Raw genomic sequence first — 56,245 nt, forward strand, 5'->3', positions numbered from 1 at the left:
CTGGACGGACGGTAGGTGCCCAGCATGCCACAGGCCGGCAGCGCCGCCTGTCGTACCCACGTGAGACGATGACGCCGTGACCTCCCAGACTGCTCCGGCCCTCAACGCGATGCTCGACGCCCTCATTCCGGCTGACGATCCCGAGCGCATCCCCGAGCCCGAGGAGGTCTACCTGGCCTTCTCGAACTGGGCGGAGACGACCGGCCGCCCCCTCTACCCGCACCAGGATGAGGCGCTGTCGGAGATCCTGGAGGACCGCCATGTCATCGCCGCCACCCCGACGGGTTCGGGCAAGTCGATGATCGCGCTGGCCGCGCACACCGCCTCCCTGGCCCGTGGGGGCCGCTCCTATTACACGGCACCGCTCAAGGCCCTTGTCAGTGAGAAGTTCTTCGAGCTGGTGCGCCTGTTCGGGGCGGACAACGTGGGCATGGTCACCGGGGACACCTCCATCAACGCCGCCGCCCCGATCATCTGCTGCACCGCGGAGATCCTGGCCAACCAGTCCCTGCGCGAGGGCGAGGACATGGATGTGGACTGCGTCATCATGGACGAGTTCCACTATTACGCCGACCCACAGCGCGGCTGGGCCTGGCAGGTGCCCCTCCTGGAGCTGCCCCAGGCGCAGATGGTGCTGCTGTCGGCCACGCTGGGCGATGTCTCCTTCTTCGTGCGGGACCTGCGCGAGCGCACGGGCCGCGAGGTCGCCGTCGTCGACGACGCCGTGCGGCCGGTGCCGTTGGAGATGGAGTACGTCGTCGAGCCGATCGGTGAGCTGCTTCAGCGCCTGGTGGGGCAGGACAAGGCACCGGTCTATGTCGTCCACTTCTCCCAGAAGGAGGCGGTGGAGCGGGCGACCTCCCTGCTGAGCGTGGACCTGGCGTCCAAGTCCCGTAAGACCGAGATCGTGAAGGCGCTCGGCGACTTCCGCTTCGGAGGCGGTTTCGGGGCCACGCTCTCGCGGCTGCTGCGCGCCGGGATCGGCGTGCACCATGCGGGCATGCTGCCGCGCTACCGGCGGCTGGTGGAGCGCCTGGCCCGCGAGGGCCTGCTGTCCGTCATCTGCGGCACGGACACGCTCGGGGTGGGGATCAACGTGCCGATCCGCTCAGTGGTCATGACCTCCCTGGTGAAGTTCGACGGCTCCAAGGAGCGCCACCTCACCGCTCGCGAGTTCCACCAGATCGCCGGGCGGGCGGGGCGCGCCGGCTTCGACACTCGCGGCTACGTCTCCGTCCAGGCCCCCGAGCACGTCATCGAGAACGCCAAGGCGCTGGCCAAGGCCGGCGACGACGAGCGCAAGCGCCGCAAGATCGTGCGCAAGAAGGCCCCTGAGGGGCGCGTCAACTGGACGGACAAGACCTTCGAGCGGCTGCGCGACGCGGCCCCGGAGACACTGACCAGCCAGTTCCAGGTCACCACCACCATGGTGCTCAACCTCATGGAGCGCGCCGGGGACCCGGTGGCGGCGATGGCGGAACTGCTGGAGCGCGCCCACGAGCCCGAGGCCCAGCGGCGCCGCCACGTGCGACGCGCCCTGGAGATCTACCTGTCCCTGCGCACGGCGGGGGTCCTCACGCATGTCTCCAGCGCCCAAGCCGCCGCCGATGGGCGCCCCCGGCTCCGCCTGGCGGTGGACCTGCCGGCCGCCTTCGCCCTCAACCAGCCCCTGGCGCCCTTCGCCCTAGCGGCCATGGACCTGCTGAACGTGGAGGCCCCGGAGCACACGGTCGACGTCGTCAGCGTCGTCGAGGCCACCCTGGACGATCCGCGTCCGCTGCTCTACGCCCAGCAGCGTGCCGCCCGCGGCGAGGCGATCGCCGCGATGAAGGCCGAGGGGATGGACTACGAGGAGCGCATGGCCGCCCTGGAGGAGGTCACCTGGCCCCAGCCGCTGGCCGAGCTACTCACTCCTGCTCTGGAGATGTACAAGCAGGCCAACCCGTGGATCGCCGAGCACGAGCTGGCGCCCAAGTCGGTGGTGCGCGAGATGGTGGAGAACGCGATGACCTTCTCCGACCTCATCTCCCGCTACGAGCTGGGCCGCAGCGAGGGCGTGGTGCTGCGCTACCTGACCGACGCCTACCGGGCGCTGCGCCAGGTCGTGCCCGAGGAGCACCGCACTCCTGAAGTGGTCGAGCTCATCGACTGGCTGGGGGCACTCGTGCGCGCCGTCGACTCCTCCTTGCTCGATGAGTGGGAGGCGCTCGGTCAGGCGCAGGCGGGCAAGGCCGGCGAGGCCGCCGGCCTGCTGGAGGGCGACCGTCCCGGCGCGGACGACTCATCCGGGGTGGAGCGGGCCTTCGGCGCGGACGAGGACGGGACGGTGGCCTTCACTCGCAACCGTCACGCCTTCCGAGTGGCGGTGCGCCGGGAGATGTTCCGGCGTGTGGAGCTCATGGCGCGCGACGACGTCGAGGCCCTGGGCCGTCTGGACGCCTCCTCCGGCTGGGGCGAGGACCGCTGGGATGAGGTGCTGGGGCGCTACTGGGACGAGTACGACTGGATCGGCACCGACACCTCGGCTCGGGCGATCTCGCTGGCGCCGCTCGACGAGGCCCCCGATGAGACGGCCCTGGCGGCCGCCGGGGTCAGTGAGCGCCTGCGCGAGGCCCTGGAGGCCTCCGGCAAGCAGGTGTGGCTGGCCACGCAGGTCCTGGAGGACCCCGACGGCGATCACGACTGGCGGCTGACGGCCCTGGTGGATCTGGCCGAGTGCGACCGGGAGGGGCGCGCGGTCGTCCACCTTCTGTCCGTTGGCCCGCAGCAGGGTTAACCCGCCTCGTTGGCTTCCACGACGGACCTGACCGGCTGGCGCAGGACGGTTTTCATCCTCTCGGGTGCCACGCGCCTGGGGTCGCTGAGGTAGATCTCGTGGTGGGGTCCGTTCCAGGTGAGGCCGAGGCCCGGCATGACCTCGTCGTGCAGACGCGCCAGAGTGGGGGCCTCGTCGTCGTAGGTGCCCACGTGGAGGATCTGCAGCGACCTGCCCTCGCTCAGGGAGAGCTCCTTGAGAGCGGAGACGGGCAGCTCCGGCTTCTTGCGCGCCGCCTGCGCCAGCCCCTCGGCGATGTCCTGCGAGGAGACCACCTCGGGCAGGGGGATCATCATGGTCCAGTCCCACTCCCCCTTGTCACCGGCGACGAAGGCCGCATTGTCGGCGCTCGTCCACAGTCCCTCCAGGGGGCCGACGACGAAGTCGTCACCAGTTCGTTTCTTCAGCACGGCACGGATCGCGTAGGCGCCCGCGTAGAGCGCCTGGATCGCGGTGGCGTAGGCCGGTGAGGTGTTGGGGTCGCCGTGGCCGTCGATGGCCAGGTAGGTCATGGCCGGCACGTCCACCTCCGTGAAGTCGGCCTTTCCCGGCAGGTACAGGTCCTTGCGGTCCTTCTTGATGTCAGTCCTCATCACTGTCTGCTTTCTTCAGAAGGGATCGGGTCCAGGCGAGATCCGCTTCCTGGCGCAGGATCTCGTAGTCGAAGATGGCCAGGGCGTGCTCCTCGTCGACCTGGGCGCGCAGGGCGCGCAACTCATCGAGCCTGCCGAGGAGCGCTTCGGCGCGACGCGCGAGGAGAGCCGCGAGCGCAGGATCGTCGAGCCGGCTATAGGCGTTGAGCGCCGGGAGCACACCGGCGGAAGGCGGAGCCGGGGCGAGGACACGTTCACCGGCGGCCTGCCTCAACTCGCGGCGCCCGGCCTCGGTGAGGCGGAAGACGGTGCGCCGCCCCTGAGAACCCTCGTCAGGCTCGAGGAGTCCCCGCTCCGACAGGCGCTTGAGGAGGTAGTAGACGGAGGAGAAGGCCAAGGAGGTCCACTGACGGTAGCCGCGCTGCTCGATGACCCGATCGAGGTCGTAGCCATGGCGCGGCTGCTCGGCAAGGAGCGAGAGGACAACGATGTCGGCGTCGGAGGACATGCCATTACTCTAGCACTAGAGTAATGGTGGGCTGGTCGATTACCGGGCTGATTCACCGGGCCGGCGACGTCGGAGGGCTGCGCGGCTAGGGGCAGACCGCGCGGGCGAGCTCGCGGATCTGGGCCGGCCGGGTGCGGCAGCAGCCGCCGACGAGCCGAACCCCTTCGGCGATCCATGAGGGCGCCAGCTCCGGGATTCCAGCCCCGTCACCTGTGGACTGCCAGGTCTTGGTTGCCGGGTCGTAGAGATCGCCCGCATTGGGGTAGGCCACCAGCGGTTTGTCGGTCGCCGCACGCAGTACCGGCAGCGCGCGGGCGACGACGCCCGGGGCCACGCAGTTGATGCCGACCGCGACGACTATCTCCTCCTGCGCGGCCCAGGCCGCCGCCTCGGCCAGCGGCGTGCCGTCAGCAAGAGTGGCGCCGTCGGGGCGCACCTGGAAGGAGACCCAGCACTGGGCCTGAGGGGCGAGGGCCGTGACCATGGAGGCGAGCGCCCGAGCCTCATCCAGACGCGGAAGCGTCTCCAGGGCGAACAGGTCGAGCCCCTCCCCCGCCAGCACCTCGATGCGCGGCAGGTGAACCTCCTGGAAACCGGGGTCCTCAAGGATGTCGATGCCGTAGGCACCGGTGTACTCGCTGCCATCAGCCAGATAGGCCCCATACGGTCCGAGCCCTCCGGCGACGAGCACCGGCTCCTCGGGGTGCTCCTTGCCGAACTGGTGGGCCGCCTCCTTGGCCAGGCGGGCGCCGGCTGCGATGACCCGCCTTGCTCCGGCGGCATCCTCCCCGGAGCGGACCAGCGCCGGAAGCGTGGCCTGGTACGTGTTGGTGGTGATGACGCGAGCCCCCGCATCCAGATAGTCGGAGTGCACCTCCCGCACGACGTCGGGCGCCGTGGTGAGCGCATGCGCCGACCACAGCGCGTTGCGGGTGTTGACCCCGCAGGCGTCGAGCTCGGTCCCCATCGCCCCATCGAGGAGGACCGGACCTCGGTCCAGCAGATCAGACAACCGGACCGGCTCTCGCCCGAAGGACGTGGCGGATACCGAGAGCGTTCGCATTGCGACACGGTATCGAATGGCTCGAGACCGCACCGGTAGCGTCTCAGGCATGGACCCGGTTACACATCACCGCGAGCCCGCCCCCGCATCGGATACCTCACCCGCTCCTCCGCCTCAGCCCCGGCACGATAGCCCCGAGGATCCGGGAGGCCCCGACAACCAGGGGCGTGTCACTGCGCTGGAACGCCGCATGAACCGACGTCACCTCATGATGATTAGCTTCGGCGGGGTCATCGGCACGGGACTGTTTCTCTCGACCGGCAACACGATCCACCAGGCCGGCCCCTTGGGGACCGTGCTGGCCTACTCCATCGGTGCCGTCATCGTCTACCTGGTCATGCTGTGCCTGGGAGAGCTGAGCGTTGCGATGCCCTTCACCGGCGCTTTCCACGTCTACGCCCGTCAGTACCTGGGGCCGGCCACGGGTTTCGTCACCGCCGTCCTGTACTGGCTCACGTGGACGGTCGCCCTGGGAAGTGAGTTCACCGGCGCGGCGATCATCATGTACGGGTGGTTCCCGGGCGTTCCGGTATGGGTGTGGGCGGCCGCCTTCATCGTCCTGGTCCTTATGCTCAACATGGTCTCGGTCCGGGTCTTCGCCGAGGCGGAGACTGTGCTGTCCGGGATCAAGGTGGCGGCCATCATCGTCTTCATCGCCCTGGGCACGGCCGCAATCGTCGGGCTGCTGCCCTACGAGGGGCACCGCTCGTTCCTGGGGCTGACGAACCTGTACCGGGACGGTCTCTTCCCCAACGGCTTCGGCGCAGTGTTCACCACGATCCTGGCCGTCAACTTCGCCTTCTCCGGCACCGAGCTCATTGGCATCACCGCCGGAGAGGTCGAGGATCCGGGCACCACTGTTCCGCGCGCGATCCGGGCGACCCTGGCCCGCCTGGCCATCTTCTTCATCGGCTCAATCATCGTCATCGCCGCCCTGATCCCGTGGGAGAAGGCCGGAGTCGAGGAGAGTCCCTTCGTGACGGTCCTGTCCAGAATCGGCGTGCCCTACGCCGGGACCCTCATGAACATCGTCATTCTGGCCGCGATCCTGTCGGCGGCGAACTCGGGGCTCTACGCCTCGACCCGCATGCTGTGGTCGCTGGCCAATGAGGGCACTCTGCCCAAAGTCTTGGCGCGCACTAATCGCTTCGGGGTGCCTGCCCTGGCGATGGGCCTGTCCATGGTCGGCGGGCTGGCCTCGCTGCTGACCTCGACCTATGCGGCCTCCACGGTCTACCTGGTCCTTGTGTCAGTCTCCGGTCTCGCCGTCGTCCTGGTCTGGGTGGTTATTGCCGCATGCCACCTGTCCTTCCGACGGCGCTGGCTCGCTGAGGGCCGCAGCCTTGAGGACCTGGCCTACCGGGCTCCCGGGCATCCGTGGGTCTCGATCGCGGCGCTGGGGCTGTCTATGGCCTCGTGCCTGCTCATCGTCTTCGACCCCGAGCAGCGCGCCGGCCTGGCGATCACCGCCGTCTTCCTCGTGGTCTGCTACGTGGGCTACTGGGGAGTCAACCGCCGCGTCAGCCTGTGAGACCCGCTGGCAGTCCGGCGCCCGAGGGGCCTTAGCGGGTCTCGATGATCTGCTTGCCGAAGGGGAAGCAGGTGACGGGGATGAGCTTGATGTTGGCCACGGCCAGCGGGATCCCGATGATGGTGATGGCCTGCGCGGCGGCGGTGGTGAGGTGGCCGATGGCCAGCCAGAGCCCGGCGACGAGGAACCAGATGATGTTGCTGATCCCGCTCATGGCGCCGGCCCCGGGGGCCGGAACCACCTCACGCCCGAAGGGCCACAGGACGTAGGCGGCGATACGGAAGGAGGCGACGCCCGCGGGGATCGTGACGATGAGCAGGCAGGCGATCAGTCCGAAGAAGAGGTAGCTGAGGAAGAGCCAGAACCCGCCGAAGACGACCCAGATGATGTTGAGCAGCGTGCGCATGGCACCTATCTACCACACCCGGGCACCTCGAGAGCCCCGTGCCCGTACGGTCACCAGAAGATGCGCTGAGCGATGGCGTCGGCGAAGTTGTCCAGCGCCTCCGGTGCCGCCCCGAGGTAGAGGCCCGCATCGATCAGCGAGACCTCCATGAGGTAGAAACCGCCCTGACCGTCCCCGACGACGTCGACACGGTTGAACAGGAGCTGGATGTCGCGGCCGGAGACCTCCTTGATCAGCGTGTGGATGGCCTTGCGCACGCGCTCGCCCCAGAGCCACTCCTGCTCACTGGGCTCGCGCGCCGTGACGATCTCCTCGTGGATCTCGTCGGTGGACTTGAAGGAGGGGTGGAGCATCGGGGCCTTCTCCACCGCGTGGGACAGCACGCCGTTGAAGTAGACCAGAGAGACCTCGCCCTTACGGTCGACCTCCTCGAGGTAGCGCTGGACCATGACGGTGCGCCCGCGGCGCAGGTGGTGCATGGCGTCATTGATCGCGGCGGACCGGGAGGCGGCGTCAGTGGCGGTGTAGCGCCCGGTGCCGCGCCCACCCGAGGAGACGGCCGGCTTGACGACGAAGTCACCATGGGCCGGGAAGCGGGTGTGAACCTGGTGCTTGGAGTATCCGGCCTCGGGCTCCAGCCACATCGTCGGGATCATGGGGACCCCCCACTCGCTGAGCCGGGTGAGGTAGTGCTTGTCCGAGTTCCAGGTGACGACGTCGGGGTGGTTGGCGAGCCTGGGCACTGACCGGGCCCACTGGAGGAACCGGGAGTAGTTGCCCTTGGTGGCGTAGTCGCGCACGCTGCGCAGCACGACTGTGCCGGACTGGCTCCAGTCGACGTCGGGGTCGTCCCATACGGCAACCCGCGGCTCGATGCCCCGCGCACGCAGGGCATCCGGCAGGCCACGGTCATCGTCATCAAGGTCAGGGAAGTCGGCGCAGGTCGCCAGCGTCACGATCGGGTCGCTCATGCGGCCCACGCTACCGCGCGCAGCACCGCGGCGAGAGCCACCGACATGTGACACTGAACCGCGCCCGCACCAGCGAACATGACTACCTACCGGTTGGGGCGACCAGCAGGTCTCCGTTCCGCAACCTTTCGACACCCGCACGCTGCTCAGCCCGCGCGTGCGAGGGTGTCACAATGCCGAGGTGACTTCTCAATCCCGCAAGCCGCGCCTCACCGCCGCGCAGCGCTACTGGGCATCCATGGCCGCCATCGTCGTCGTGACCATTCTTGCCGCGGGCCTGCTCGGAGGAACCGTCTCGATACTCACTGGCGCCCGCGCTGGCCGCAGCAGCATGTGGGGCGGCATGGTGGTCGCACTGGTCATGTTGGCGGGCTGGACCCTCGGCACCCGGGTGCGCGACCGCAAGAAGCTCGACCTACCCTTGTGGCACCGTCTCACCGAGGAGCAGGCGGCCACGCTGAAGCAGTACCACCAGTGGTCTCGCACCGGCCGCATCGAGCAGGACGACGACGCCAAGCGCACTTCCGCCGGGCGGAGCGGCCATCGCGAGAGCAGGAGGACAGGCACAGGGGCGTCAGGCGCAGCACCGTCGAGGGGGTCATCCTCGACCGGAGCGATGTCGAAACGCGACCGCGCCCGTGCCGCCGACGTGCGCCGTCGCAGGCAAGGCCGCGAGGGCCATTCATCGCACTGAACGGGGACACCGGGCAGCACGCAGCGGCGACGCGACCCCCAACCCCACCGCACCCTTGAGACTTGCCGCACAATCGCCTGGTTTCACGGATCCTGACTGGACGAAGCCCTCCTCCATCCGTAAAGTATTCCTCCGTCGCCCAGCGAGCCACGTCGAATGACATCGCTGTGGTGAAAGCACCGCTAGCTCAATTGGCAGAGCAGCTGACTCTTAATCAGCGGGTTCAGGGTTCAAGTCCCTGGCGGTGTACGAGTCTTCCAGCCCTCGAGGCCGGAAGAGCTGGTCACAAACTGACCGAGCACCGCTAGCTCAATTGGCAGAGCAGCTGACTCTTAATCAGCGGGTTCAGGGTTCAAGTCCCTGGCGGTGTACCACGAAGGGCACGCGCTTCGCCCGGGATGATCCCGAAGGCACAGCAGAGGCGCATGACGGCGGTCGAAGACAACCGCCTCCGCACTGAGAAATTCTCAGGACGCCACCGTTTCATCGGTTCCTACGCCCTCGTGACCACTGTCTGCAGCGGTGCAACCGGCCGCTGCGCCAGAAGTCTTGACCCGCGCACGCCGGCTCGGCAGGTACGTCCTTGCTTCGGCACGTGCTGCGACCCCAGGCCCCTTCGGGCCGACGACGTTGAAGGAAGATGAGGAGATACGTATGACACGCAACATCCACACCATGACCACCATGACGACTCCGGCCACCGGGCCGGCAGCCACTGACGCTCTGGCCGACGAGGCCGCCATCAGGGAGCTCTTCGCCGCCCGCGCGGAGCTCGCCTCTCTGGGGGCAACCACCTCCCCCTCGCGCCTCGAGCGGGCGCTGGAGCGCCTGGAGGCGGCGCAGCAGGCCTCGCGGCAAACACTCGCACAGGCCGCCTGACCGGCCGGCTCCACCCGGAGCCGGGTCAGGGGTCCCGGGCGACTGACGTTCTGAACGTTTGCCAGATCACGAAAGTAAGTCCTCGAATTCACTGCCGCAGGCACCAGAGGCGATGCGAGGATGAGCGCATCTGCCCAGGAGCCCGAGGAGGACCCATGACCCAGCTAGCCGCCGGTGATCGAGCCCCGGAGTTCGCCCTGCCCGACCAGAACGGCCGCACCGTGACCCTTGGCGACCTTTGCGCCAGCACGGACAAGGGCGTCATTGTCTACTTCTACCCCAAGGCCTGCACTCCGGGATGCACCAAGGAGGCGTGCGACTTCAGGGACTCCTTGGAGGCGCTCCAGGCGGCCGGCTATGCCGTCGTCGGCATCTCCCCCGACCTGGAGAGCGCACAGGCCAAGTTCTCCGACCGCCACGACCTGACCTTCCCCCTGCTGTCGGATGCCGACCACGCCGTCATGGAGGCCTGGGGCGTGTGGGGCGAGAAGAAGAACTACGGCAAGGTCTACACCGGCGTCATCCGCTCGACCGTGGTGGTGGGACCCGACGGCACTGTGACACTTGCCCAGTACAACGTGCGAGCCACCGGTCACGTCAAGCGGCTGCGCGCCGCACTGGGTGTGGACTAATACGAGCACAGCAGCGGTCGCCGCATTCTGCTATCCGGGACCTGGGTCGGTAGAGTGGGCGCCGCACAGCGCGAGTGGCGGAATTGGTAGACGCCCCAGGTTTAGGTCCTGGTGCCTTCGGGCGTGAGGGTTCGAGTCCCTTCTCGCGTACAGATTTTGGGGCCCGAGGCCGTTAAGATCCTGCGTGCTCTGACGAGCGGGATCGTTTTCTTTGCATGCTCCGACGCCTACCGCTTCCGCCGACCTGTTCCGAGGCATCGATGACAGAGAACTCCTTCAGTCAGGACTCCCCCACACTCGACGTCGTGCTGGCGCAGACGATCGCCAGACACTTCCGAGGTGCCACGACCGAGACCATCGACGATATCCAGACGGTCCGGCTGGGCGAAGGGCTGCCCACCATCGAGTGCTTCATTGACGAGATTCAGGACCACGAGCCATACGGCGCGTTCCTCTTCCTTCAGATCAGCGGAGGCGCCTTCGGGAGCAGACGGGTCCTGGTGACGGCCAGCGGCTACGGCTCCAGCCAGCTGGCGTCGGTGGTCACTGCCGGCTGCAACTGGGCCTGCGCCTTCGGCCCCGTCCTGCTGACCGGAATCGACCGCCCGGACCTCATTGATTCTGACAATCCCGACGTCGAGCTGTTCGAAGCCACGGTGGGAGGCCGACGCTACCGGGTGGCCACCGGACATCTTGACCGCAGCATGAACATGCCGATCGAGGAGGTGGAGGCCTACCGCCGACGGCTCGGTGGCCCCCGCGCCCTGACCGATCGGGTGCTCGCCAGTCCCTTGATTCCCGCCACTCGCTCCGATGAGGCGGTGGCACTGGGGTGCTACGCGGCCATCGGCCCCCACTCGATCACCGAGCTCAAGTTCGCCGGCGCCGACTGGCCCGCGGGACGCAGCGTCCTGGACGCGATCCCGCCCGAGCCCGGTGGCCACCGCATGCTGCGGGAGTGGTCGGTGCTCACGCCCCTGGAGCCCGCCCCGCCCCTGACCAGGGACGGGCTCCAGCACACCCTCAACCTCATCGCCGCGACCTCCCACGATCCCGGCAGCGAAGCCGGCTGGCTCGGCAGCCGCCACCACGGCATGAGGCTGGGGCCGCCGAACCTTCCTGCGGGACTCTCGCTGCCGGAGGACCTGCGCTGGTTCCTCAGCACCATCGCCGGATCGGGCGCCGGCCCCGGCTACGGGCTGGACATCTACCCGGCCGACGACGGAGGCATCCACCTGGCCGACGCCGGTTGCGGCGCCGAGTGGCGCATGAGCCCCTACGACGGCAGCGTCTGGCTGGACTCACGGGCCTGCGACGACGGCTTCACCCGCGTGGCCCCGAACTTCATCTCCTGGTACGAGGCCTGGCTCGACCACGCCATCGGCGGTGGCGGCTCCTTCGCGCGGTGGTCCTACCAGGTCGATGCCGCCTACAAGATGCTCGAGCAGAGCGCCGCCGAGTTCGGCGTCGAGCGCCTCCCCGAAACCGTCACCAGGGTGAAAATCCAGACCCCGACCAAGGCCTTCGGCCCCTGCCACGCCTGCCAGCTCGTCTACTCCCGGTGCGGGGTGCCGGCGTCGGTCTTCGTCACGGCCCCCTCCCCGGCTCCCTGAGTCACTCCTCGTGCTGGACGACCTCGAAGCCGAGGACCTCCACGCTCATGCCCCGACGCTTGTCGTCCTCGTGCCCGCCGGCGGGCCGCGCCGCGCTCCAGCGCTCGTAGTCCTCGCGCCTGTCCCAGCGGGTCACCACGAAGTAGCGGTCCTCTCCGGCCACCGGGCGCAGCAGCTCGAAGCCCTGGAAGCCCTGCGAGGTGTCAACGCCTCGCTTTCGGGCGGCGAAGCGCTTCTCGATCTCGGCCTGGGCGCCCTCGGGGAAGGTCAGTGCGGTGATGTTGACATAGGTCATAGGTGTTCTCCTCTGTGTCTCCGTCGGCTCACGGCCGCAAGCAGCTATCTCAACGAACGCTACCGCCTGACCACCGGCGCGGACTACAGAGATGAAGCATTCTGCGGCGCTGAGCCGCCCCGAGACCGAATGGCCGCCGGGTAGCCTGAGCCCATGACAACTGTCCCCTTCACCCGCAAGGACGGCCGCGCCGTCGACGAGCTGCGCCCCGTGACCATGACCCGCCACTGGCTCGACCACGCCGAGGGATCGGTCCTGGTGACCTTCGGGCGCACCCGGGTCCTGTGCGCCGCCTCCTTCACTGAGGGCGTCCCGCGCTGGCGCAAGGGCAGTGGCGAGGGCTGGGTGACCGCCGAGTACGCCATGCTCCCCCGGGCCGGCTCGGAGCGCTCCGGCCGGGAGTCCGTGCGGGGCAAGGTCGGCGGCCGCACCCACGAAATCTCCCGCCTCATCGGCCGCAGCCTGCGCGGCATCATCGACGTCGCCGCACTGGGTGAGAACACGATCGCCCTGGACTGCGACGTGCTGCAGGCCGACGGCGGCACCCGCACCGCGGCGATCACCGGCGCCTACGTGGCCCTGGCCGACGCCGTCGCCTGGGGCACGCAGCGCGGCCTCATCAAGGCCCGCCCCGGCAGGCCCGTGCTCTCCGACTCCCTGTCGGCCATCTCGGTGGGGATCATCGACGGCGTTCCCTGCCTCGACCTGCCCTACGAGGAGGACGTGCGCGCCCAGACCGACATGAATGTCGTCCAGACCGGGGACGGGCGCTTCATCGAGGTTCAGGGCACCGCCGAGCATGCCCCCTTCGACCGCTCCGAGCTCGGAGAGCTGCTCGACCTGGCCGCCACCGGCAACAGCCGTCTGGCGGCGCTCCAGCGCCAGGCCCTGGCCGGCCCCAGCGGTGAGCCCTTCACCGTGTCCTCGGCGGACTCCTCGCCCCAGTCCACGCAGGCCTGAGCCGTGAGTGCCTCGTCCAACGCCGACGGCGCCGCCCCGCTCACGAACCGGGTCCAGGTACCCGCCGGAGCCCGCCTCGTCCTGGCCACCCACAACGCCGGCAAGCTGGCCGAGCTGCGACAGATCCTGACGCCGCTCGTGCCCGGACTGGTGCCCGAATCCGTCATCTCGGCCGCCTCCCTCCAGGCGCCTGAGCCGGTGGAGGACGGTCTGTCCTTCGCCGACAACGCCCTGCTCAAGGCCCGTGCCCTGGCCCGGGCCACGGGCCTGCCCGCGGTCGCCGATGACTCGGGCCTGTGCGTCGACGTCCTGGGTGGGGCGCCGGGGATCTTCTCGGCGCGCTGGAGCGGCCGGCACGGGGACGACACCGCGAACCTTCAACTGCTCCTGGACCAGCTGGGCGACGTCGCCGACCCGCACCGCGGCGCCCGCTTCACCTGCGCGGCGGTCCTGGTCCAGCCGGCCTCCGGCGGGCAGGCGGAGCAGGTCACCACTATCGAGCGCTCCATGGAGGGGCGACTGGTCCACGCTCCTCAGGGTGAGGGGGGCTTCGGCTACGACCCGATCTTCGTGCCCGTCCAGGAGGATGCACCGGGCGGCCGAGGCCGCACCACCGCCCAGATGACGCCTGAGGAGAAGCACGCCATCTCCCACCGGGGACAGGCCTTCCGCGCCCTGGCACCGGTCCTGGCCGACGTCCTGGCCGGCTGAGCCCGCGAGGGCGCCGCCAGTGAAGTGCCGTCAGTAGTGTGTCACCACGGTGGTACCGATCTCGGACCACTGCCAGATCGCCTGAGCGTCCGGCACCGGGATATTGATGCAGCCGTGCGAGGACTCATCCGTGCCGATACCGAACTCCTTGACCCAGGGGGCGCCGTGGAGGGCGTAGCTGTCGAGCCAGTAGCTCACCCACGGGACCCCTCGTTCGCAGTAGGGCCACTCGGGGGTGCAGCCCATGTCCTGCGCCTGGTAGCGCAGGTAGATCTTGTAGTTGCCGGTGACGGTCTCGTGCCCGACACCGCCGTGGTTGATGAGAATCGGCCCGTAGACGACCTTCTGTCCCTCGTAGGCGGTCGGCGTTGAGTCGGTGAGGTTGACATCGACCCACTTCTCCCCCGCCTTGGCCTGGTAGGCGAAGCGCTCCGGCCCGTTGGGCACCACCCGGTTCTCGGTGGAGTGGGGCACCTCGTTCCAGCTGATCTGCTGGCTGACGCTCCGGCCCTGGCCGAGTCCCTGGACGAGCGCCGTCGTGGCCGGCTCGATGTTGCCGGCCCTCCTTGACGGGGAAGTCGATCCATGAGGCCTTCTGAGCCTTGGAGGCGGCGTGTGCTGTGCCGTCGACCGTCACCTGGAGCTCGGCCTCCAGCAGCGCCGTTGCCGACTGCGCGACCGAGCTCGCCTCCTGGGCGCTCACCGTGGGCTCGGCCCGGACACGGCGGCCTCCGCGGTGGCCCGGGCATCGACCTGGGCGATCCGGACCAGCGGAACCGTGGTGGGATTCCTTCAACGCTCAGCGTCAGTGACACCGATGCGGTCGACGTCGGCTGGCGCGGTGGTGCATGGCGCAGAAGTACGAATGACCGGGTTGTCATCGCGTAAAGACAGCGACCTGATACCGGAACGAGTCCGGGCCAACCACCGCGGGGCTAGGCGCCCTCCCTCTCCTGCTCTGCGAGGCGACGCGCCACGGGCTTGGGGGTCAGGGAGTCGTGGGCGCGCACGTAGCCGTAGAGCCATCTCCATCCGCCCAGGAACACCAGGAGGAAGGCGCCGGTCATCACCGCCCAGGAGGCCATGGCGGACACGTCGTCGAAGGCGGATGCCACATGGCGCAGCACGGTCCAGACCACCCAGCTGATCCCCACGATGATGAGTCCCTCGGGCAGCGCCATCTCCAGGTGATCGGGGCGGGAGCGCCGCACGAGCCAGGTCACGCCCCAGGCGACGAGGAGGGCCGCGCCCGCCTGCCACAGGGAGGCGGGAACCTCCCCCAGGCTGCGGGTGGAGGCGGCACCGAAAAGGGCCACGAGGACCACCGCCGCCAGGTCGGCGGGAACCACCAGCCACCAACGCGTCCGTCTTCCCCGGGTCCAGGGGCAGTCCACCCCGTCGGGAACAGCCGGGGTGAAGGAGACCGTTCTGCACGGGGCGGGGCGATCGTGCCCGTCAGCGCTCACAGCTCCCAGACGGCGTCCGCCGTCGCTGCCTCCAACGGGCCGGAGTAGACGGCTGCGGCCTCCTTGAGGGGCACGGCCGGATCCGTCCAGGGCTGGATGTGGGTGAGGACCAGGTGCCCCGCACCGGCCTGGGCGGCGAGCTCGCCGGCGCGACGCCCCGTCATGTGCATGCCGCCCACGGTGTCGCGTCCCTCGACGAAGGCCGCCTCGGCCAGGAGGAGGTCCACGCCCTGAGCCATGTCACTCATCGTCTGGCAGATGTCCGTGTCCCCGGTGAAGGCCAGGCTGACCTGCCGGGAGGGATCCTCCTCGCTGGGGCCCTCGATCCGGTAGCCGTAGGCCTCCACTGGGTGGAGCGCCTCGAAGGGCGAGATCACCAAGGGGCCCACGCTGTAGGATCGGCCGGGTACGGCGGTGACGAAGCCGAATTCCGTGGCGTAGCGCTCACTGGGTGGGACGCCGTCGACCCCCTGGAGGCGCTCCAGCAGCTCCGAGGGCCCCAGGCAGGCCACCGGCCCGAGCGCCCCGGTGGGCAGCCAGCGTCGGTAGACGTGCATGCCCACCAGGTCCACCATGTGATCGGCGTGGCAGTGGGAGATCGCAATGGCGTCGAGCTCGGCGGGATCGAGGTGGCGCAGCAGCTGCCCCATCGACCCGGGCCCGAGATCCAGCACGATCGAGTAGGTGCGCACCGCGCCGTTGGCGTCGACTCCGTCGGCCTGCACCAGGTAGGAGGAGGCCGAGGACTGGGGGCCCGACATGGAGCCGGAGCATCCGATGATCGTGAGTCTCATGCAGTTCCTTGATGGGAGGTGGGAGGTGAGGGAGGGTGAGGCAACCCGGCAGGGGCGCCAGCTGTCTCAGAGGAGAAGGCGACGTGCTCAACGGCGGTGACCTCGGGCCCCAGGAAACGCCGGGCCAGGACGGAGAAGGCCTCGGGATCACCAGTGGAGGCGAAGTCATGGCGCGGTTCAGGGGCATCGGGACCACGCAGAAGGTTCTTGCCGGCCAGCGCCCGGTAGACGTCCTTGGCGGTCTCGTCCGAGGAGGTCACCAGGGTCACGTCCCGCCCCATGACGTAGGAGATCGGCCCCACCAGCAGCGGGTAGTGGGTGCAGCCGAGGATGAGGGTGTCCACACCGGCGGCCTTGATGGGGGCCAGGTACTCCTCGGCGACGTCGAGCACCTCGGGGCCGGTGGTCACCCCCCGCTCGGCCAGCTCGACGAAGCGCGGGCACGCCTGTGAGACGAGCTCGACGCCGGGAACGGCCTGGAGGGCGTCGTCGTAGGCGCGCGAGTCGACCGTCCCGCGGGTGGCGATCAGCCCCACCTTGCCGTTGCGGGTCACTCGGGCCGCGGTACGTGCCGCCGGGTGGATGACCTCGATGACCGGGACTCCCCGCCCCAGGGTGTAGCGCTCCCGCGCGTCGTGCAGGACCGCCGCCGAGGCGGTGTTGCAGGCGATGACGAGCAGCTTGACCCCTCGGTCCACGAGCTCGTCCATGATGCCCAGAGCCAGCGACCGGACCTCGGCGATGTCCCTGGGACCGTAGGGACTGTTGGCCGTGTCCCCGATGTACAGCACCTGCTCATGGGGCAGCTGGTCGAGGACAGAACGGGCGACGGTGAGGCCACCGACCCCAGAGTCGAACATCCCGATCGGAGCATCATTCACACCGCGAGACTATGCGGGCCCTGTGCCCCCGAACAGCGCGGATACCAGTGATTCCTGCCACCAGGTGATCATGTCGTAGACGAGCGCCGTCCCCCGGTACCACTGCTCGCGAGACGTCTCCTCCTCGGGGGCCTCCTGGAAGGCGACGGAGTGAACGTGCTCGGCGTCCTGAGCCGACTCGATGCCCAGGCGCTGGGCCAGCACGAGCCGGATGTCATTGGTGGCCCCCAGCCAGTCGGACTCTTGGCCCGGGGCCACAAGCACCGTGTCCTCGGGGCCCGACGGCGCCCGCAGCTCGGCGGCCAGGAGCGCCAGGCGGTCGACCTTGTCACTCCGCAGGCGCGCACGAGTCAGGCTGCTGACCTCCATCGAGGTGATGGGATCCTCCGAGGCCTGTGGGAGCAGGACGGCGATGACGGGATCCGCGTTCGGGCTGCCGACGTGAACGCGGTTGGTCGGCGCATCGAGGTCGAAGTCCAGGGCCTCCAGGACCTCACGATCCCGCTCGCTCTCCCCCGGGCGCACCGAGTCGGGGCGCGGCGATAAGGATGCCTCGGGCTGGCCGGCCCCCTGGGTGGGGGGAGCATCCGCCTGGAGAAGGGCTCTCACCTCCAGGGCCAGCCTGGCCAGGAGCTCGCGCTCCCAGTCGTCGAGACCGCAGACCAGTCCCTCGGGGACTCGGCGGAAGGCGCGCATCAGCGCCCTCCTGAAGAGTCGTCAGCACCGGCGTCGTCACTCATGGGCTCGATGGTGGCGCGCAGGCCGTATCCGTGCATCGCCGTGACATCGACCTCCATGCGCTCGCGGACTCCTCGGGAGACCACGGCGCGGCCGGTGGTGTGCACCTGCATCATCCGGGCCTCGGCCACAGGCAGTGAGAAGCCGAAGTAGGAGTGGAACACCCAGGTCACATAGCTCATCGTGTTCACCGGGTCGTCGTGAACCACGGTGCACCACAGGCGCTGGGTACGGGCGCGCGACTCCTCCAGGATCTCCGGTTCCGCAACGGGCAACGAGGTGCTCATACCACCAGGGTAGCGGTGAGCCGCGATAGGTTGTTCCCGTGAACAGCTACGCGCCCTCCACCGATTCCGCCACCGCCTCCATGGACGTGTCGGCGGCCTCAACCTCCCTGCTGACCGACATGTACGAGCTCACGATGCTGCAAGGAGCACTGGCATCGGGGGCCGCCTCACGGCGCAGCGTCTTCGAGCTCTTCGGCCGCAGGTTGCCCGGGTCACGCCGCTTCGGTGTCGTCGCAGGCACCGGTCGGCTGCTGGACGCCATCGAGGCCTTCACCTTCACCCCCGCCCAGATCGACTTCCTGCACCGCACCGGGGTCGTCAACGACGAGACCCTGGACTTCCTGCGCGACTACCGCTTCTCCGGGACGATCCGCGGCTACGCCGAGGGCGAGTGCTACTTCGCCGGCTCCCCGCTGCTGACCGTGGAGGGCACCTTCGCAGAGGCCTGCATCCTGGAGACCCTGGCCCTGTCGATCTACAACTACGACTGCGCCGTCGCCGCAGCCGCCTCCCGCATGACTATCGCCGCCCACGGGCGTCCTTGTGTGGACTTCGGGGCGCGCCGGGCCCACGAGCAGGCGGCCGTCGCCGCGGCTAGGGCCTCGGTCGTCGGTGGTTTCGTGGGAACGAGCAACCTGGAGGCGGGGCTCCTCTACGGCATTCCCACGGTGGGGACCTCGGCCCACTCCTTCACCCTCCTGCACGACACCGAGGAGGAGGCCTTCGCCGCGCAGGTGGCCAGCCTTGGACCGAGCACCACGATCCTGGTGGACACCTACGACATCGCCACCGGAGTGGAGCGGGCGGTCAAGGCGGCCCGCGCCGCAGGCGGTGAGCTCGGGGCGGTGCGCCTGGACTCCGGTGACCTGGTGGCCGAGGCCTTCAAGGTGCGCGCCCAGCTCGACGCCCTGGGGGCGACCTCGACGAGGATTACCGTCACCAACGACCTCGACGAGCACGCTATCGCGGCGCTGGGGGCGGCCCCCGTGGACTCCTACGGTGTGGGCACCAAGCTCGTGACGGGCTCGGGGCGCCCGACTGCGGCACTCGTCTACAAGCTGGTGGAGCGCGAGGGCGCCGATGGCACCATGGAGGAGGTCGCCAAGTTCTCCTCGGGCGGCAAGTCCACCGTGGGCGGCCGCAAGTGGGCCGGCCGCATCCTTAGCTCCGAGGGCACGGCCGCCGAGGAGCTGGTGGTCGCCTCCAGCTCGCAGGACGAGGGGATGTCGGCGTTGAGCCAGGCCGGTGCCCGGCCGCTTCAGGTGCTTCTGGTCGATGAGGGCCGGATCGTCGAGGAGCACCGCGGCAAGGAGGCCTTGAGCGCCGCGGCGGAGCGGCACCGGGCGTCGCGCGCCGAGCTCCCCTACGACGCCTGGCGTCTGAGCGACGGCGAGTCGGCGCTGCCAACCCGCCACGTCGACCTCGACGGGCGAGGCGCCACCCGACGCTGACCGGCAGCCAGGGGTGCATCCCACCCCTGGCCGGCGCTCCTTGTCAGAGTTGTCGGCGTTGTGCCGTCGGCCTTAACAACTGTGCTGTCTCCTCACTTTTGAGACATGTGAGTGTCATGACTTCTGAGACACTCGCTCGGGCGGGAGGCCGGGGCAGGCTGGTGGTCCAGGAGGCGAGGGTGGCTGAGGGGCGAGGCATGACGGGTCGTGGGTGTCCATCGTGCTGACATCAACCCCGCTTCGGCGCCGCACGCCGAAAAAGAACCGCAGGATTTCAACGATCCCCGCTGGGAACATTGACGCCGGGCCCGTTAATGTCAGCACTGTGGACACCGGGCCGCGCAGGAGCGAGTTCGGGGTCCTTACGGCATAGCCCGGAGTCTCCGTCACGGGTCCGCCCCCACCGTCCCCTGCTCGACGTCTGCGCAGGGTCCCGGTGGTCATGGTTGGACGCCAGCACCGCCCAGAACTGGCTCAAGTGGGCCGGAGTCGGCCTGCTCCACGAGGGTCGGGCTCCACTGGCCAAGGGTTGTGCCTACTGCACGAAGGCCCCACCTACCCAAAGTGCACCCCACCCTCGTGCAGTGCATCCAGACGACGCCGGCAACCACCAGAGCGACCGGGGCAGCCCCGATCCGACAGGCCGAAGCAGCAGCTCTCCCGTCCGGCAGGCCCACCCCACCGGTGTCTTGAGATGTCATGACATCCGAAACTCTCAGACGCCACGAGACAACTCAGTCGGTCTTATCAGCACTGTCAGCGCTTGCCGACGAACCAGCGTCGCAGGGTCTGGATGCGCTTCTCGATCTCCTCGGTGGAGGCGGCCGCGACCTCTGGCCCCCCGCACACGCGCCTGAGCTCGTTGTGGACGACGCCGTGGGGCTGGCTCGAGCGGCGGGCCCAGGCGGCCACCAGCTGGGAGAGCTCCTTACGGGCCGCTGCCCGACGCCGGGCGTCGTCGACGCCTGAGTTCTTGCGCCTCTGCGCCTCGGCTGCGGCCTGCTTCTTCTGGGAGGCGATCTGCTTGTCCTGGCGCTGGCGCAGCAGGGCGGTCACCTGCTCGGGCTCCAGCAGACCGGGCAGCCCCAGGTACTCCTGCTCCTCGATGCTGCCCACCATGGCGCCGGTGCCGAACTCGCCGCCGTCGAAGAGCACCCGGTCGAACTCGGCCTGGCTGTCCATGGCCTCGAAGCCCGGCAGCAGCTCGGCCGAGGCGTTCTCAGTCTTGTTGGCCTCGGCGAGGAGCCGGTCCTCGGGGCTGAACAGGGTGTCCTCCTGCGCCGCAGAGTCGGGGCGGCTCAGGACGTGGTCGCGGGCGACCTCCATCTCCCCGGCCAGGGCCAGCAGCGGCGTGACTGAGGGGAGGAACACCGAGGCGGTCTCCCCCCTTGCCCGCGAGCGCACGAAGCGCCCCACGGCCTGGGCGAAGAAGAGCGGGGTGGAGGTGGAGGTGGCGTAGACGCCCACGGCCAGGCGGGGCACGTCCACTCCCTCGGAGACCATGCGCACGGCCACCAGCCAGCGGTCGGTGGAGGCGGAGAAGGCCTCGATGCGGCTGGAGGCGCCGTTGTCGTCGGAGAGGACCACGGTGGGGGCCTCGCCGGTGATGGCGCGCAGCTGCTTGGCGTAGGCGCGGGCCTTGGCCTGGTCGGAGGCGATGACGAGGGCTCCGGCGTCGGGAACCTGGCGGCGCACCTCGGTCAGGCGCTGGTCGGCGGCGGCCAGGACCGCGGGGATCCACTCCCCCGCCGGGTCGAGCGCGGTGCGCCAGGCCTGGGACTCCAGATCCTTGGTGAGGGGCTCGCCCAGGCGCGCCGCGACCTCGTCACCGGCCTTGGTGCGCCACCGCATCTGCCCCGAGTAGGACATGAACATCACCGGGCGCACGACTCCGTCGCGCAGGGCATCGGAGTATCCGTAGGAGTAGTCCGCCTGGGAGCGTTTCGCCCCGGAGGCGTCCTCCTTGTACCGCACGAAGGGGATCGGGGAGGTGTCGGAGCGGAAGGGCGTTCCGGTCAGGGCCAGTCGCCTCCGCGCCGGGGTGAAGGCCTCCCGGATCGCGTCTCCCCAGCTCAGGGCGTCTCCCCCATGGTGGATCTCGTCGAGGATGACCAGGGTGCGGGCCTGGTCGGTGCGGGCGCGGTGCAGGTTGGCGTTGGCGGCCACCTGGGCGTAGGTCAGGGCGACGCCGTCGAAGCGCGAGCCGAGTGCCCCCTGGGAGTTGGAGTAGGAGGGGTCGATATGGATGCCGACGCGGGCGGCGGCCTCGGCCCACTGGTACTTGAGGTGCTCAGTGGGGCAGACGATCGTCACCTTGTGGACGTCTGCGGAGCTGAGCAGCTCGGTGGCCACTCGCAGTGCGAAGGTCGTCTTGCCGGCCCCGGGGGTGGCCACCGCAAGGAAGTCCTGGGGCATCGTCTCCAGGTACTGCGCGAGCGCAGCGGCCTGCCAGGCACGCAGCGAACCGGCGGTCCCCCAGGCGGCGCGGCGCGGGTAGGCCGGGGAGAGGTTCTGGGCCGCCGACGTCGAGGCTCGCGTCGGGGTGGGGTGGGTCGCCTGGCCGCCGCGGGCGGCGTTCACCGACCGCCTCGCCCGAACGGGAAGCGGGGGAAACGAGGCCCCTTGCCGTCGCCGGAGCCCTCCCCGTTGCGCATCTCCTCGTAGATGGACTTGCAGGTGGGGCACACCGGGTACTTCGACGGGTCGCGCCCGGGCGTCCACACCTTGCCGCACAGGGCGACGACGGGACGCCCGGTGACAGCGGCCGCGGCGATCTTGTCCTTGCGGACGTAGTGGGCGAAGCGGTCGGCGTCGCCGTCGTCGGTCGTCTGGAGCTCCTCGCGCTCCAGGACAGCCGTACCGACGCCCTGGGTGGGTTCGGTGGCCGGGTCTGTCGGGGCTCCGGGCGATCCGGGATCGGCACTGGCGAGGACGTCTGTCATGCCGCCCAGTGTAGGTCGGACAGTGCGCACCGGCAGTCGCCCGCCCCGCCCCTGTGGGCAGGCTCTCCCTTGAGGAGAGCCTGCGCCGTCGTCAGTGCGTCGAGGTGAGCCGGCTGGCGGCGGCGGGATCGGCCAGCACGAGGGCGTCGTCGTGACGCTGCATGACGGTCGCCGGCCACTGGGCGCTGACCTCCCCTTCGACGAGCTGGGCGATGGCCTCGGCCTTGCCCTCGCCGGTGGCGATGAGGACCAGCTTGCGGGCCTCCATGATGGTGGCCAGCCCCTGGGTGATGCACTGGGTGGGCACGGCCTCGACGTCGCCGCCGAAGAAGCGGGCGTTGTCCCGGCGGGTCTGCTCGTGGAGCTCGCCCAGGTGCGTGCGCGAGTCGAGGGCGCCGCCGGGCTCGTTGAACCCGATGTGCCCGTCGGAGCCGATGCCGAGGATCTGCAGGTCGCAGTATCCGGCTGCGGCCATCTGCGCCTCGTAGTCCCGGCAGGCGGCCTCGAGGTCCTCGCTCAGCGCGTCCGGGCCGTGGAGCGCTCCGGGGCGCATGTCGACGCGGGAGCGCAGATTGGTCTCCATGAAGGTTGCGTAGCGCTCCGGGTGCCCGGCGGGAAGGCCCACGTACTCGTCGAGCATGAATCCGGTGACCTCGGCGAAGCTGAGGCGGCCGGCGGCGCAGCGGGCAGTGAGCTCGTCGTACAGGGGCAGAGGCGAGGAGCCCGTCGCGGTTCCCAGCACGGCTGCTGGTTTGTCCTTGAGCAGCGCCTCGATCTCGTCGGCCGCCCGCTGTGCGATCGCCTGCGCGGAATCCAGAATGACTAGCTGCACGATAATGTCCTCTCTGACATAACGACTGGTTGTTCGGAGCTTACTGATCTCTGAGAGCCGCCACCTGCGTGAGCGACTTTAAAGCAAGCCTACCCCTAGTCGTCAGAATCAATCACTCTGTCGCGGTGTGACCAGCGTGATCACACCGGCTGGGAGTGTCCCGGCCAGCTACGGATCGTGGCAAGAACCTGCGGTCCTCGCCGGTCCAGCATCCGCCCGCCGACGACGACTCCACCCCAGAGCAGCAGACCGCACCACACGATCCCGGCGACGAGTGCCGCCCACCCCCACCCCGACGCCCCCTGGACAACGCTGTAGACCGCAGCCCCCAGGACCGGGGAGCACACGGCCAGCAGAAGCAGGATTGCCGCCATCTGAATGAGCGCGGCCAGCAAAGCCGTGCCCGAGGTCCGCGAACGCATGGGACTGTCCCCTGGGGCGAGCGTCTCGTAGGGCAGCAGGACACTGGTCAGGCAGGACCAGGCCAGCGCGCAGCCGTAGAGGGCCAGGCAGGCACCGGTGACGGCGGGGAGCGCATCCCATCGTCCCGTCCACACGACCATGAGCAGGTCGATAGCAACCAGTGCGGGAACCTGCCACACGGCCGCACCGACCACCCGCCCCAGACGGTCGTGCGCTCCGCTGATACCGGCGCTGATATGACTCCACAGGGCGGTGGAGTCCAGGCCGAGGTCATCGTGGATCGCCCACCCCATGAAGACGGCCAGGGCGGGCGCCATGAACAGCAGCGGGGCCGGGGCGTGCCCGAGGGCGAAGCTGATGTCCACCGGCTGACCGTTGTCGCCGGCGGCGAATCGGCTGGAGTTGAGAGCAGGCCCCAGGACGAGCACAACGGGCAGAATCAGGACGGACAGGAACTGAACCAGGTACCTGGGATCGGTGCGCCAGTAGCGCAGGCTGCGGGCCGCCACAGCAGCGGCGGGCGCAGGCAGGGAGGCGCCGAGTCTGCGGGCCCACGGCAGCACGTCGGGTAGGCCCTGCTGCCGCGCATTGGATCCCGTGCTACTGGCTGCGTATGCCCGCATCCGGGTGTGTGACGTCCCCGGAGAGGTCATCACCTTGCCCACCACGCGCTGCCACAGGGGAAACAGGATCACGGGGAGGACCCAGGCGACGATCGCCAGAGCCAGAGCCGGCATCACGGATCCGGTGGCCATGAGACCGGGGGCCGAGAAGGTCCACCCCAAGGGGCTCAGCCCCATGACCTTGGCGGCACCACTGAGCCGTTGAAGAAAATCGGAGGGATCGTCCCCGAGGATTCGGGGGATCAGATTCGGCAGCTGTGTGCACACCATGAAGGCGACGAAGGTGATGATCGCTGTCGCCTCACGCCCCCGGCGTGAGGCGGAGACGCCTACGGCTGTCACGATGATCCGGGACAGCAGGACACAGGTGGCCAGGGCGGCCGGAGCGCACAGCAGCGCCAGGAGCGCCGCTGCGAACTGGCCCGCCAGCAGCCAGGTGAGGACCGGAATGAGACAGACGGCAGCCGTGAGGCAACCGGGGATTCCCAGGGCGCCGGCGGCCAGCAGGCCGAGCGCCAGCCCTCTGGACGGAGCGGTCCAGGCCGCCATGGCGCGGGGGTCCAGGGTGGAGTCGACCCCGGTGACGAGCAGTGGCACCACGGCCCAACCGGCCATCAGCAGCGCCCCGAGAGCCCCGAGAACCAGCATGATGACGTCAGGGTCGGCCTTGAGCCCCAGTCCGACGGCGCCGGTCAGCACCATGACAAGCGCCCCGATACCGTAGAGGGCCCCGATCACGGTCCCGACGATGGCCCAGACGTTCTTGGTCAGGGCATTGAGGGTCAGGCGCCACTTCAGCTTGACGAGGGTCGCAACCATGACAGCCCCTCCGTTCGCACCTGGCCCCCCACCAGCTCGGTGAAGCGCTGCTCGAGGTCTGCGCCTGCGGCGACCTGCTCAGTCGTGCCTGCGGCGACCACCCGGCCGGCGTTGATGATGGCCACGTGGTCGCACAGGCGCTGCACGGTGGCCATGACGTGGCTGGAGATGACCACCGTGCCTCCGGCGGCGGCGTAGTCCCGCAGGATCGCCTGGATCGTCTGGGCGGAGATCGGGTCGACGGCCTCGAAGGGCTCGTCCAGAACCAGGATGGAGGGCGAGTGCACCATGGCGCAGGCCAGGTGGATCTTCTTACGCATACCGGCCGAGTAGTCGGCGACCAGGGTGGTTCCGGCCTCCCACAGCCCCAGCACCTTGACCAGCTCGGTCGCCCGGGGCACGACGACGTCGCGCTCGAGCCCGCGCAGGAGTCCGGAGTAGGTGACGAGCTCGAGGCCGTTGAGACGGTCGAAGGTGCGCAGCCCGTCGGGCAGGACTCCCAGGAGGGTCTTGGCCCGCTGGGGCCGCGCCCACACGTCGACGCCATGAACGAGGACCTGGCCGGCATCGGGTCGCAGCAGGCCGGTGGCCATCGACAGGCTGGTCGTCTTGCCTGCGCCGTTGGGGCCGACAATGCCGTAGAAGCTGGACACGGGGATGTCGAGGCTCAGCCGGTCCACGGCGATTTTGCGGTCGAATGCCTTGATCAGCCCCCTCATCTGAAGCGCTGGGACGGAGGCGGGAGCGGGCGATGCCCCGGCCAGTGCCGTCACCGCGTCCGTACCGTCGGGCGAGCTCACCGCGAATGTGGAAGCAGACATGTTTCCACTGTAAAAGCGCCCGCCTCTTCATCCCTCCGCCGCAAGGAGGAGATCACCGTTTCCGACGTCCTCCCGGAGAACCTGCCCGTGCATCATCAGGCAGATGAGGAGGGCACCGCGGCGAGAACATGATTCCGGCCCGTTGCCACACCTCGACGGGGCGGCAACGGGCCGGAATCAGGATGTCAGGGGCGCGGCCCCACGTATCACTCGGCGACAGCCTTCTTCAGCGAGGAGCCGACGGTGACCTTGACACCGTAGCCGGCGGGGATCTGAATCTCCTCACCGGTGCGGGGGTTGCGGCCAGTGCGTGCGGCACGCTCGACGCGCTCGATACCCATGAGGCCGGTGATCTTCACGGCCTCACCCTTGGCGACGTTCTCAACGAGGACATCCTGGAAGGCTCCCAGGAAGGCGTCGGCGTCGGTCTTGGTCAGGCCGGCCTTCTCGGCGATGGCGGCGATGAGCTCGGTGCGGTTGACGGACATGTCTTCCCTCTCGATCGTGGACGGACACCCTTGTGTGGTGCCACTTCTGGCAACGCTACGCATAAAACCTTGGGTTTGTCAGGTCAGACCGGAGTGTCGCGCTGGGTAGCGAGTAACAATTCGCACATTTGCACCACAGCAGTCACACCCGTCACACACGGAGCAAGTCCCGGAACGACGCCGTTTCCTTGCGCCCTTCCGCTCAGTCCTTCCACAGGGCGCCGGGCAGCGCGCTGGCGAACCACGAGGTGATGGTCGTCGGGTGGGTGATGGCAGTACCAACCACGACGGCGAAGGCCCCGTGCTCCATGGCGGCAGCCGCCTGCGCGGGCGTGTGCACCCTGCCCTCCACCACCAGCGGGACCTCCGCGATGCCGGCGACCTGGTCGACGAGCTCGAGGTCGGGCCCGTCGGTCTTGGGACGCTCCCCGGTGTAGCCGGCCAGGGTGGTCCCCAGGATGTCCACTCCCGCGTCCTGTGCGGCCTTGGCGTCATCCAGGGAGCCGCAGTCGGCCATGATGAGGACCTCGGGGCGGGCCGCCCGCAGCCCCTCGACGGTCTGGGCCAGACTCAACCCATCGGGGCGGGGGCGCCGGGTGCCGTCCAGCGCCACGATCTGGCTTCCGGTGGCGGCCACGGCGATGGCGTGGGTGAGGGTCGGAGTGATGAAGACGCCGTCGTGGCCGTCCTTCCACAGGCCAATGACGGGGACGTCGACGTGCTGGCAGATGAGGGCCAGGTCCGCCAGCCCCTGTGCGCGGATGCCGACGGCGCCGCCGGCGACGCAGGCCTGGGCCACCTGGTCCATGGTGCGGGGGTCGCGCATGGGCTCACCCGGGTAGGCCTGGGCGGAGGCGATGAGTCCTCCCTTGAGACGTTCCAGAACGGGGTGCATCCCCGCGGAGGCGGCCTGCGTCTGCGTTGACGGCTGTGAGGGTGACTGCTCGGTCATAGGTGTGTCCTGTCTGATGGAGCCCGAGGCGTGAGGCTAGGGGCGGTGGTTGTCGTTGCTGGCGGCCAGGGCGAGGGCGCCGCGAGCCGCACCGACGATCGGCGCGGTGGTCCCCAGCGTGGCGGGAAGGATCTTGATGGGGGCCAGGGGGTCGATGATCTCTGCGGCGAAGGTCTGCCGCAGGGGCTCCCACCACAGGTCACCGGCGCGGGCCAGGCCACCGGAGACGACGACGACGTCGGGGTCGATCACGGTGACCAGTCCTGCCAGGGCTCTGCCCAGGCAGGCGGCCGAGTCGCGGTAGACCTCCGCGGCGATGTCATCCCCGGCAGCGGCGCGCTCCTCAACCCCGCGGGCGTCGGGAATGTCGGGGTCTCCGCCCTTGTCCAGGTAGCGGCGGTGGATCTGGGGTCCGGCGGTGACGCCCTCCAGGTGCCCGGTCCTGCCGCAGGTGCAGGGTTCGCCCTGGGCCCCGGGGACGGGGACGTGGCCGATCTCGCCGGCCACATGATGGGCGCCCCTGCGGGTTCGCCCATCGAGGACGAGGGCGCCGCCGACCCCGGTACCCACCGCCACCATGAGGACGACCTCAGCCCCGGTACCGGCACCGAGCCAGGCCTCTCCGGCGGCGTAGGCGTCGACGTCGTTCTCGACGTGGATCGGCAGCTCACCCAGCCCCTGGGCGGCGAGCCGCTCGCGAACGCCGGCGGCGACCTGCGTGCCGGCCCATCCGGTGATGGCGTCAGTGGCTGACAGGATGGTCCCTCGCTCGACGTCGACGACGCCGGCCGTGCCGATCCCGACCGCCGTGATCGCCGCGGCCTTGCCGGGCTCCTGGTGCGTTCCGGTCTCGACGACCGTCGAGATCAGGCCGCTGATGGCATCGAGCATGGCGGCAGGCCCCTCGTGAGCCGGGGTCGGGCAGGAGCTCACCGGTCCTTGCAGGGTTCCGCCGGAGTCGACCAGCGCGGCAGCCATCTTGGTGCCGCCCAGGTCGAGTCCGACGACGAGCGGCGCCCGATCGGACGGAGATGGCAATGGAGCAAGGGGGTTGGGTGGGAGGACATCCTGACTCATGAGGCTCTCCGGTGGAATGTGGGGCGCTGACGCACCGGGTTTGGAAGAAGGGATGAGGGCAGCCGCAGGAGGCCGCCTGGAGCGAGTCTCAGCGCCTCGCCGCTGCCACAGCGGCTGCATGCCCGGATCGGTCGGTGCCGCGACCACCGGCCATGCAGCCGCCGGGAGGTCAGATGAGGCCCTGGGCCTTGACGATCTCCAGGACCCGCTCCTTGGTCTCGCCCTCGAGCGCCTTGACGGGGAAGGCCATCTCGTTGGTGGCGATGATCCCGATAGCCTCCATGGCGGTCTTGAAGGCGCCAATGCCGGTCGCATCGGCCGAACGGCCCTGGGGCACGAAGACGATCTCAAAGCCGGCGCAGACCTCGTCCTGGAGACGGCGCACCTCGTCCCACGCCCCCTCGCGGGAGGCCTTCCACATCTCGGCGTAGCGGACCGGGTCCACGTTGCCGTACCCGGGGACGAGGCCGTCGGCACCCAGCAGCAGCATGCCGTCGACGACGCACTCGTGGCCGGTCAGAAGGGCCAGGGGGTGGCCCGCGGCCTCATTGGCGGCCACCAGCCTGCGGAAGGCGACGTCGTTGCCGGAGGAGTCCTTGACACCGGCCAGGACACCCTCCTTGCCCAGCTCGACGAGCAGTTCGCAACCGAGCTTCGCGCCGCCAAGGCGCACGGGGACGTCGTAGGCGAAGACTGGGACGTCGATGGCCGCGGCGATGGCTCGGAAGTGAGCCTTGATCTCCTCGGCGTCGTTGAGCGCGTAGAACGGGCAGGTGGCCACGATCGCCTCAGCGCCCAGGGCGGCTGCCCGACGAGCCTGGTCAATGACCCGGTGGGCGGTGGTGTCGATGGCACCGGCGAGCACCGGGACGCGTCCTGCCGCAGCCTTGACGACCCGCTCGATGACGGCGTCGCGCTGGGCGTCGGTGAGGTAAGCGACCTCTCCGGAGGACCCCAGAGCGAACAGGCCGTTGACACCACCGGCGATGAGGTGCTCGACGACCTTGTCCAGGCTGTCGAAGTCAACCTCGCCCGCGGCGGTGAAAGGGGTGACGACCGGCGGGATGACGCCGGTGAAACGGTTGTCCATTGTGGTGACTCTCTTCATTGAAAGGTTATCGGACGTCTGACATCTGACGTCACGAGGTATTGTTGCAGATGCTCCCGGTTGGCGCCACCCCGGCGCCCGGGTCTCCTAGCGACCGTATGTACCGGTGGGGGGCGGACCCGAGTGGGTCCGCCCCTCACCTGGAGGTGCTGACGCCGGCAGCGGCCGGAGCCGGCTACTCAGACATCGAGCAGTGAGGGCACTGCCGACAGCAGAGTGCGCGTGTACTCCTCCTGAGGATTGTTGAAGATCTCCTCGGTGGTGTTGAGCTCGAGGATCTTGCCGAAGTACATGACGGCGATCCGGTCCGAGACGTAGCGCACCGTGTTGATGTCGTGACTGATGAACACCAGCCCCAGTCCCAAGGAGGCCTTGAGGTCCTGGAGGAGGTTGAGCACCTGGGCGCGCACCGAGACGTCCAGGGCGGAGGTGGGCTCGTCGGCCACGATGATGTCGGGGTCCAGGGCGAGCGCTCGGGCGATGGCGACGCGCTGGCGCTGACCACCGGAGATCTGCCGAGGCAGCACATTGAGTGCGCTGGGGGGCAGCCCGACCAGGTGGAGCAGGTCGCGCACCTTGGCCTCACGTTCCTTCGGCGAGCCGATTCCGTGGACGTTGAGCGGGTCGATGAGCGCGTCGTGCACGATCATGCGCGGGTTGAGGGCCGTGGCCGGGTCCTGGAAGACCACCGAGATGCTGCGCCCGAGCTCACGACGGTCCGAGGCCGAGCGCCCCAACGGACGGCCCTTGAAGATGACCTCACCGGAGGTGACCGGCTGCAGCCCAACCATGACTCGGGCGGTGGTGGACTTGCCGCACCCCGACTCCCCCACGAGTCCCAGCGTCTCTCCGCGCTTGACACTCAGCGAGACGTCGTTGACCGCGTGAACCGTGTCCGGGTTGAACAGGCCACCGGTGCGGGACTTGTGGATGACGTTGACGTTCTTGAGCTCGACGACCGGCTGGTCCTCGCTCCATGAGGACGATGCAGACGTGTTGGATGACATCAGTGCTTCTCCTTCGCGAGCAGAGCCTCGAGCTCGGGGGTGATGGCGTAGCTGTGCTCCGTCGTGCCCGGCACGGGCTTGAGCACCGGACGGGTCTCAAGTCCGACCGTCGGGTGGGCCGATCGCGGCGCGAACCGGTCTCCCTTGACGAACTCGCTGGGTGAGGGGACGACCCCTCGCACCTGGTGGAGTCGCTTGGAGCCGGCCTCGATGGAGAGCACCGCACCGAGAAGGCCGCGGGTGTACTCGTGAACCGGGTTGGCCAGCAGCTCGCTGGTGGGCGCCTGCTCAACCACCTGGCCCGCGTACATCACCGTGATCCGGTGGGCCAGCTTGGCCACGAGGGCCAGGTCGTGCGAGACGAAGACCATCGCGAAGCCGAGCTTCTCACGCAGCTCGTTGAGCAGGTCGATGACCTGCTTCTGAACGGTCACGTCCAGCGCGGTCGTCGGCTCGTCGGCCAGGACCAGGGAGGGGTCACGGGTCAGCGCCATGGCGATGAGAACGCGCTGACGCTGACCGCCGGAGAGCTCGTGCGGGTAGCTGCGCAGCGTGCGCTTGGGGTCGAGCCCCACCAGCTCGAGCAGCTCTTCGGCACTGCGGGTGCCTCCGCGCGCGCTGAGCTGGGCCATCTGAGTGCGGATGAGCATGGAGGGGTTCAGTGAGGACAGAGCGTCCTGGTAGACCATGCTCATCTCGTGACCGCGCAGCGCGTTGTGCTCGGCCGGCGTCATCTCAAGGATGTTGCGTCCCTTGAAGAGGATCTCACCGGAGATCCGGGCCGAGGGGGGCAGCAGCCCCATGACGGCCATCGAGCTGATGGACTTACCGCAGCCGGACTCCCCCACCAGGCCCATGGTCTCGCCCGGACGCACGGAGAAGGAGACGCCATCGACGATGTTGACCTCACCGTGCTGCTCGGGGAAGGCGATCGTGAGGTTCTTGACCTCCAGAACCGGATCCTCGCCGGTGTCCTCGTAGACCAGGCGGTCCCGCCGGGCAAGCTCGGCCACCCGCAGGGAGCTGAGCCGCTCGGACAGGGGAACGTCCTCTGTCGCAGGGGCGACAACGCCGGTCAGAGAGCTCAGCCCGTTGTCGGCATCGTCCCCGTCGGCGACGGAGGCGTTAGCGACCACCGCCTCGGCGGCGTCGTCCCAGGCGTTCAGGGTCTCCTGAGCCTCCATGGCCTCCTCATCGGCCTGAACATCGGGCTTGGCCTTGATGCGCGGCGAGGCCATCGCATCGGTCAGTCCCTCGGACAGGACGTTGAGGCACAGGGTGGTGATGAGGATGAGCAGGCCGGGGAAGAAGGTCGGCCACCAGTGGCCCGACAGGAGCAGCTCCTTGCCCTCGGAGAGCATGTTGCCCCAGGTCGGGGTGTTGACGGACTTGATGCCCGCGCCGATGAAGGACAGCGAGGCCTCGAAGACGATCGCGTCGGCCACCAGGACGGTTGCGAAGACCATGATCGGGGCGATGCAGTTGCGGGCCACGTGCTTGAGCAGGATCCACGGCACCGGGGCCCCCATCACCTTGGAGGCGGCCACATAGTCCTCCCCGAACTGGGAGATGATGTTGGCACGCACCACGCGGGTGAGCTGGGGGATGTAGAGGATGCCAATGGAGACGATGATGACCGGCAGCATCGGCAGGCGGGTCGACATCGCCGAGACGAGGACGGCCGCCAGAGCGATGCCGGGGAAGGACATGACGACGTCGAGCACGCGCATGAGGGTCTCAGCGATCCACTTGCGCGACGTGGCGGCAACGGCCCCGAGGACCGAGGCCACCACAAGGGCCAGACCGGTGGCCGTCAGGCCCACGACCAGCGAGACCCTGGCGCCGTAGACGGCACGGGAGAAGATGTCACGACCGGTTCCGTCCGTCCCGAACAGGTGAGACGCGGACGGGGCGACGACCGGATCGGAGGAGGTCACCTCACCGACGCCCTCGATGTAGGAGGTCGTCTTGGTCTCCGCCAACCCGGTGGCACCGGGAGAGTAGGGGGCGATGATGGGAGCCAGGATGGCGACCAGGGCGATGAGGCCCAGCACGATGATGGCGATCTTGGAGCCGACAGGAAGCGCCTTCCAGCCCTGGAAGCGCAGCCCGGGCCGCGAGGCCTTATCCAGTGTGGAGCGGTGCAGCATCAGATGCTCCTGATTCGTGGGTTGACGAGGACGTAGAGCATGTCAACGACGATGTTGATGATGATGAAGGCCAGTGCCACCGTGATGGAGACGCCTTGGACGATGTTCACGTCGTTGCGGGTGATGCCCTGGAAGATGAGCTGGCCCATTCCCTTGATGTTGAAGATCATCTCGATGACGACGGCGCCTCCCATGGCGTAGCCGATGCGCAGTCCCAGCACGGTCAGCGGAGTGATGAGCGCGTTGCGCAGCACGTTGCGGGCCACAACGACGTTCTTGGGAATACCGCCGCCGATGGCGGTGCGCACGTAGTCGCGGTCGAGCTCCTCAACCATGGCGGTACGCACCACACGGGTGAGCGAGCCGGCGTTGGGCACCGCGATGGCCAGTGCCGGCAGGAAGATCTGATTGAGGTACGTTCCCGGATCCTCGCTGAAGGGAACCCACTCGGACACCAGCGCGGGGAAGGTCCCCGTTCCCCCCGGGATGTCGGAGAACCACTGAATGAGCAGCAGGGCGAGCCAGAAGGACGGGGTGGCCAGGGAGGCGATGGAGATGACGCGGATGACCTGGTCCTGCCACTTGTCGCGGTAGAGGGCCGCCGTAATGCCCAGGACCGTGGCCACGATGACGGCGACGAAGATTCCGATGAAGGTCAGCTGGAGCGTGATCGGGAACGCATCGGCCACCATGCCGGTGATCTTGACACCGGTGAAGGAGGTACCGAGGTCGCCGTGGATCAGACCCAGGAGGTACTCCCAGAACCGCTTGAGAAGGGGATCGTTGAGATGGTGGGCGACTCGGTACTGCTCGAGGGCGTCTGGCGTGGCCGACTCGCCCAGCGCGAGACGCGCCGGGTCCGCCGAGGAGAACGACATGACGACGAAGACGAGCAGCGTCACGCCCAGCACCATGACCGGCAGCGCGACCAGGCGCCGTCCGATCAGGCGGATGAGGTTGGACACTGAAATGCTCCTTTGCGTTAGCGTCCTGCCGCCTGAGGTGGCGGCTGGGTGGCGTGGCAGCTGCAGAGCGAGCTGCCACGCCAATTGTCTGATGTCTGACGTCAGATTGCAAGTCCGTTGCTTTCACCTTGGACGCATTGACGCCACGAGCACAGCACGGGCGGTGCGGCACCCGCTGGCGACTGCCGCACCGCCCGCACACGAGCCTCAGGACTTGGTCGACCCCGTCCCCACGAAGGACAGGCCGGTCAGCGCGATGGGCTTGAAGTTCTCCAACGTCGTCGAGTCATAAGCCGTTGGAGCCTTGCGGTGGAAGATCGGGTAGAGCGGCACCTCCTCGGAGAGCTTGTCGAAGATCTCCTGCCACTTGGCGACCTGCTTGTCACCCTCCAGCTTGACCGCTTCCTCCAGCAGCTTCTGGACCGCGACCTGACTCTCCGAACCCTTCCAGTGCATCCGGGTCTCGGTCCACACGTCACCGCCGTACCACCAGCGCATGAGCAGGTCCGCGTCATTGCCGAAGACCGAGGGGTCTCCGGGAGCGATCAGCACGTCCCACGTGCCCTGTCCGGAGTCGATGAAGGAGTAGGTGTCCGCGGACTTCTTCTCGTCGTACTTGACCGTCACCCCCAGGGCCTCGAGGTTCTCACGGATGATGGGCCTGACGGCCGAGAACCAGCCGTGGTCCGTGCACAGCAGGTTGATAGTCGTGATGCCGGCCTCCGCCAGGAGCGACTTGGCCTTGGCCGCGTCCTTGGAGTAGACCGTCTTGGCCTTCTTGTACGCGGGGTGCCCGTCCTGGACGAAACAGGTCGCCGGCGTCGCCAGGCCGGCCATGCCGGTGTTGCAGATCTTGGCGTAGTCCAGCGCGTAGAGCACCGCCTGCCGGGCCTTGGCGTTGGAGAAGGTGGTGTGGTTGAACATGGCGAAGAGCAGCCCGAAGCCCTGCTGCGCCGCCACCTTGACCGGGTCCTTGAGCGTCTTGAGGTTGGCTGCCGGAACGGCGTCGATGGCCTGCACGGAACTGGAGCTCATCGCGTTGGTGCGGGTGGTGTCGTCGGGCAGGATCTGCCAGGTCATAGACTTGGCCAGCGCCGGGCGAGGACCGTTGTACTTGTCGTTGCGCTCGAAGACGACCTTCTGGCTGCCGGCACCGTTGTCGGTCATCTTGTAGGGACCGCTTCCAGTGGGGCTCATGTCGAACTTCTTGGCGTCCGCCTCAACGATCGCCTTGGGGACGATCTTGACCACGCTCAGACGCTCCGCCACCAGAGAGAAGGCGTACTTGAGCTTAATGGTCACCGTGCCCGCATCCTTGGCTTCCACCTTGTCGATGAAGGGCAGGAACTGGGAGTACAGCGACTTGTTGGCCGGGTCGAGCACGCGCGTGAAGGAGAAGACGACGTCGTCGGCAGTCACGGCCGAGCCGTCGGAGAACTTCGCATCCTTACGCAGCGCGACCTCATAGGTGGTGTCATCCACCTTCTTGGGCATCTCCGCCGCCAGAGCCGCGTACACCTCCCGGGTGGCCGGGTGGAGCTCGGTGAGCCCCTCCAGAGTGTGCCAGTTGGCAGCGACCGTCAGAGCCGACGACGTCGTCATCGGGTCGTAGCCGTTGGTGCCCAGCTCGTAGGAAATACCTGCGGTGATGACACCGTCCTTGTGGGTGACCTCCTGATCGGCAGCCATGCCGCTGGCCTTCGCGCCACCCGAGGCCTTGCCCTTACCGCCGCAGGCCGCAAGGCTGACGGCCAGACCAGCAGCCATTCCGAGGGTGCCGGTCAGCCTGATGAAGTCCCGGCGGCTGGAGCCGGCCGGAGTCGTGATCGCCATTGATTCTCTCCTGATGTCTGACGTCTTATGTCTGACGTTGGTAGGATGACTGTAGCAGAAGTCAGGGCGTCCAGACCACTCACAACCTCGCAGGCAAGACAGTCGCAACTCCCGCCCCACTGCCGGGGCGAGCCGTTCGACGAGCGGAATCACATCGTAGTGATCAACAATGATTGACAGGGCAAGAACCATGGCCAACATCAAGAGAAGCAGCACCATGAACAGAGCATCCGCACCGCAGGCAACCACCATCACAGATAAAGAGATGAAAGTCACATCTGTGGGTGACGAGCCGATCATCTCTCACGGCCCCTACTCCGGGCTGATGACGACGCCCGCCACTCAAGCAGAGGCCACGATGGCCGAGATCAAGAACTACATCCTGCGCTCCGGCCTGCAGATGGGTGATGCGTTGCCCACGGAGTCCCAGCTGTGCACCGACCTGGGAGTATCCCGCTCCTCCGTCCGCGAGGCCGTCCGCACCCTCGTCGCCCTCGACATCGTCGAAGTACGCCACGGACACGGCATGTTCGTCGGCCAGGTCTCCATGCGCCCCATGGTCGAGTCCCTCATCTTCAAAGGCCTCCTCAACCCCGGAGACGACCACCGCGGACTACGAGACATCGTCGAAGTACGCATCACCCTCGACAACGCCCTGGCCGAACCCGTCACCCACGCCTGGCACAACCGCCACGACCCCGAGCTCGACACCCTCGTCGACAACATCGAGCACCTCGCCTCACAAGGCAAGCTCTTCACCGACCAGGACCGCCGCTTCCACACCCGCCTACTCGAACCCCTCGACAACCACCTCTACCTCCACCTCACCGAAGCCTTCTGGGCCATCCACACCCTCACCGTCCCCCTCCTAGACGCCCCCAAGCTCGAAGACCTCACCAGCACCGCCAAAGCCCACCGAGCCATGCTCCAAGCCGCCCACGCCGGAGACACCCCCGCCTACCACCAAGCCATCACCGACCACTACGCCCCACTCCTCGCCGTCCTCACACACCCCGTAGAGAACTCCTCCGTCAGGGCGGGATAGGTGCCGGCCTGCGCCACGGCCACGACATTGAGGCGCGGATCCTCCGGTCGAAGCAACCTGTCCACCCACAGGTCGCGTGCAGCCGTAAGTCCGCGTGCGAGCCATCGTGCATTGACGAACTCCATGGCGTGGGTGCCCCCGGGGTAGACATGCAGCTCGGCATCACCACCATCACGCCACACCCCAGAGGCGAAGGCGACATCCTCGTCCCGGAAGACCTCGGCGGAGGCCACTGAGATGAACAGCGGTGGCAGCCCACCCAACCACGTGGCACGGGCGGGGGCCTCGTAGGGGGTGACCAGGTCCGTACCTCGCCGCTCCCCCAGGGCAGCATCCCAGGCAACATTGTTGTACGCCGTCGGCCAGGTGCCGTCGTCCGGGTACTGACGCGCTGAGACCGAGCCCTGCCAGTGCGGCATGCCGGTGCGGTCATCCAGCATGGGGTAGTCCAGCAGCCCGCCGAGAACCACCGGGCCCCGCCTGTCTCGCGAGATGAGCAGCGTGCCGGCGCTCAGCCCTCCCCCGGCGCTCGGCCCGACGACGATGACGCGCTCCGGATCGGCACCGAGCTCCTCGGCGTGCTCGACCGCCCAGCACAGCGTGGTGTAGCAGTCCTCGACGCCGGCCGGTGCCGGATCCTCGGGAGCCAGACGGTACTCGGGGCTGACGATGACGCCCCCGTACCGCCGCAGCCACGGGACAACGGTCGACAGGCCATTGAAACGGCACCCCATCACCAGCCCTCCCCCGTGCAGAGAGAGGAACAGGGGGCCGGGGCGGCCCACGCAGGCACCCTGGGCGCTTCGTGCAACCGCGGCGGGAAGTCTCGTCCCATCCTGACGAAGGACGTCCACGTCCTCCAGGTCGATGTCGGGGTGCTTGAGCAGAAAACTCGCCCGGACCTCGTCAGCCGGTACGCGCCAGCTCGGGATCTTCTGCACCGTCATGGCCCCGAAGACGCCGAGCGCCTCGATGCGCTCGAGCAGAGCGGCGGTGGCACTGTCGTAGGCAGGACGGGCGGGGAGCTCCTCATGCGTGCGAGACATGCCGTAACTGTTGCACTGTGAGCGCTGTAGCGGCAAGCCGCTCACAATCGGTCAATGATCTGCGGCATCAGGTCCCATGTGCGACAGCCGCCCGACGATGGGCTCCCTCGAAGGCGCCCTCCCTCAGCAACGCAGCCGCTCGAAGCCTTGAGAACGCGCGGGTGAGTGCAGTTCGACATTCACCAGCGTAAATGAACCAAAAGTCGGACAATGGGGCCATGCAGATCTCCCGCGGTGTCATGTCCGGCCTTACCACCACCCCGATGACTCAGTCATCCACGGCGATCGCCGAGATCAAGAACTACATTCTCACCAAGGGTCTGCATCCTGGTGATGCGTTGCCCACGGAGTCCCAGCTGTGCACCGACCTGGGAGTATCCCGCTCCTCCGTCCGCGAGGCCGTCCGCACCCTCGTCGCCCTCGACATCGTCGAAGTACGCCACGGACACGGCATGTTCGTCGGCCAGGTCTCCATGCGCCCCATGGTCGAGTCCCTCATCTTCAAAGGCCTCCTCAACCCCGGAGACGACCACCGCGGACTACGAGACATCGTCGAAGTACGCATCACCCTCGACAACGCCCTGGCCGAACCCGTCACCCACGCCTGGCACAACCGCCACGACCCCGAGCTCGACACCCTCGTCGACAACATCGAGCACCTCGCCTCACAAGGCAAGCTCTTCACCGACCAGGACCGCCGCTTCCACACCCGCCTACTCGAACCCCTCGACAACCACCTCTACCTCCACCTCACCGAAGCCTTCTGGGCCATCCACACCCTCACCGTCCCCCTCCTAGACGCCCCCAAGCTCGAAGACCTCACCAGCACCGCCAAAGCCCACCGAGCCATGCTCCAAGCCGCCCACGCCGGAGACACCCCCGCCTACCACCAAGCCATCACCGACCACTACGCCCCACTCCTCGCCGTCCTCTCCTGAGACAACCAACGGGGGACCCGACGCCTGGAGCGCTGCCACAGCGGCACAAAGCGCGGCCCCCGCCACCCTCAATGGGTGGCGGGGGCCGTACTGCGTTCCCAAGCTCTATACCCCATCCTGTACCCTACCCGGGCAGTCGCAGGCACTTTTCGTTGGAAAATCAGTTGTTCGTGGAGATGGGGGGAATCGAACCCCCGTCCGACGGCCGCACAACAGGACTTCTCCGGGTGCAGCTCGCTAGCGTTTTTCTCGGCCCCGGCGTCTCACGCGAGCAAGGACGCCGACGGGCTCAGTCGATGAAAAGTCCCAAGAGCCCTACCGACACGGGCTCTCAGCAGTGGCTTCCTAGATGACGCCAGGAACCGGGGCGGAAGCGTTCCCCGGGCTGACGGACTTCGAGGCTCGCTCAGGCGGCGAGGGCGAAGTCGGTGCGAGTGTTATCGGCACCTATTGGTTCGCGCAGAGCGTTGACGAGATGACTGCGCATCCTCGACCCGCTTCTCCTGAACCTACGACCGTCGTCGAAACCGATCATCCCCTATGGAAGTGTCACCGGGCTCCCGCAGGAGACCTGGAACGCGCTCTCAACAGAGCCAGGCCACTCTAGCAGAACCAGGAGACGAGAGCACTGAGGGCTCCTGCTCCGTACCTCACGCGGCCGGTCAGCAGGTAGAGACGCTCAAGGGGCCCTGCTCCCTCGTACCTCATCCCCGACGCCGGTTGGCCGCGGCCATGGCCCGGGCCGCCTCCCGCTTGTCCTGCGCCTCACGCAGCGCCTGGCGCTTGTCCCAGTCCTGCTTTCCTCGAGCCAGGGCGATCTCCAGCTTGGCGCGCCCTCCGATGAAGTACAGCTCCAGCGGGACCACCGTGTAGCCCTTGGCCTGGACCCGGGTCTCGAGTCGCTCCAGCTCGCTGCGGTGCAGGAGCAGCTTGCGCTTGCGACGCGGGGAGTGGTTGTTCCACGTCCCCTGCAGGTACTCGGGGATGTGCGCCCCCTGGAGCCAGGCCTCGCCATGGCGGTCAAGCTCGATCCAGGCTTCGGTCAGCGAGGCCCGCCCCATGCGCAGCGCCTTGACCTCGGTTCCGGTGAGGACCAGCCCCGCCTCGTAGCGGTCCTCGATGAAGTAGTCGTGGGTCGCCTTGCGGTTGCGGGCCACCGTCTTGTGGGCGTCGGAGGCGGCCTTCGCCTTCTGTCCGGCCGTTGGCTTGGACGCCCGAGCGGACTTGGAGGCAGGGGTCATCGGACTGTCCTTTCACGAGTACGGGGATGGCTGGCGCTCCTATGTCAGCACGCCCCGAAGTCCGCTCCGATTGGGCCGGCCCGACCGGGGCATCGTGGCGTGACACGACGACGCGCAGGGTCAGGAGTTTACGGGCCCCGTCAAGAAGAACTCACCTAGAAGCCGGGCAGGGACATCGGGTCGATGTACGCCCCGTCCTGGGCCACCTGGAAGTGGACGTGCGCTCCGGTCGCGTAACCGGTTGAGCCGGTCGCGCCGACGACGTCACCGCGCTTGACCTGCTGGCCGTCGGCGATGCTGCGCGAGGAGAGGTGGCACAGGGTGATGACGTAGGAGTGCCCATCAATGATGCCACCGTTGATGTCAATGCCGATGCCGCAGGACTCGGAGTCCCAGTAGGTGGCCACTCCGGAGACCGCCGCGTACTGGGGCGTCCCCTCACTCGCGGCGAAGTCGACCCCCTGGTGCCCTGTGGCGACACCGGTAACCGGGTGGACGCGGTACCCGAAGGGCGAGGTCACCTCGAGCGGGCCGGTGATCGGGTGTCCGATGTACCCGCTTCCCAGGGAGTCGGCGCCGATCGAGCTCGCGGGGACCGAGGGCATCGTTCCAGCGCTGGCCGCGGCCCGGTTGGCGGCGTCGATCTGGGCGACACGCGCGGCCGCGGCCGCGGCATCGGCGTTGGCCTGGTTGAGCTGGGACTGTAGATCGCTCTTACGACTCTCCAGCGCCTCGGCGGCCGACTTCTTCTGCGCCGTCAGCTTGGCGACCTCGTCCCGCTTGGTCTTGGCCGCGTCCCGGGCCGACTTGGCGTTCGCCTCTGCGGTGTCGGCCTCGGTCTTGAGCGTGCTGACTCGCGTGGTGGCAGCATTCTGCCTAGCCTCACGGTTGGCGTTCTGAGCGCGCTCGACCTCGGCGGCGGACAGTACCGCCTCCTGGACTCCCGAGCCGATCTCAACCGCTGAGGCTCGCTGGCTGAGCTCCTCGACGTCCTGAGAGGCGAGGACATAGCTCCAGGAGGTCACCGAGTTGTCCCCCTGATAGGTGGACACGACGATCTCCGCCACCGAGTCGGAGGTCTCCTCAGCCGTCTTCTTGGATGCCTCGGACTCCTTCTTGACCGTCTCCAGGCTGCTCTGCGCCGTGCTCAAGCGGTCACTGGCGATCTGCTGCTCCCTCTCCTTGGCGGCCAGAGTCGTCTCTGCGGTGGTCAGCTGGGTCTCCGCGGTGCTCAACGAGGCCTGGGCGTTCTGAAGTGAGATGTAGGCCTGCCCCAGATCGGCGCTGACCCCCTCCAGCGAGGACATCACCTGCTGCTGCTTGCGCTCCGCCTCATTCTGCTTGGCAACGGCGTCATCCCGCTCATCAGCCAGGGAGATGTCCCCGGAGTAGAAGAAGACGAGGCTGGCGGCGGCCAGGGCGCAGACTGCGGCACGCCGGCGTGAGCGGCGCAGGAACAGACGAGACAGCATGTGAGATCAGATCCTCGTGTACTTGGACAGAGACAAGGCGGAGGAGACCGCGGCCAGGGCGATGGCGGCCAGAATCAGCCAGGGCGACAGGAGGAGGACATCCCTGGTACTGATGAAGGCGCTCGTGAAGGAGATGGAGGAGGCGAGCCACCCCTCCACGACGTAGCGCACTCCCACCCACAACGTGGCCACGGCGAGAATCGCCCCGGTGAGGGCGGCGATAACCCCTTCGAGGATGAAGGGCAGCTGGATGAAGAGGTTCGAGGCCCCCACCAGACGCATGATCCCGGTCTGCCGGGAGCGGGACATGGCCGACAGCCTGATGGTCGTCGAGATGAGCAGCACCGCGGCCACCGCCATGATGGTTGCCAGCCCTCCCGTGATCCAGGAGGCCCGGTTCATCACGAGGAAGAGCGGCTCGAGGGTGGAGCGCTGGTCGACCACCCGCTCCACTCCACTGTGCCCCTCGAACTGCTCGGCCACCAGCTTGTAGTTCTCGGCGTCCTTGAGCTTGATGCGGAAGGACACGGGCATCATGTCCTCCGTCGCGTTCCTCCCGACGGCGGACTTGGCGTAGGCCTTCATGAAGTTCTGATAGGCCTGGGCCTTGGTCTCCATCTGGTAGGACTTGACGTAGCCGGAGGGGGCGCCGCTGGTGATGAGGTTCTCAACCTCGCTGATCTGAGCGGCGGTGGCCTCGCCATTGGCGCAGTTGGAGGAGGCCGAGGACTTGGGGCACATGTAGACCGAGACCTCGACCTTGTCGTACCAGTCGCCCTTCATGGTCGAGATCTGGCTCTGCAGCAGTGACGAGGCCCCGACGAAGAGCAGCGACACGAAGGCGACGAGAATCACGGACACCGTCATCGCCAGGTTCCGGTACATGCCCTTGGCGGTCTCCGACAGGACGAAACGCAGTCTCACAGTTCTTCTCCTTCAGCGGTCCGAGCCGTAGACGCCGCGGTCCTGGTCGCGCACGACCTCGCCGCCCTTGAGCTCGATGACGCGTTTACGCATCTGGTCGACGATCTCGTCGTCGTGAGTCGCCATGACGACCGTGGTCCCCTGCCGGTTGATGCGGTCGAGCAGACGCATGATCCCGACCGACGTCGAGGGGTCCAGGTTCCCGGTGGGCTCATCGGCCAGGAGGAGCTTGGGCCGGTTGACCATGGCGCGGGCGATCGCCACGCGCTGCTGCTCGCCCCCGGAGAGCTCGTGCGGCAGACGCCTCTCCTTGCCGGCCAGCCCCACCAGGTCGAGGGCCTCGGGCACAGCGGAGAGGATGTAGTGGCGCGGCTTACCGATCACCTGAGAGGCCAGCGCCACGTTCTCCAGGACGGTCTTGTTGTCCAGGAGCCGGAAGTCCTGGAAGACGAAGCCGATCTCCTGCCGCAGCTGGGGCACCTTCCACGAGGAGATCTTCGACAGGTCACGTCCCAGGACGTGGATGCGTCCCTTGGTGGGGCGCTCCTCCCGGATAACCAGCCTCAGGAAGGTCGACTTGCCCGATCCCGAGGCGCCGACAAGGAACACGAACTCGTCACGATTGATCTTGATGTCGACGTCGTCGAGCGCCGGACGCATCCCCCGGTCATAGACCTTCGAGACGTGGTTGAAGCGGATCATCTGCTCGTTGCTCCCCTGCTGCGCCCCGAGCACGGCACTCGGGTTCATGGCGTTGTGGCCACCGTATGCGTCGACACGCCATTTTTCCGCCGTGACACGCCCAGCGTCGATGTGGCTTGTAATGGCCGGGAGTCGGCGTGATCCTCCTGTGATCCCAGACCTCGACAGCCCCAAGCTCCACCCAATGACCGGCAACGCACCCTAGGCTTGGCAGCATGAGTGAGACCTCCCTATCGCCCGCGCTGACACGCGCCTTCGAGGATCGCGTCGACCTGGGTTCCTGGGCGGGCTTCACCTCGTCGCTGGCCCGGTTCCTCGACGAGGTGTGCAGGCCGCCCGCGCAGCGGGGAGAATCCGTCGAGGCCGCCATTGACCCCTCCGGCGGTACCCTGCTGCTGACCGCCCCGCTCCCCATGGTCAAGCCCGAGGAGCTGGCCCCCCAGGGGCGCTGGTCGCAGCTATTGACACGACTGTCCCTGATCACTCCACCCGTTCCTTCCCCAGACCTGCCAGGCGTGGTCCTCGTCGGCCGCTCCGACGGCATCGAGGTCTCACTGCCCGAGCTCGATGCGCAGGGACGGGTGCTGCTGGGCCCCACCGAGCGCAGAATCCTAGGGGCGATCGGCTGGCAGGAGAGCCATCATGTCTTCGCCAGGCTGCTGTCCGACGCAGACGAGACCTCCGACCTGGTGACTCGCATCCTCATCGAGGTGCTCGAGGTCGCCCATCCCGCAGACCTCGACTACCTCCTGCGCGCACACTCCGACATCAGCTGACCCCCACGGCCTGCTCGACGAGATCATCGGCGAGCTCATAGACGGGCCACGGCTCCCCGGTCTGATCCTCACTGCGCGCACAGGCCGGATCGATGACGAAGGACTCAGGGCTCTGCGCGTGCGTCGCGCTGGACTGACCAAGCCCAGTGGGCTCAGTGGACTCGGTGGACTCACTGAGCTCGGTGGACTCTGCGGACTCTCGGGGGTCTCCAGGCCCCGGGGCCGGTGAAGCCGAGGCGCCTGAGGCCACCGCCTCAACCTCCCAGTGATCCGACGGGACGCGATCCTCGCCACCGGGCTCGAGCTCGGCATCACCGGTTCCCGCCCCGGAGGAGGCCGACGGCGCCGACTCCGCGGCTCTGACGCGCGCGAAGCGGGACTCCCCTCTGGTCAGGTCGTGACCGGCGGCCTGAAGCGTGATGACGTTGGTCTCGTGCTTCCTGCCGTTGCTCTCCCAGGACTCCTGGGAGAAGCGTCCGGTGAGCAGGACTGCGTCCCCTTTGCGCAGGGAGTGGCTCAGATTGGCGGCGAGCTGGCCCCACGCCTTGGCGGTGAACCAGATCGTCTCGGCGTTGTTCCAGCCCTGCTCAGTGCGGTAGGTCGGAGTGACGGCGACACGGAAACGGCAGTAGGGACGGGCATTATCCCCGACGCGGGACAGGACCGGATTGGTTCCGACGACGCCCTGAACGGTGAGGTCGAGCTGACGAGTCATGAGGGGGCTCCTTGGTTGTGGACGGGCGACCCTCTGCCGCCCCTGCACCACAACGGTGCTCGGCCCACCCCTCAGGTGCCCAGCCGGACCCGGGCTCACTCCCCACCTCAGCCTCCCTGAAGGACAGGTTGTGGGCTGTGGCCACACGGTGGCCTTGCACAGACGGGATTAGAGCCCCAGAGCCGATTGCAGCACCCGGTGCTTGTCCAGAACCTTGGCGGCCGGCCGGCTCAGTCCTCGCTCAACCACGGACTCCAGGCGGTCACGCACCCGTTGCCCATAGCGCTGCGCCTCGCGGCGCGCTCTACTGCGCCGGCGCACCGTGGCGATCAGGAGCGCCAGGAGTCCGACGGCGATGAGGCAGACCGGGGCGATCTCGATGCTGCGGTGCAGGACCTCGAGCCCCTCTCGCACCACGGAGGCGGTCAGCCACGACACCCCGCCGAGCACCATGAGCAGGCCTCCCCACCACAGCAGGTCGATCAGCGGCTGGCGGTGCCCCGGCAGCGCCACGGAACCCACCGCCTCGGCGGTCTGCCCCGCCAAGGTCTCCGGGGAGGCGACGGAGGCCTCCAGACTCCGAGCCCACGTGGGCGGCAGCCCCTGCGAGGTGCGGTGGACCCAGGTGGAGTGGGCCGAGGACACTGCCGTGCGCGAGGGCGGTTCGGGACGGGCCAGGGCCCTGGGCAGCACCCTGGACAGCCCGGCCCTCACCGAGTCCTCCACCGCCTGGGCGCCGGAAGCCTGCAGCAGCACCTTAGTGGTCTCCTCGGTGAGCTCGGCATCGAGCTCCACCTTGTCGCGGGCCACCGTGGGACGCAGACGACGGGTGATCGCGTCGAGCTCGGCCGAGGCCGTGCGTGCCGCGTTGGACTCCCGTGCGACGCGCTGGCGCAGCATGCTGCGCACGACGTCAAGGTTGTCGCCGCGCACGGCCGAGACCGGGAGCACCTGAACCTGGCTGAGCCCGTCGTCCTTGAGAAGAGACCCGACGTCGTCGAGCAGACTCGCCAAGCCGCTCTCCGGGAGGGTATCCACCTGGTTGACCAGGACGAGCATGTCCTCCTGACGAGCACCCAGTCCGCGCAGGTAGCCGTCGTGCAGAGCCGCGTCGGCATACTTCTGAGGATCGACCACCCACACGAGGATGTCCGCCAGCGGAACGAGGCGATCCACCTGTAGGGAATGCTCCGTCGTCACCGAGTCGTAGTCGGGAACGTCGAGCAGGACCAGACCGGACATGGAGCCCTGGTCCTCGCCGTCAAGGATCGAGTCCCTCCGGATACGCCGTTCCGAGGAGACCCCGAGGAAGTCCAGGAGCGGGCCGGCGTCGTCACCCCAGGAACACGCGGCGGCCCGTGACGTCGTGGGGCGACGCGCGCCGACATCTGCGAAGTTCAGCTGGGTCAAGGCGTTGAACAGCGACGACTTGCCCGAGCCGGTGCCCCCGAAGAGCGCTACGACGGTGTGATCCACTCCCAGCGCCAGACGCTGGGCCACGGCATCGAGCGCCTTGTGGGCAGGAATCGACAGGGAGGCCGGAACCTCTGTAGGGCACAGGCGCAGGGCTTCTCGAACCGCGTTCAGCCGGGCATCGAGGTGCGCGGCGTCGAGCACCTCGAAACCTCTCTGGGCAGAGGAGGTGGAGGGGACGTTGTCGGGATGGCTCATGCTGTGGCTCCGGGACGGGTGAAGGGCTTGAGCTCGCCCGAGCGCAGACGCAGCGCAGCGGCGAACCCAGGGGCGGGGGCGAGCGAGGTGGCCGCCCCCTTGGGGACTGTGGCAGTCAGCGCCTCGGTGACCGCTTCCACCAGAAGGGCACCGGCCTGAGCGGTCTGCTCCTCCAGTCCCAGGCGTCTGGCGGCCGACACGGCCCCGTCGACACCGGCTGCAGCGGAGATGAGAAGGTCGATGACACTGCCAGGGCTCAGTCTACGGATATCCTGCGGACTCTCGATATTGGCCTCCAGGTAGCCGACCCAGGCCTCAATGGTCGCGACCGCGTCGTCACCCTGCCCCAGAATCTTGTGCGCGCGCTCCTCGGCCCCCACCTCGGCCCAGGCCCTGCGAGCCTCGGCACTCAAGGCAACGATGGCTGCCTGAAGCTGGTTGGCCAGGGCCTGGCGGGCATCGTTGGCCAACTGGGAGAGCCCCTCGGCGCGAGCCTTGTCCGCCCGTCCCAGGAATCCCCTGCGCAACTTGCCCCCCTGGGCCAGCGAGGCGAGCGGACCTCCGGAGGAGGCCAGAGTGATCCATCTGGTGGCGGTGGCGCCCTGGCCCGCTGAACCAGCCCTGATGTCGGCGCTCAACGCCTCAATGGCGGTCTGCCTCAGCTCCTGGCAGGTTCTCTCCAGCTCCTCGGCCACCGCGTTCTGGGCGTCGACGTCGTCGGCCAGGCGCTCCAGGTCGGCGCGCAGAGTGCTCCACACCCCTCTGCCGGTACGACGCACGAGACCGGCTGCGCGGTGACGCCCAGCCAGGAGCTGCAGCCAGTCGCGCAGCTCGCTGACGCCGTCACCCGATAGGAGCCCCTCGTGCGGCCCGGCGTCCGGCACGACGAAGAAGGGCGCCTCCGACAGTCCCAGCCCCTGCAGGCGGGTGATGAGATCCCGACGCACCTCGGGCAGAATTCTCGCCGGCACCCGGTTGAGAACCACACCGATGGGAGTCTCACGGCGCGCGGCCTCCTCCAGCGTCGTCCACGGCGTCTGATCGCCGTAACGCGCCGCGGTGGTGACGAACAGCCACAGGTCGGCCGCCTCCAGCAGCCTTCCAGCCAGAGCCCGGTTGGCCTCATGCACGGAGTCCAGGTCCGAGGCATCGATCAGGGCCAGGCCAGCCGGAATGGCAGCGGAGACCTCCTGCCGACACACCTGGGTCAGAGGGTGCTCGGACAGTGAGTCCACGTCCTCCGGATTGGCCACCAGAACCGGGGTTCGTGTGGTGGGCCTGAGCACTCCGGCAACGGAGACCTCCTGGCCGAGCACGGAGTTGACGAGCGTGGACTTCCCCGCACCCGTGGACCCCCCGATCACCACGATGGACGGGATATCGGCATCCTGCAGGCGGGGAACAACCTGGTCACGGACCTGTCCGATGAGACCGTCGCGCAATGTGCGCGCAGCCTCGACGCCGTCGGCACTCAGGGCCAGGTCGAGGCGCTCGAGGTCCCGGACCAGGTCGGACAGGACATCGAGGAGCTGAGCGCGACTCAGGGAGGAGACGGGCGCGTCATCCTGAGAGTGGCGCGAGGGGACAGGAGCGGGCATGTGCCAACACTATGAGCACAGGGCAGCAGAGTCGACGATTGATCTCGACAGTTCACACCACATGTGTCGCAAGCTCAGTGAGAATCTCCTGTCATCCCGCTGTGACCACTGCGAGCGCGCGCCGAGCACCTCGGGAGGCGACCAGTCATCCTCTCAGGCGAGCCAGAAACACAGCCGCCGGCCACGTCCTCCAAAGCGGGACATCAACGGGGCGAGGGGTGCAACACCATCGTCACGACCCCGGCGAGCCTGCAGCCCGAACGGTCGATAGTCCGCGGAATATCAACCTTCTCAACCTCGACTGTCAGTGCCCCCGGCCGGACTCGAACCGGCAACCTGCGGATTAGAAGGCCGATGCTCTATCCATTGAGCTACGGAGGCGTGCGCGAAGCGCCTCACCAGCCTACGCCATCACCATGACGACCCTGTAGCCGACGGGAGCACCGTCCCGCCGTCGTCGTCAGCACCAGGAGATGATCTCGAGCCGATCACGCTGATATGACGAGCACACATCGATCCGAACGATCGAACGGTTCTGTGTCGCCACAACAGGCGCACCCAGGACCGCTGGCCGCCCAACCCGCAATACAACCGTGATGGCACTGCAACAACCCTGCAACCGGCTTGATCGACACATGTGTCACGGGTGGATCACATCGCGTGGTGGCAGTTCCTCCCAGGCACACTCTGGCCAACACCGCTGCGCAGAGCGCATTCCACGCTGGGAACGATGATGACCGCCGGACAGGAAGCACCCCACAGGAGCACCTCATGGTAAAGTCGACGTAATACGGTCGACAGTGAGGCAGCACAGGGAGCCGCTGTTGGGCAGGAAACGCAGACCACACAACGAACTCAAGTTCGCCATGCGCGACTTTCTTGCGAAACGTGGGACACCCGCATCCATCAAGGAGATCCGGGAGGGTGTCGAGCCCGTCGTCGGCGTGTGCCCCGACTCCTCCCACCGCAGCGCGCTTCAGGATGAGCGCGTCTTCATCCGAGTCTCCCGAGGGGTGTTCACCCTCAATGTATGACGTCACCCTCGACCAGATCGCCGCGACCTGCCTCGCGCTCAGCGTCGATCGCCACTGCCTGTCATCCGCAGAGCTGGCCGTGCTTCCCACTCAGCCCGTCGAGTCTCTCGACCTTTCGCAGATACGCAGACTCATCCTCGACGGCGAGGATCCTCTTGGCCAGGCATTCTGCGCTGCGCGCACCGCCGAGGAGCGTCGACCACGCGGGCAGACATTCACTCCCGCCCCCATTGTTCGTTCCATGTTGGAGTGGACGAAAGGACGCGTGACCCCGGCCCGCGTGGTTGATCCCGGCTGCGGTTCCGGTCGATACATTCTGGCTGCCCTACGCGCCTTCCCACACGCGGTCGGGCTCGCATCCGACCTTGACCCTTACGCCACCCTCATGACTCGCGCCAACGCTCGTGTCCTGGGGCTCGAATCGCGTCTCAAGGTCATCGTCGGCGACTATCGTGCGCTCAGACTGCCCAAGATCGAGGGGGTCACGCTCTTCCTTGGGAACCCACCGTATGTCCGACACCATAACATTAATGCTCGTTGGAAGACCTGGCTCGGTGCGACGGCCTCACAGATGATGGGCATGAAGGCGAGCAAGCTCTCCGGTCTGCACGCCCACTTCTTCCTGGCGACCGCACTCTACGCTCAGGCCGGAGACATCGGCTCCTTCATCACCAGCTCAGAGTGGCTCGACGTCAACTACGGCCAGCTCATTCGCGAGCTCCTCATCGGCCCTCTCTCCGTGTCGAGCCTCCACATCCTGAGCCCGACGAGTCTGCCGTTCGGTGACGCCACCGTCACCGGTGCCATTACCTGCTTCGAGGTCGGCGCAAACGCCCCTGAGGTGCAGATCCAGACCGTCGATAGTGTTGACGCGCTCGGTGATCTCTCCACCGGATTCCCCGTCTCGCGTCAGCGCCTCGCCGAGACATCCCGCTGGTCAGTCATCACCCGAGTGACTCCGAGGCTCCCCGACGGTTACGTTGAGCTTGGAGAGCTCGCACGCGTCCACCGAGGCACCGTCACAGGAGCGAACAAGATATGGGTCACTCCTCGCGACGCCGTTGACCTTCCTGACGATCTTCTCTTCCCGGCGATCACCCGCGCACGCGAGCTCTTCGCCGCGGGAGAGCGCTTGTCAACCTCCGATGGCCTCAAGGCAGTCATCGGCCTTCCTACCGATCTGGACATCCTCGACGAACCCGACAGGAAGAGAGTCGATCGCTTCTTGCGCAAAGCGAAGCGGCTCGGTGTCGCCAACGGCTACGTGGCTCGCAATCGACGCGCATGGTGGAGCATCGGCCTGTCCTCTCCGGCACCCATCCTGACGACCTACATGGCGCGGCGGCCTCCCGCGTTCGTGAGGAACGCGGTCGATGCCCGTCACATCAACATCGCTCACGGAATCTACCCGAGGGAAACCATGAGCGACTCGGATCTCGACGCCCTCGCCGCGTACCTGCGTGTCAACGTGTCGACGACTAGCGGTCGCACCTATGCTGGGGGTTTGACAAAGTTCGAGCCACGAGAAATGGAGCGTTTGGTGGTTCCAGACCTCCCATTGCTCCGCGACAAGGGCCGTCATGACTCACGTAGCGCCGCCGAGATGGTCGGAGTCTGAGTTCGCCGCGCAGATCGCACGAGCAACCGAGATCTTCAAGAACAAGCGCATTGACGAGCCGCTCGAGCTCTATTCCGATCTTTTCGACAAGTATCGGGATTCCGTAGAGAATCTCCTCGAAGAAAGCGTCGATCTCCAGGAGCTCGCCACCGTCGTTCGGGAGTACATCACCGATCCGGACAAGCGCTACGCCCTCCGCTACCTCGCCTCACCCCCCGTCTCCGACGACGATCTCCACCATAAGCCTGATCGCAACGAGCCGTCAGCAGACCTATCGGCGGAATATGCAGAAGGCTGATCAGGAACGTCACAGTTCACAACCTCGTCGATGCACAGAATAACGGACTGACGATCTTCTGGGCACATGACCTCGATCGAATGCTGGAGTTCGTCAACAACGCCCGCTGAGGCCTCACGGCACACACGCTGCCCTGGGAAATGAGGGGGTGGGTGCGGAGCACTCCGCACATGGTGGATTCCGATGGAAGGGTCTGCCCGCCGGTAGGCCCAGCGCCTCTGCGCCGGAGACAGCCAGGTCGGCGGCGCGCCCCCGTACCGCCGTAGGAGCCCACCCCTGTCCGTATGTATCCAACCTCACGGCGGGGAGTCCTCACTCTTAGCGACGACGCCGAAACACCAGTATCGTGACTGGGAGCCCCCATCCCGCCCCCTTCGGAAGGACCGCGCCTTGCCCACTCCCGCACTCATCGTGCGCTCCCTTTCTGCCCAGGCATCTCTGGAGCCTCACACCTTTACTGCTCCTTTCACCGTGGGGCGATCACCGGACAGCGACGTTCAGATCGTCCACCCCTTGGTCTCCCGCACCCATCTCCAGGTGACCCCCACCCCGACGGGATGGGCAGTGAGGTGCCAGGGGCGTAACGGCATGCTCGTCAACGGGACCGTGACGCGCGAGGCACTCGTGACTCAAGGCACTCGCATCCAGCTGGGCGACGCCTCCGGGCCGGCGCTGGGGCTCACTCCGATCGTCTCCGGCAGCGCGGCCCAGACCGGCGCCCCCATCCAGTCCCAGCCGATGGGACAGCCCGCTCCGTCTGCGTCAAGCGCCCCCTTCATCCCGTCACAGCCGAGTGCGGCCTCCGCGCCCCAAGCCGCTCCCCTCCAGCGTCCAGTCAGCCCGGCCCCGGCCCTCTCGGCGCAGTCCGCGCCCGTGCCCCAGGCCATGGCATCGGCATCCTCAGCTGCCACCTACGTGGCCCCCCGGGCCGCCCGGCGCCGCCCTCATCGAGCTCAGCGAGCTCGGGAGCCTTCCCCACCTCGAGGCACACGGTCACGTCCTTCCGCGTCACCTCCTCAGGCACCATCGGGCGCGCGCCCGATAACACCCTGGTCCTGGATGATCCGCTCATCTCCAAGCACCACGCCCGTATCGACGTCTCCTCCAGCGGAATGGTCGTCACCGACCTGGGATCCACCAACGGCCTGTATGTCGCCGGGCAGCGCGTGTCACAGGTCCAGGTCACCCAGCCCGTGCTCATCGGTCTGGGATCGACCTTCATCGCCCTGAGCCCGGATGGTCTGTGCGAGGTCCAGGTCGCGGGCGGAGCCGGCGGAGAACTGGTGGGCAAGGACCTGACCTTCCGCGTCAACAACGGCAGCATGACGCTGCTCGACGGCATCTCCTTCTCCCTGCCTGGCAACGAGCTGCTGGCCGTCGTCGGCCCGTCGGGAGCAGGGAAGTCGACGCTGCTCAAGGCCCTCACCGGTGAGCAGAAGGCCCAGGAGGGCCAGGTTCTCTTCAACGGGCTGGACGTGTACGAGCACTACCCGGTCATGCGCAACAAGATCGGCGTGGTCCCCCAGAGCGACGTCATTCACTCGGCCCTCACTGTCCGCAAGACCCTTGAGTACGCCGCTGAGCTGCGTTTCGCCAAGGACGTGTCCAAGGCCGAGCGGCGCCGGCGCATCGCCGAGGTACTGGAGGATCTTGACCTGACCGCGCATGTGGACAAGCGGGTCAAGAAGCTCTCCGGAGGACAGCGCAAGCGGGTCTCCACCGCCATCGAGCTGCTAACACGCCCCAGCCTCCTGTTCCTCGACGAGCCCACCTCCGGCCTGGACCCCCAGCTGGACCGAGACGTCATGGACCTGTTGGCGTCCCTGGCTCACGGCACCCGTCCTGGTGACACCGGCCGCACGGTCGTCGTCGTCACCCACAATGAGAACCACATTGACCGTGCGGACAAAGTCCTCATCCTGGCGGCGGGCGGCAAGCCGGTCTACTACGGCTCCCCCCGAGAGGTGCTCCCCTACTTCCGCCAGAGGCTCAACGAGATCGCCTCTCAGGGCCGCCTGCTGCTCAACACGCCGAAAGGCACCCTGCCCGACCCGCCCGCCGTGGACGGCTACGCCGATGTCTACGCCCTCATCCGTAACCACACCGCGGAGCTGCGTCAGTACATGGAGGCCACGGTGCCCTCGACGCGCCGCGGAGGGGCTCCCGCAGCGGCTGCGGGACCGGCGACGCAGGAGAAGCCACCCAAGCAGCAGTCCGTGCTCAGGCAGGTCTCGACCCTCGTACGGCGCCAGCTGAGGATCGTGGCGGCGGACCCGTCCTACCTCGCCTTCATGCTGTTGCTGCCCATCATCATGGGACTGCTAACCAAGGCGATCGAGGGCAGCGACGGCTTCGCGGTCCCCCACTACCCGGAGCCCACTGCCCCGACGCCGGAGAACCCCACTCCCCCGATCATCAAGTACTCCAGCCAGGCACTGCAGCTGTTGGTCATTCTCATCACCGGGGCGGCGTTCTCCGGGATGTCGGCGACCATCCGTGACCTCATCGGGGAGCGGGACGTCTTCCTGCGGGAGAAGGCCGTCGGTCTGAGATCCGGGGCCTACCTGTTCTCCAAGGCGACCATTCTGGCGCTCATCACCACTATCCAGACCGCGCTGATGATGGGCATCGCCCTGGCCCTCAACAAGGGTCCCTCAGATGCCGTCATCCTGGAGGGGTGGCCGGGTCTGGAGCTGGCCTTCTGCTGCTGGGCCGTCGCCTTCGTCTCCGGGCTCCTGGGGCTGGCGGTCTCCGCGATGGTCTCCTCCTCCGAGCAGGTCATGCCGGTCCTGGTGGTCTCCATCATGGCCCAGCTAGTCCTGTCCGGCGGCATCATTCCGATCGCGGGGCGGGCGGTCTTCGAGCAGCTCGCCTGGTTCATGCCATCGCGGTGGGGTTACGCGATGGCCTCCTCCACCCTGGAGATGCTCGCCATCCTGCCCAACCGCCACGACGCACTGTGGAAGCACGAGACCGCGCAGTGGCTGACGGACTACGGCCTACTCTCAGCCATCGGCCTGGCCTGCATGGTGATGTGCTATGTCGCCCTGGCCCGTCGCGGACGTCGCTGATTCCCTTCAGCCCCTCCTGAGTATGAGCGCCGGGGTGCCGACCACAGAGATGGTCCGCACCCCGGCGCCGCATATCGCAGGTGCTCCTACTTGCTGGTGATGCGGGAGATCACCAGGTCGAAGTTGAAAGAGGAGCCCTGTACCGCCAGGAGACGGGCGTCGCTCTGGCCCTCGGCGGGAACAACGGTGCCAGCATAGGCTCCGGGGGTCTTCCAGCCGACCTTGCCCGTCTCGGGTGACACGGCGACGACGAGGTTGCCCGGTTCACTGTCCCATATGCTCGGCCTTCCGACCTCGATCAGCACCTGCCCGTCACTGAGTAGCCCGATGGGTCTGATGTGGCAGCCCTCGCGCTGCGAGAACTCAGGCAGCGCGAGCTTCTTGCTGCCGACCTCGGCCGTGCAGGCGCTCGTATTGATAACGACGTTGACCGTGCTGTTGGGACCGATGACCGGGGTGGTCGAGGACGATGCCTTGGCCAAGGAGGAGTAGGCGTCTTTCAGTGAGGAGGCATCCAGTGGTGCTGACGCAGCCCACCAGTGCTTCTCCGAGAACTTGCCTGAGACGGTTGCCGCCTCGCTGCCGTTGGCCTTGTAGATCGTGGCGCCCGAGGACGTCACTCGGGAGAAGGCCTCCGGCCCGGACTCGATATTGAAACCGCCAGGGAATCGAGAGTCCTCATCGAAGTCCGAGCCCTGCTGCTTGCCGGGCTCGGAGACGAGGACCTCGCCGGTCTTGGCCGACAGCACCTGGAACTGTCGCGACTTGTTCTCGTAGGTGAGGATGAAACCGTTGTTGACCCGGCCTGCCTCGTACTGACCCGAAGCGGTCCATTTCTCCTTGCCGGATGCGTCGTAGGCCTTCATGGAGCCTCCGTCGGAGGACTCCCCCTCGTCGGACACGATGCCGAGGTCGGGTGTCGCACCGATGTAGAAGGATCCCTTGGAGAAAGGCGCCTTGGAGGTCTTGCCCGCAGCCCCGACCACCGTGGACTCATCACTGGACTTGGTGCAGAGCATCGAGCCACCGACCCAGGGGAGGGTCTTATCGCACTCACCGCTCCACACCGGCGTCGTCGTGCTCTTCGTGAGATCCACGAGGCGCGTCTTACTATCGTGATGGAAGGCCATCGTGGTCCCGTCTGCGGACAGGACGGGGTCGGAAACCGACGAGTAGCGCAGGTCCTCCCGGACACCGTTGCCAGCAGGCAGCTCCACCGCCCACCTTTTGCCGGTCTGCACTCCGGAGAAGAAGTACCACCAGGTCGCGCTCGCCCCCACCACCGCCAGGACCGTGACCACGGCGGCCACAGCCACCCACCGGCGCCGCCACCACCGCCGACGCGCTCCGGCCTGCGGACCACCCGTCGCAGCCTCCGGGTACTGCGGGCCCGGTTGACTGTAGAAGGCGGGCGCAGAGGGGTCGGAGACACCGGGGCCGGTCGGCATCGCCGGAACGGTGAAGCCCGCGGCCCCTGCCGTCCCCGGGCTGACAGGAGCCTGTCCGGGGCCGGGGACGTACTGCTGCCCGCTCACCAGGGTCGGCGCATCCGGGGCGAAGGGCATCGTGGCCGGGGTCGCCGAGGGAGTCGGCAGCGTCGCCGGCGGGGCCGCAGGAACTTCGGGAGCCGCAGGAGGCAGGGCCTCCCAGTCGTAGGGAACGAGCGAGACCGTTGATTGCGGGGGCGAGGCGAGCCGCGGTGCGGCCGGCAGACCGGCCAGAGTGGACTGCATGACGTCCAGACGCTGGGCGACGTCCTCAATCGAAGGACGCATGTCGGGCTGCTTGGAGATCATCGAGGCGATGAGCTCCCACAACGGGTCGGGCACCCCCTGGGGCCGGCCCGCGTCACGCCGGGCGTGCTGGCTGAGCAGCTGGGCGGGTTGCCCCACGAACGGCGTCGTCCCACACACCATCTCGTAGAGCATGATGCCCAGTGAGTAGATGTCGGCCGCCGAGGTCGGGGCCTGCAGCGACAGGATCTCCGGCGCCATGTACAGCGGTGTACCGATGGCTCCCGTGATGTGGGAGGCGGAGAAGGTGTCGCAGATGCGCGCCACCCCGAAGTCCGCGAGTCGGGGCACAACAGTCTCGGGCACCTCCCCTCCGGGCGCGACCCCGACGATAACCGTCTCAGCCGGGTCGCCGCCCCGGCTGGGGCGAGAGCTGAGCAGGACGTTGGCGGGCTTGATGTCCCGGTGGATCACGCCGGCCTGATGAACCGAGGACAGTCCCTGAGCGATACGCGCCCCCAGGGACGCCACCTGCGCAGGCGGTAGGCAGCCGTATGCCCTCAGCAGATCTCGCAGGTCACCACCGTTGACATAGTCCATGACGATCGCGAAAGTCGAACCCTCGATGACAACGTCACGAATGGCGACGACATAGGGACTGCGCACCCGCAGCAGAGTGGAGCGCTCCTTGATGAAGCGCTCCACGACGTCGGGATTCTCCACCAGGTCCGCCCGCAGCACCTTGAAGGCCAAGGTCTCGCGAGAGTCCGTACGCCGACCGCGCCAGACCTCTCCTTGGGCACCCGCACCGATCCGGGTCTCCATGATGTAGGAGCTTCCGAGGTGACGGGGGTCGGGGCTGTGGGACATCAGTGCTCCGTGTTGCTCAAGGGCGGTCAGACTTCATGGAGACCTTATCGCGATCTTCGCGCCACCGGACCGCTCCGCCAGCACATCGCCGCCAATAACGCCTCGAATCTCACCACCCCATGGGAGGGTCCCAGGCCTGAAGCTCGCCGAGATGACTACAGTGGC

General features: G+C 67.8%; 51 protein-coding genes, 4 tRNA genes, 1 other RNA gene and 1 pseudogene. 20 read left to right on the forward strand and 37 right to left on the reverse strand.

The annotated features are described in order from the left end of the window. The first annotated feature begins 109 nt into the window (after window positions 1-109). On the forward strand, window positions 110-2,776 hold the full coding sequence (locus tag AXE84_RS00490; RefSeq protein ID WP_060958089.1) for a DEAD/DEAH box helicase: 2,667 nt from the start codon (window positions 110-112) through the stop codon (window positions 2,774-2,776). On the opposite strand, the gene AXE84_RS00495 is transcribed toward AXE84_RS00490, so the two are convergent. The 3 genes from AXE84_RS00495 to mmuM all read right to left on the reverse strand — a co-directional run bounded on the left by AXE84_RS00495 (window position 2,773) and on the right by mmuM (window position 4,979). Next, window positions 2,773-3,408, reverse strand: coding sequence for a GyrI-like domain-containing protein (locus AXE84_RS00495; RefSeq protein ID WP_060956475.1), 636 nt, complete (start codon window positions 3,406-3,408; stop codon window positions 2,773-2,775). The genes AXE84_RS00490 and AXE84_RS00495 overlap by 4 nt on opposite strands. Next, complete coding sequence (locus tag AXE84_RS00500) at window positions 3,398-3,916, reverse strand: PadR family transcriptional regulator (RefSeq protein WP_060956476.1); 519 nt, start codon at window positions 3,914-3,916, stop codon at window positions 3,398-3,400. The genes AXE84_RS00495 and AXE84_RS00500 overlap by 11 nt, the downstream gene beginning before the upstream one ends. A gap of 85 nt (window positions 3,917-4,001) precedes the next feature. Continuing rightward, window positions 4,002-4,979 (reverse strand): homocysteine S-methyltransferase, encoded by a 978-nt coding sequence (mmuM, locus tag AXE84_RS00505; protein ID WP_060956477.1) that lies wholly within the window; start codon window positions 4,977-4,979, stop codon window positions 4,002-4,004. A 190-nt stretch (window positions 4,980-5,169) separates the two neighbouring features. On the opposite strand from mmuM, the gene AXE84_RS00510 reads away from it, so the two are divergent. Next, entirely contained in the window at window positions 5,170-6,510 is a 1,341-nt protein-coding gene (locus AXE84_RS00510) for an amino acid permease (protein WP_060956478.1), read from the forward strand. A 31-nt stretch (window positions 6,511-6,541) separates the two neighbouring features. On the opposite strand, the gene AXE84_RS00515 is transcribed toward AXE84_RS00510, so the two are convergent. Together AXE84_RS00515 and AXE84_RS00520 are read right to left on the reverse strand one after the other, a co-directional pair. Continuing rightward, on the reverse strand, window positions 6,542-6,916 hold the full coding sequence (locus AXE84_RS00515; protein WP_009406292.1) for a YccF domain-containing protein: 375 nt from the start codon (window positions 6,914-6,916) through the stop codon (window positions 6,542-6,544). Window positions 6,917-6,966: 50 nt separating this feature from the next. Continuing rightward, the gene (locus AXE84_RS00520) at window positions 6,967-7,887 is read right to left on the reverse strand and encodes an ATP-grasp domain-containing protein (RefSeq protein WP_010614871.1); all 921 of its coding nucleotides are present in this window, start codon (window positions 7,885-7,887) and stop codon (window positions 6,967-6,969) included. Between the two features lie 181 nt (window positions 7,888-8,068). Here AXE84_RS00520 and AXE84_RS00525 point away from each other — a divergent pair, with 181 nt between their 5' ends. The 7 genes from AXE84_RS00525 to AXE84_RS00555 all read left to right on the forward strand — a co-directional run bounded on the left by AXE84_RS00525 (window position 8,069) and on the right by AXE84_RS00555 (window position 11,705). Next, window positions 8,069-8,581, forward strand: a complete 513-nt coding sequence (locus AXE84_RS00525; RefSeq protein WP_060956479.1) for a hypothetical protein — start codon at window positions 8,069-8,071, stop codon at window positions 8,579-8,581. A gap of 176 nt (window positions 8,582-8,757) precedes the next feature. Then, window positions 8,758-8,830: transfer RNA gene (locus tag AXE84_RS00530), tRNA-Lys, on the forward strand. Window positions 8,831-8,879: 49 nt separating this feature from the next. Continuing rightward, window positions 8,880-8,955, forward strand: a tRNA-Lys gene (locus AXE84_RS00535). Window positions 8,956-9,235: 280 nt separating this feature from the next. Next, entirely contained in the window at window positions 9,236-9,460 is a 225-nt protein-coding gene (locus AXE84_RS00540; protein WP_176713473.1) for a hypothetical protein, read from the forward strand. 155 nt (window positions 9,461-9,615) lie between these two features. Beyond that, entirely contained in the window at window positions 9,616-10,092 is a 477-nt protein-coding gene (gene bcp, locus AXE84_RS00545; protein ID WP_060956480.1) for a thioredoxin-dependent thiol peroxidase, read from the forward strand. A 68-nt stretch (window positions 10,093-10,160) separates the two neighbouring features. Next, window positions 10,161-10,242, forward strand: a tRNA-Leu gene (locus AXE84_RS00550). A 110-nt stretch (window positions 10,243-10,352) separates the two neighbouring features. After that, the gene (locus tag AXE84_RS00555; protein ID WP_060956481.1) at window positions 10,353-11,705 is read left to right on the forward strand and encodes an SMI1/KNR4 family protein; all 1,353 of its coding nucleotides are present in this window, start codon (window positions 10,353-10,355) and stop codon (window positions 11,703-11,705) included. 1 nt (window position 11,706) lies between these two features. Here AXE84_RS00555 and AXE84_RS00560 read toward each other — a convergent pair whose 3' ends face one another. Next, window positions 11,707-12,000, reverse strand: a complete 294-nt coding sequence (locus tag AXE84_RS00560) for an antibiotic biosynthesis monooxygenase family protein (protein ID WP_060956482.1) — start codon at window positions 11,998-12,000, stop codon at window positions 11,707-11,709. Window positions 12,001-12,153: 153 nt separating this feature from the next. On the opposite strand from AXE84_RS00560, the gene rph reads away from it, so the two are divergent. Both rph and rdgB read left to right on the forward strand, forming a co-directional pair. Then, entirely contained in the window at window positions 12,154-12,960 is an 807-nt protein-coding gene (rph, locus tag AXE84_RS00565; protein ID WP_060956483.1) for a ribonuclease PH, read from the forward strand. Between the two features lie 3 nt (window positions 12,961-12,963). Further along, window positions 12,964-13,671: an RdgB/HAM1 family non-canonical purine NTP pyrophosphatase gene (gene rdgB / locus AXE84_RS00570; protein ID WP_060956484.1), complete on the forward strand. Its 708-nt coding sequence runs from the start codon at window positions 12,964-12,966 to the stop codon at window positions 13,669-13,671. 30 nt (window positions 13,672-13,701) lie between these two features. Here rdgB and AXE84_RS00575 read toward each other — a convergent pair whose 3' ends face one another. From AXE84_RS00575 to clpS, 6 genes are all read right to left on the reverse strand, one after another. Beyond that, window positions 13,702-14,145 (reverse strand): L,D-transpeptidase, encoded by a 444-nt coding sequence (locus tag AXE84_RS00575; RefSeq protein WP_236750077.1) that lies wholly within the window; start codon window positions 14,143-14,145, stop codon window positions 13,702-13,704. 461 nt (window positions 14,146-14,606) lie between these two features. Next, a complete protein-coding gene (locus tag AXE84_RS00580) occupies window positions 14,607-15,137 on the reverse strand; it encodes a DUF3054 domain-containing protein (RefSeq protein ID WP_236750078.1) in 531 nt (176 codons plus the stop codon). Further along, complete coding sequence (locus AXE84_RS00585) at window positions 15,134-15,931, reverse strand: MBL fold metallo-hydrolase (RefSeq protein ID WP_060956486.1); 798 nt, start codon at window positions 15,929-15,931, stop codon at window positions 15,134-15,136. The genes AXE84_RS00580 and AXE84_RS00585 overlap by 4 nt, the downstream gene beginning before the upstream one ends. Next, on the reverse strand, window positions 15,928-16,791 hold the full coding sequence (gene murI, locus AXE84_RS00590) for a glutamate racemase (RefSeq protein ID WP_060956487.1): 864 nt from the start codon (window positions 16,789-16,791) through the stop codon (window positions 15,928-15,930). The genes AXE84_RS00585 and murI overlap by 4 nt, the downstream gene beginning before the upstream one ends. A gap of 30 nt (window positions 16,792-16,821) precedes the next feature. Next, a complete protein-coding gene (locus AXE84_RS00595) occupies window positions 16,822-17,508 on the reverse strand; it encodes a DUF2017 family protein (protein WP_060956488.1) in 687 nt (228 codons plus the stop codon). Then, window positions 17,508-17,837, reverse strand: coding sequence for an ATP-dependent Clp protease adapter ClpS (gene clpS, locus AXE84_RS00600; protein ID WP_060956489.1), 330 nt, complete (start codon window positions 17,835-17,837; stop codon window positions 17,508-17,510). Before clpS ends, AXE84_RS00595 begins: the two co-directional genes overlap by 1 nt. An 80-nt stretch (window positions 17,838-17,917) precedes the next feature. Here clpS and AXE84_RS00605 point away from each other — a divergent pair, with 80 nt between their 5' ends. Continuing rightward, window positions 17,918-19,288: a nicotinate phosphoribosyltransferase gene (locus tag AXE84_RS00605; protein ID WP_060958091.1), complete on the forward strand. Its 1,371-nt coding sequence runs from the start codon at window positions 17,918-17,920 to the stop codon at window positions 19,286-19,288. A 756-nt stretch (window positions 19,289-20,044) separates the two neighbouring features. On the opposite strand, the gene AXE84_RS00610 is transcribed toward AXE84_RS00605, so the two are convergent. From AXE84_RS00610 to AXE84_RS00670, 13 genes are all read right to left on the reverse strand, one after another. After that, window positions 20,045-21,868, reverse strand: a complete 1,824-nt coding sequence (locus AXE84_RS00610) for a DEAD/DEAH box helicase (protein WP_060956490.1) — start codon at window positions 21,866-21,868, stop codon at window positions 20,045-20,047. Next, window positions 21,865-22,230: a DUF3039 domain-containing protein gene (locus AXE84_RS00615; protein WP_060956491.1), complete on the reverse strand. Its 366-nt coding sequence runs from the start codon at window positions 22,228-22,230 to the stop codon at window positions 21,865-21,867. Before AXE84_RS00615 ends, AXE84_RS00610 begins: the two co-directional genes overlap by 4 nt. A gap of 91 nt (window positions 22,231-22,321) precedes the next feature. Next, complete coding sequence (gene nagB, locus AXE84_RS00620; RefSeq protein WP_060956492.1) at window positions 22,322-23,062, reverse strand: glucosamine-6-phosphate deaminase; 741 nt, start codon at window positions 23,060-23,062, stop codon at window positions 22,322-22,324. A 140-nt stretch (window positions 23,063-23,202) separates the two neighbouring features. After that, complete coding sequence (locus AXE84_RS00625) at window positions 23,203-24,927, reverse strand: hypothetical protein (protein WP_060956493.1); 1,725 nt, start codon at window positions 24,925-24,927, stop codon at window positions 23,203-23,205. After that, on the reverse strand, window positions 24,903-25,748 hold the full coding sequence (locus AXE84_RS00630; protein ID WP_060956494.1) for an ABC transporter ATP-binding protein: 846 nt from the start codon (window positions 25,746-25,748) through the stop codon (window positions 24,903-24,905). Before AXE84_RS00630 ends, AXE84_RS00625 begins: the two co-directional genes overlap by 25 nt. Before the next feature lie 206 nt (window positions 25,749-25,954). Beyond that, window positions 25,955-26,236, reverse strand: coding sequence for an HU family DNA-binding protein (locus AXE84_RS00635; protein ID WP_003783064.1), 282 nt, complete (start codon window positions 26,234-26,236; stop codon window positions 25,955-25,957). 202 nt (window positions 26,237-26,438) lie between these two features. Beyond that, window positions 26,439-27,188: an N-acetylmannosamine-6-phosphate 2-epimerase gene (locus tag AXE84_RS00640; protein WP_060956495.1), complete on the reverse strand. Its 750-nt coding sequence runs from the start codon at window positions 27,186-27,188 to the stop codon at window positions 26,439-26,441. 36 nt (window positions 27,189-27,224) lie between these two features. Beyond that, window positions 27,225-28,265, reverse strand: a complete 1,041-nt coding sequence (locus AXE84_RS00645) for an ROK family protein (protein ID WP_060956496.1) — start codon at window positions 28,263-28,265, stop codon at window positions 27,225-27,227. Between the two features lie 169 nt (window positions 28,266-28,434). Further along, complete coding sequence (locus tag AXE84_RS00650; protein WP_009405971.1) at window positions 28,435-29,355, reverse strand: dihydrodipicolinate synthase family protein; 921 nt, start codon at window positions 29,353-29,355, stop codon at window positions 28,435-28,437. A gap of 197 nt (window positions 29,356-29,552) precedes the next feature. Next, on the reverse strand, window positions 29,553-30,380 hold the full coding sequence (locus AXE84_RS00655) for an ATP-binding cassette domain-containing protein (protein WP_060956497.1): 828 nt from the start codon (window positions 30,378-30,380) through the stop codon (window positions 29,553-29,555). Further along, window positions 30,380-32,530, reverse strand: coding sequence for a dipeptide/oligopeptide/nickel ABC transporter permease/ATP-binding protein (locus tag AXE84_RS00660; protein WP_010614834.1), 2,151 nt, complete (start codon window positions 32,528-32,530; stop codon window positions 30,380-30,382). The genes AXE84_RS00655 and AXE84_RS00660 overlap by 1 nt, the downstream gene beginning before the upstream one ends. Continuing rightward, the gene (locus tag AXE84_RS00665; protein ID WP_060956498.1) at window positions 32,530-33,495 is read right to left on the reverse strand and encodes an ABC transporter permease; all 966 of its coding nucleotides are present in this window, start codon (window positions 33,493-33,495) and stop codon (window positions 32,530-32,532) included. Before AXE84_RS00665 ends, AXE84_RS00660 begins: the two co-directional genes overlap by 1 nt. Window positions 33,496-33,702: 207 nt before the next feature. Beyond that, entirely contained in the window at window positions 33,703-35,328 is a 1,626-nt protein-coding gene (locus tag AXE84_RS00670; protein ID WP_060956499.1) for an ABC transporter substrate-binding protein, read from the reverse strand. A gap of 265 nt (window positions 35,329-35,593) precedes the next feature. Between AXE84_RS00670 and AXE84_RS00675 the strand changes: the two genes are divergently transcribed. Beyond that, window positions 35,594-36,373, forward strand: coding sequence for a FadR/GntR family transcriptional regulator (locus AXE84_RS00675; protein WP_396230372.1), 780 nt, complete (start codon window positions 35,594-35,596; stop codon window positions 36,371-36,373). Here the strand turns inward: AXE84_RS00675 and AXE84_RS00680 are convergent. Then, window positions 36,310-37,419, reverse strand: a complete 1,110-nt coding sequence (locus AXE84_RS00680; RefSeq protein WP_060956501.1) for an alpha/beta hydrolase — start codon at window positions 37,417-37,419, stop codon at window positions 36,310-36,312. The genes AXE84_RS00675 and AXE84_RS00680 overlap by 64 nt on opposite strands. A 218-nt stretch (window positions 37,420-37,637) precedes the next feature. Between AXE84_RS00680 and AXE84_RS00685 the strand changes: the two genes are divergently transcribed. Further along, complete coding sequence (locus AXE84_RS00685; protein ID WP_060956502.1) at window positions 37,638-38,357, forward strand: FadR/GntR family transcriptional regulator; 720 nt, start codon at window positions 37,638-37,640, stop codon at window positions 38,355-38,357. Window positions 38,358-38,525: 168 nt separating this feature from the next. Here the strand turns inward: AXE84_RS00685 and ssrA are convergent. The 5 genes from ssrA to ftsE all read right to left on the reverse strand — a co-directional run bounded on the left by ssrA (window position 38,526) and on the right by ftsE (window position 42,696). Then, window positions 38,526-38,896: a transfer-messenger RNA gene (gene ssrA / locus AXE84_RS00690) on the reverse strand. A 165-nt stretch (window positions 38,897-39,061) separates the two neighbouring features. Beyond that, the gene (smpB, locus tag AXE84_RS00695; protein ID WP_010614828.1) at window positions 39,062-39,598 is read right to left on the reverse strand and encodes an SsrA-binding protein SmpB; all 537 of its coding nucleotides are present in this window, start codon (window positions 39,596-39,598) and stop codon (window positions 39,062-39,064) included. A gap of 155 nt (window positions 39,599-39,753) precedes the next feature. Beyond that, window positions 39,754-41,070 carry a M23 family metallopeptidase gene (locus AXE84_RS00700; RefSeq protein WP_010614827.1) on the reverse strand — a complete coding sequence of 439 codons (1,317 nt, stop codon included), beginning with the start codon at window positions 41,068-41,070 and terminating at the stop codon, window positions 39,754-39,756. A 6-nt stretch (window positions 41,071-41,076) separates the two neighbouring features. Continuing rightward, window positions 41,077-41,994 (reverse strand): permease-like cell division protein FtsX, encoded by a 918-nt coding sequence (ftsX, locus tag AXE84_RS00705; protein ID WP_010614826.1) that lies wholly within the window; start codon window positions 41,992-41,994, stop codon window positions 41,077-41,079. 12 nt (window positions 41,995-42,006) lie between these two features. Then, window positions 42,007-42,696: a cell division ATP-binding protein FtsE gene (gene ftsE / locus AXE84_RS00710; protein WP_010614825.1), complete on the reverse strand. Its 690-nt coding sequence runs from the start codon at window positions 42,694-42,696 to the stop codon at window positions 42,007-42,009. A 215-nt stretch (window positions 42,697-42,911) separates the two neighbouring features. Between ftsE and AXE84_RS00715 the strand changes: the two genes are divergently transcribed. Further along, the gene (locus AXE84_RS00715) at window positions 42,912-43,472 is read left to right on the forward strand and encodes a hypothetical protein (RefSeq protein WP_060956503.1); all 561 of its coding nucleotides are present in this window, start codon (window positions 42,912-42,914) and stop codon (window positions 43,470-43,472) included. Here the strand turns inward: AXE84_RS00715 and AXE84_RS00720 are convergent. The 4 genes from AXE84_RS00720 to AXE84_RS00735 all read right to left on the reverse strand — a co-directional run bounded on the left by AXE84_RS00720 (window position 43,465) and on the right by AXE84_RS00735 (window position 47,837). Next, entirely contained in the window at window positions 43,465-44,187 is a 723-nt protein-coding gene (locus AXE84_RS00720) for a single-stranded DNA-binding protein (protein ID WP_010614823.1), read from the reverse strand. The two genes, AXE84_RS00715 and AXE84_RS00720, sit on opposite strands and share 8 nt — an antisense overlap. Window positions 44,188-44,355: 168 nt before the next feature. Next, window positions 44,356-45,858, reverse strand: coding sequence for a GTPase (locus tag AXE84_RS00725; RefSeq protein WP_010614822.1), 1,503 nt, complete (start codon window positions 45,856-45,858; stop codon window positions 44,356-44,358). After that, a complete protein-coding gene (locus AXE84_RS00730) occupies window positions 45,855-47,456 on the reverse strand; it encodes a GTPase domain-containing protein (protein WP_010614821.1) in 1,602 nt (533 codons plus the stop codon). Before AXE84_RS00730 ends, AXE84_RS00725 begins: the two co-directional genes overlap by 4 nt. A 308-nt stretch (window positions 47,457-47,764) precedes the next feature. Further along, window positions 47,765-47,837: transfer RNA gene (locus tag AXE84_RS00735), tRNA-Arg, on the reverse strand. Between the two features lie 485 nt (window positions 47,838-48,322). Between AXE84_RS00735 and AXE84_RS12745 the strand changes: the two genes are divergently transcribed. The 4 genes and pseudogenes from AXE84_RS12745 to AXE84_RS13085 form a co-directional block, all read left to right on the forward strand. Continuing rightward, entirely contained in the window at window positions 48,323-48,490 is a 168-nt protein-coding gene (locus AXE84_RS12745) for a hypothetical protein (RefSeq protein WP_010614820.1), read from the forward strand. Beyond that, window positions 48,483-50,108, forward strand: a complete 1,626-nt coding sequence (locus tag AXE84_RS00740) for an Eco57I restriction-modification methylase domain-containing protein (RefSeq protein ID WP_010614819.1) — start codon at window positions 48,483-48,485, stop codon at window positions 50,106-50,108. Before AXE84_RS12745 ends, AXE84_RS00740 begins: the two co-directional genes overlap by 8 nt. Next, complete coding sequence (locus tag AXE84_RS00745) at window positions 50,071-50,406, forward strand: hypothetical protein (RefSeq protein ID WP_010614818.1); 336 nt, start codon at window positions 50,071-50,073, stop codon at window positions 50,404-50,406. The genes AXE84_RS00740 and AXE84_RS00745 overlap by 38 nt, the downstream gene beginning before the upstream one ends. 471 nt (window positions 50,407-50,877) lie before the next feature. Continuing rightward, window positions 50,878-51,000, forward strand: a pseudogene (locus AXE84_RS13085) (FHA domain-containing protein); the annotation flags it as partial. Between the two features lie 35 nt (window positions 51,001-51,035). Here the strand turns inward: AXE84_RS13085 and AXE84_RS13090 are convergent. Beyond that, window positions 51,036-51,293: a hypothetical protein gene (locus tag AXE84_RS13090; protein WP_152631034.1), complete on the reverse strand. Its 258-nt coding sequence runs from the start codon at window positions 51,291-51,293 to the stop codon at window positions 51,036-51,038. Window positions 51,294-51,302: 9 nt separating this feature from the next. Between AXE84_RS13090 and AXE84_RS00755 the strand changes: the two genes are divergently transcribed. After that, window positions 51,303-53,477, forward strand: coding sequence for an ATP-binding cassette domain-containing protein (locus AXE84_RS00755; protein WP_420480488.1), 2,175 nt, complete (start codon window positions 51,303-51,305; stop codon window positions 53,475-53,477). A gap of 86 nt (window positions 53,478-53,563) precedes the next feature. Here the strand turns inward: AXE84_RS00755 and AXE84_RS00760 are convergent, their stop codons facing one another. Continuing rightward, a complete protein-coding gene (locus AXE84_RS00760) occupies window positions 53,564-56,080 on the reverse strand; it encodes a serine/threonine-protein kinase (RefSeq protein WP_010614816.1) in 2,517 nt (838 codons plus the stop codon). Window positions 56,081-56,245: the final 165 nt, after the last annotated feature.

The sequence above is a fragment of the Actinomyces oris genome, assembly GCF_001553935.1.
In the GTDB taxonomy this organism is placed as follows: domain Bacteria; phylum Actinomycetota; class Actinomycetes; order Actinomycetales; family Actinomycetaceae; genus Actinomyces; species Actinomyces oris_A.

Bases quoted from the DNA above. Each gene is read 5' to 3' on its own strand.
- clpS (WP_060956489.1), bottom strand. From the start codon at position 17,837: ATGAGCACCTCGTTGCCCGTTGCGGAACCGGAGATCCTGGAGGAGTCG.
- AXE84_RS00490 (WP_060958089.1), top strand. From the start codon at position 110: ATGCTCGACGCCCTCATTCCGGCTGACGATCCCGAGCGCATCCCCGAG.
- AXE84_RS00740 (WP_010614819.1), top strand. From the start codon at position 48,483: ATGTATGACGTCACCCTCGACCAGATCGCCGCGACCTGCCTCGCGCTC.
- AXE84_RS00720 (WP_010614823.1), bottom strand. From the start codon at position 44,187: ATGACTCGTCAGCTCGACCTCACCGTTCAGGGCGTCGTCGGAACCAAT.
- AXE84_RS00560 (WP_060956482.1), bottom strand. From the start codon at position 12,000: ATGACCTATGTCAACATCACCGCACTGACCTTCCCCGAGGGCGCCCAG.
- AXE84_RS00605 (WP_060958091.1), top strand. From the start codon at position 17,918: ATGGACGTGTCGGCGGCCTCAACCTCCCTGCTGACCGACATGTACGAG.
- ftsE (WP_010614825.1), bottom strand. From the start codon at position 42,696: ATGATCCGCTTCAACCACGTCTCGAAGGTCTATGACCGGGGGATGCGT.
- AXE84_RS00625 (WP_060956493.1), bottom strand. From the start codon at position 24,927: ATGGTTGCGACCCTCGTCAAGCTGAAGTGGCGCCTGACCCTCAATGCC.
- AXE84_RS00595 (WP_060956488.1), bottom strand. From the start codon at position 17,508: ATGCGCGCCTTCCGCCGAGTCCCCGAGGGACTGGTCTGCGGTCTCGAC.
- AXE84_RS00500 (WP_060956476.1), bottom strand. From the start codon at position 3,916: ATGTCCTCCGACGCCGACATCGTTGTCCTCTCGCTCCTTGCCGAGCAG.
- AXE84_RS12745 (WP_010614820.1), top strand. From the start codon at position 48,323: ATGCGCGACTTTCTTGCGAAACGTGGGACACCCGCATCCATCAAGGAG.
- AXE84_RS00715 (WP_060956503.1), top strand. From the start codon at position 42,912: ATGAGTGAGACCTCCCTATCGCCCGCGCTGACACGCGCCTTCGAGGAT.
- AXE84_RS00635 (WP_003783064.1), bottom strand. From the start codon at position 26,236: ATGTCCGTCAACCGCACCGAGCTCATCGCCGCCATCGCCGAGAAGGCC.
- AXE84_RS00725 (WP_010614822.1), bottom strand. From the start codon at position 45,858: ATGAGCCATCCCGACAACGTCCCCTCCACCTCCTCTGCCCAGAGAGGT.
- AXE84_RS00645 (WP_060956496.1), bottom strand. From the start codon at position 28,265: ATGAGTCAGGATGTCCTCCCACCCAACCCCCTTGCTCCATTGCCATCT.
- AXE84_RS00675 (WP_396230372.1), top strand. From the start codon at position 35,594: ATGAAAGTCACATCTGTGGGTGACGAGCCGATCATCTCTCACGGCCCC.
- AXE84_RS00540 (WP_176713473.1), top strand. From the start codon at position 9,236: ATGACACGCAACATCCACACCATGACCACCATGACGACTCCGGCCACC.
- AXE84_RS00630 (WP_060956494.1), bottom strand. From the start codon at position 25,748: ATGTCTGCTTCCACATTCGCGGTGAGCTCGCCCGACGGTACGGACGCG.
- AXE84_RS00745 (WP_010614818.1), top strand. From the start codon at position 50,071: ATGACTCACGTAGCGCCGCCGAGATGGTCGGAGTCTGAGTTCGCCGCG.
- AXE84_RS00660 (WP_010614834.1), bottom strand. From the start codon at position 32,530: ATGCTGCACCGCTCCACACTGGATAAGGCCTCGCGGCCCGGGCTGCGC.
- AXE84_RS00680 (WP_060956501.1), bottom strand. From the start codon at position 37,419: ATGTCTCGCACGCATGAGGAGCTCCCCGCCCGTCCTGCCTACGACAGT.
- AXE84_RS00585 (WP_060956486.1), bottom strand. From the start codon at position 15,931: ATGAGACTCACGATCATCGGATGCTCCGGCTCCATGTCGGGCCCCCAG.
- smpB (WP_010614828.1), bottom strand. From the start codon at position 39,598: ATGACCCCTGCCTCCAAGTCCGCTCGGGCGTCCAAGCCAACGGCCGGA.
- AXE84_RS00760 (WP_010614816.1), bottom strand. From the start codon at position 56,080: ATGTCCCACAGCCCCGACCCCCGTCACCTCGGAAGCTCCTACATCATG.
- AXE84_RS00655 (WP_060956497.1), bottom strand. From the start codon at position 30,380: ATGTCATCCAACACGTCTGCATCGTCCTCATGGAGCGAGGACCAGCCG.
- AXE84_RS00520 (WP_010614871.1), bottom strand. From the start codon at position 7,887: ATGAGCGACCCGATCGTGACGCTGGCGACCTGCGCCGACTTCCCTGAC.
- rph (WP_060956483.1), top strand. From the start codon at position 12,154: ATGACAACTGTCCCCTTCACCCGCAAGGACGGCCGCGCCGTCGACGAG.
- AXE84_RS00510 (WP_060956478.1), top strand. From the start codon at position 5,170: ATGAACCGACGTCACCTCATGATGATTAGCTTCGGCGGGGTCATCGGC.
- AXE84_RS00555 (WP_060956481.1), top strand. From the start codon at position 10,353: ATGACAGAGAACTCCTTCAGTCAGGACTCCCCCACACTCGACGTCGTG.
- AXE84_RS00495 (WP_060956475.1), bottom strand. From the start codon at position 3,408: ATGAGGACTGACATCAAGAAGGACCGCAAGGACCTGTACCTGCCGGGA.
- AXE84_RS00685 (WP_060956502.1), top strand. From the start codon at position 37,638: ATGCAGATCTCCCGCGGTGTCATGTCCGGCCTTACCACCACCCCGATG.
- AXE84_RS00670 (WP_060956499.1), bottom strand. From the start codon at position 35,328: ATGGCGATCACGACTCCGGCCGGCTCCAGCCGCCGGGACTTCATCAGG.
- AXE84_RS00515 (WP_009406292.1), bottom strand. From the start codon at position 6,916: ATGCGCACGCTGCTCAACATCATCTGGGTCGTCTTCGGCGGGTTCTGG.
- murI (WP_060956487.1), bottom strand. From the start codon at position 16,791: ATGTTCGACTCTGGGGTCGGTGGCCTCACCGTCGCCCGTTCTGTCCTC.
- AXE84_RS00650 (WP_009405971.1), bottom strand. From the start codon at position 29,355: ATGGACAACCGTTTCACCGGCGTCATCCCGCCGGTCGTCACCCCTTTC.
- mmuM (WP_060956477.1), bottom strand. From the start codon at position 4,979: ATGCGAACGCTCTCGGTATCCGCCACGTCCTTCGGGCGAGAGCCGGTC.
- AXE84_RS13090 (WP_152631034.1), bottom strand. From the start codon at position 51,293: ATGGCCTGGGGCACGGGCGCGGACTGCGCCGAGAGGGCCGGGGCCGGG.
- AXE84_RS00730 (WP_010614821.1), bottom strand. From the start codon at position 47,456: ATGCCCGCTCCTGTCCCCTCGCGCCACTCTCAGGATGACGCGCCCGTC.
- bcp (WP_060956480.1), top strand. From the start codon at position 9,616: ATGACCCAGCTAGCCGCCGGTGATCGAGCCCCGGAGTTCGCCCTGCCC.
- AXE84_RS00615 (WP_060956491.1), bottom strand. From the start codon at position 22,230: ATGACAGACGTCCTCGCCAGTGCCGATCCCGGATCGCCCGGAGCCCCG.
- AXE84_RS00700 (WP_010614827.1), bottom strand. From the start codon at position 41,070: ATGCTGTCTCGTCTGTTCCTGCGCCGCTCACGCCGGCGTGCCGCAGTC.
- AXE84_RS00640 (WP_060956495.1), bottom strand. From the start codon at position 27,188: ATGACCGAGCAGTCACCCTCACAGCCGTCAACGCAGACGCAGGCCGCC.